Source organism: Streptomyces sp. NBC_00005, from assembly GCF_045160215.1.
In the GTDB taxonomy this organism is placed as follows: domain Bacteria; phylum Actinomycetota; class Actinomycetes; order Streptomycetales; family Streptomycetaceae; genus Streptomyces.
Window position 1 is genome coordinate 2,262,457 of sequence record NZ_CP108316.1, and the last position, 57,671, is coordinate 2,320,127.

Consider the following 57,671-nt stretch of genomic DNA (forward strand, 5'->3'; position numbering starts at 1 on the left):
GTCCCAAGGACACGACAGGAACGAGAAGTTGAAGGCGGTGTGCAGTTCGTCGGGGCGCAGGTAGCGGGCGAAGCGCTCGGCGTCCGGGAGCCAGACCTCGCCGACGAAGACGCCGTCGTGGTCGTCGGCCACCGCCCGCCAGGAGCGGTAGATGTCGTGGAGTTCGTCGCGGTCGACGAAGGGGTTCGGGTCGCGGCCCTCGACGAAGTCCGGCAGGTCCGGGTCCTTGGCGAGCAGTGCGGCCGAGTCGATGCGGACGCCCGCCACTCCACGCTCGAACCAGAAGCGCAGGATGTCCTCGTGCTCCTGACGGACGGCCGGATGGGCCCAGTTGAGGTCGGGCTGTTCGGGCGTGAACAGGTGCAGGTACCAGTCACCGTCGGGCAGCCGCGTCCACACCGGCTCGGTGGAGCCGGCGAACTGGGACGGCCAGTCGTTGGGCGGGAGTTCGCCGCCGGGGCCGCGTCCGGGCCGGAAGTGGAACAGCTCGCGTTCCGGGCTGCCGGGACCTGCCGCCAACGCGGCCTGAAACCAGGGGTGTTGGTCGGAGACGTGGTTGGGCACGATGTCGACGACGGTGCGGATGCCCAGTTCCCGCGCCTCCGCGATGAGCTTCTCGGCCTCGGCGAGGGTGCCGAAGGCCGGGTCGATCGCCCGGTAGTCGGCGACGTCGTAGCCGCCGTCCTTCATCGGCGACAGATACCAGGGGCTGAACCACAGGGCGTCGACGCCGAGTTCGGCGAGGTAGGGCAGTCGGGCACGGACGCCGGCGAGATCGCCGGTGCCGTCGCCGTCGCCGTCCGCGAAGCTGCGGACGTAGACCTGGTAGATGACGGCGGAGCGCCACCAGTCGTGGCCCTTCGGGGCATGGGTGGGCTGTCCCACTGAGCTTCCCTTTCTGTGGACGGGGCGGACTCTGCGGACGGGGCGGCGTCAGCCCTTCGTGCTGCCCGCGCTGATCCCGGCGATGATGTGCCGCTGGAAGAGCAGGAACATCGCGACCATGGGGATGCTGGTGATCACCATCGCGGCGATAAGCACGGTCAGTTGGATGTTCTGCGACAGCTGGACCAGTGCCACACTGATCGGCTGTTTGCCGGTGTCGGAGAAGACCATCAGCGGCCACAGGAAGTCCTGCCACACGGCGACCAGCGCGAAGATCGACACGACGCCGAGCACCGGTCGCGACATGGGCAGCACGATCGACCAGAGCGTACGCAGCCTCCCGGCGCCGTCGATCTCCGCGGCCTCCAGGACGTCGCGGGGAAGCTGGTCGAAGAACCGCTTGAGCAGATACAGATTGAAGGCGTTGGCGACGGCCGGCAGCCAGATGGCGAGGGGGTCGTTGAGCAGGCTGGTGTGGATCAGGGGGAGGTCGGCGACGGTCAGGTACTTCGGTACGACGAGGGCCTGGGCCGGGACCATCAGGGTGGCGAGGATGCCGCCGAGGATCAACTTGCCGAAGGCGGGCCTGAGTTTGGAGAGGGCGTAGGCGGCGGCCGTGCAGAAGACCAGCTGGAACAGCCAGGCTCCGGCCGCCTGGACCACCGTGTTCCACAGGTGCTGCGGCAGCTGCATGAGGTCCCAGGCGTCGGTGTAGCCGCTCAGGTGCCAGTGCTCGGGGACGATCGTGGGCGGGGTCCGCGCCACCTCGTCCGGCGACTTCATCGCGCCGCTCACCATCCAGTAGACGGGGAACAGGAAGGCGAGCGCGAACAGTACGAGGACGACGGTGAACACGGTCCAGTAGACGGTCCTGCCGCGCGGGCGAGCGAGTGTCGCCGGGGAGACGAGGGTCCGGGTGGCGCTCACGCGTCCTCCTCTCCGGAGCGGGTGAGCCGCAGGTAGACGGCGGAGAAGGCGCCGAGCAGCACGAGGAGCATGACGCTGAGCGCGCAGGCGCCGCCGAAGTCGTTGTAGAGGAACGCGTACTTGTAGATCAGGTAGAGGACGGTGACGGTGGCGTTCTCCGGGCCGCCGCCCGTGATCACGAACGGCTCGGTGAAGACCTGCATGGTCGCGATGATCTGAAGGAGCATCAGCATCAGGATGACGAACCGGGTCTGGGGGATCGTCACGTGCCGAATGCGCTGGAGGAGGTTCGCGCCGTCGAGTTCGGCGGCCTCGTACAGCTCGCCGGGGATGGACTGGAGGGCGGCCAGGTAGATCAAAACGGTGCCGCCCATGTTGGCCCAAGTGGCCACGATGACAAGGGAGATGAGGGCGGTGTCGGCGCCGTTGGACCAGTTCGAGGTGGGCAGGTGCAGGAAGCGCAGCGCCTCGTTGGCGAGGCCGGCTCCGGGGTCGTAGAACCACTTCCACAGCAGGGCGCTGACCACCGGAGGGATCATCACCGGCAGGTAGACCACAACCCTGAAGAGGGCCTTGGCGTGCCGGAGTTCGTTGAGGACGAGGGCCATCACGAAGGGGATCGCGAAGCCGAGCAGCAGGGCGAGCAGCGTGAAGGTGAGGGTGTTGCGCCAGGCGGCGGTGAACTCGGGGTCGTGCCAGACGCGGGTGAAGTTGGCGGTGCCGACCCACTCGGGGGGTGAGCCCGGCGTGTACTTCTGGAAGGCGATCACGACGGCGCGGATCGCCGGGTACCAGGAGAACAGGGCGAAGCAGACGAGGCCGCCGAGGAGGAAGGCGTAGGCGCGGGCCTGGTCGGCGAGGCGGCGCCGCCTCCGGTCCCCTGCCGGGGGCGGCGCCTGCACCGGGCGTACGGCGATCGCCTCGGGGGCGGGCCGACGCGCTGCGGTGGTCCTGGTCATTGCGGTCAGCCCCGCGCCAGGATGCCGTCGATCTTGTCGGAGGCGTCCTTCAGCAGCTGGCCGATGTCGGCGTCCTTCTTGGTGAGCACGGCGGAGACGGCACCGTCGAGGACGGAGTAGAGCTGCTGGGCGTCGGGCGGCTCGATCTTCATCTGGAGGGTGTGGTTGCCCTCCAGGAAGGACTGGTAGTTCTCCACGGGCACGTTGGCGTTGGCCTTCTTGACCTGCTGGTCCTTGGCGTCGGCGGCGCCGGTGAACAGGCGCGGCTCGGGCAGTCCGACCGGGGCGTCCGCCTTCTTGGCGCGGGCGTAGTCGCCGATGAAGCCCTTGCCGGGGGTGAGGAACATGTGGTCGAGCCACTTGAGGCCGGCCTTGATCTGGGCGGGCGTGTCGTGCTTGTTGAACATGTAGCCGTCGCCGCCGATGAGCGTGCCCTTGCCGCCGGGCATGGGGGCGAGGGCGATGTCCTTGTAGTCGCCGCCCTTCTCCTTGACCAGGATCGGGATGTTGTCGGGGGCGGCGAGGTACATGCCGAGCTTGCCCGAACCCATCAGCTGCTGGGCGTCGTTGATGACGAGGAGCTGCTTGCTGCCCATCGAGTTGTCCGTCCACCGCATGTCGTGCAGGTTCTGCAGGACGGCACGGCCCTCGAGGGTGTCGATGGTGGCCTTCTTGCCGTCGGCGCCGACGACGTCGCCGCCCTGCGAGTAGAGCTCGGCGGTGAAGTGCCAACCCCCTTGGTTCTGGGCGCTGTAGTCGGCGTATCCGACGGTGCCGCCGCCGAGCGCGGCGATCTTCTTGGCGTCGGCGCGGACCTCTGCCCAGGTGGCCGGGTGCCGGTCGGGGTCCAGGCCCGCCTTCTCGAAGAGTGCGCGGTTGTAGATCAGGCCCATCGAATAGCCGGTGCGCGGGATGCCGTAGATCTTCCCGTCGACGGTGTAGATGTCGCGCAGCTGCTTCTGGAGGGTGTCGTAGCTCTTCAACTCCTTGATGTACGGGGTGAGATCGGCCGCCTGCCTGATGTCGACGACGTGCCTGGCGTCGGTGAAGTACGTGTAGAAGACGTCCTCCATCTGCCCGCCGGCGAGCTTGGCGTCGAAGGTCTTCGGGTCCTGGCAGGGGAACGCGTCGTGCGCGACGACGTCGATGTCCGGGTTCTGCTTCTCGAAGGAGGCGATGTCCTGTTCGAAGAACCGCCGGTCGACCTTGGCGCTCTTGGGCGGCTCGCAGTTGACCGTGATGCGGGTCTTGCCGCTCGCCGAGTCGTCGTCGCTCGACCCGCAGGCCGAGGCGGTGAGGGCGAGGGAACAGGCGCTGAGCGCGACGAAGGTACGGCGGAACCCGGTGCTTCTCATCGGTGGACCCCTCTGGGCAGGAGCTGGGAAGCCCACGGCGGCGGGCGACGCACACCACCGTGCTGGCGCCGCACACTCAAGCACCGCCGACATCCACCCGCAAGATGTCGCGCAGAATCTGTAATTATTCGACAGCCGGGTGGTTGTCAGGGACGAGGTGCCTGTGCGGTAGACCCCCGGACCACCAACTCCGGCTCGAACAGCAGCTCTTCGGCCGCTACGGCACTGCCGCTGATCTGCGTGTTCAGCAGCTCGACGGCCGCCCGCCCCATGGCCTCGATGGGCTGGCGGACGGTCGTCAGCGGGGGCTCGGTGCAGTTCATGAACGCGGAGTCGTCGTAGCCGACGACCGACACCCGGGAGGGGACGTCCAGTCCCTTGCGGCGCGCGGCCCTGATCGCCCCGAGCGCCAGGGGGTCGCTGGCGCAGATGATGCCCGTGACACCCCGGTCGATGAGCCGGGAGGCCGCCGCGTGACCGCCCTCGATCGAGAACATGGCCCGGGCGACATGCTCGTCCGGGAGGTCCCCCATCGCCTGTGCGGCGGCCAGTTTGCGCGCCGACGGGACGTGGTCGGCCGGACCCAGCACCAGCCCGATCCGCTCGTGCCCCAGCGAGGCGAGGTGCCGCCAGGCCTGCTCCACCGCGACCATGTCGTCGCAGGAGACGCCCGGGAAGCCGAGGTCGTCGATGGACGCGTTGACCAGCACCACCGGGATGTTGCGCTCGGCGAGCTGCCGGTAGTGGTCGTGCGGGGCGTCGGCCTGGGCGTACAGGCCGCCGGCGAACACGACACCGGAGACCTGCTGCTGCAGCAGCAGCTCCACGTAGTCCGCCTCGGAGACGCCGCCCTTGGTCTGCGTGCACAACACCGGTGTCAGGCCGAGCTGGGCGAGGGCGCCGCCGATCACCTCGGCGAACGCCGGGAAGATCGGGTTCTGCAGCTCCGGCAGCACGAGGCCCACGAGCCGTGCGCGTTCGCCGCGCAGCTGCGTGGGCCGCTCGTAGCCGAGGACGTCCAGGGCGGACAGCACCGCCTTCCGGGTGGCCTCCGAGACTCCGGGCTTGCCGTTGAGCACCCGGCTGACCGTGGCCTCGCTGACCCCGACCTTCTTCGCCACCTCAGCAAGTCGTCGCGTCATGCGCGCAAGAATAGCGCAATAAACGCAAACGGCTTGCGTAGTCGCGTCAGTGCCCGGCCCACAGCCCCCGGACGTGGCCCAGGTGCCGGGTCATCACCTCACGCACGGCTTCGGGGTCCCGCGCGAGCAGCGCGTCGAGGAGTTCCACGTGCTCCATGGCGGAGGCCTCCAGCCGCCCCGCCTCGACCAGGGCGGTCAGTCCCCACAGCCGCGAACGACGCCTCAAGTCCCGTACGACTTCCACGAGATGCTCGTTGCCGGCGAGGGCCAGGAGGCCGAGGTGGAAGTGCAGGTCGGCCTCGACGTAGGAGATGAGGTCGCCCTTCTTGGCCGAGGTGACGATCTCCATGGCGAACGGGCGGAGCGCCTTCAGGTCGTCCGGGTCCGCGGTGGTCGCGAGGGCGACCGTCGTCGGGATCTCGATGAGGGACCGGATGTGGGTGTACTCGTCGAGCTGCTTCTCGGAAACGGCGGTGACCCGGAACCCCTTGTTCGGGACGATCTCGACCATGCCCTCCTTGACCAGCTCGAGCATCGCCTCACGCACCGGGGTCGCGGAGACGCCCAGGCGGGGGGCGAGGGCCGGCGCCGAGTACACCTGGCCGGGGCGCAGTTCGCCGGAGATCAGCGCGGCCCGCAGCACGTCCACGACCTTTTCCCTGAAGTTGGGCTTCCTGCCGCCGAGTGAGGGGATGGCGGGGCCTTGCAGCTGGGCCATGATGATCGTCCTCCTTGGGTCACCGGACATTATCGGGGGCGTCTACAGGACGAATCCCGCGGGGAACGGGTCCTCCGGGTCCAGCAGATACTGCGCGGTGCCGGTGATCCAGGCGCGGCCGGTGAAACTGGGCAGGACCGCGGGGCGGCCCGCGACCTCGGTCGCGCCGAGGAGGCGGCCGGTGAAACGGGTGCCGATGAACGACTCGTTGACGAACTCGGTGTGCAGGGGGAGTTCGCCGCGGGCGTGCAGTTGAGCCATGCGGGCGCTCGTGCCGGTGCCGCACGGTGAGCGGTCGAACCAGCCGGGGTGGATCGCCATCGCGTGCCGGGAGTGGCGGGCGGTGGAGCCGGGGGCGTAGAGGTGGACGTGGTGGCAGCCACGGATGGACGGGTCCTCCGGGTGGACGGGCTCCTCCTCGGCGTTGATGGCGTCCATCAGGGACAGGCCCGCCTTGAGGATGTCGTCCTTGCGGGAGCGGTCGAAGGGGAGGTCGAACTGGTCCAGCGACAGGATGGCGTAGAAGTTCCCGCCGTAGGCCATGTCATAGGTCACTGACGATCCGTCAGGCAGTGTCGCCTTGCGGTCCAGCGCGACCGAGAACGACGGTACGTTCCTCAGCGTCACCGCCTTCGCCGCGCCGCCCTCCACCGCCACCTCGGCGACGACGAGTCCGGCCGGGGTGTCGAGGCGGATCGTGGTGACCGGCTCGACGACCTCGACCATGCCGGTCTCGACGAGCACGGTCGCGACACCGATCGTGCCGTGCCCGCATATGGGCAGATAGCCGGACACCTCGATGTAGACGACGCCCCAGTCGCAGTCCGGCCGGGTTGGCGGCTGGAGGATCGCGCCGCTCATCGCGGAGTGGCCGCGCGGCTCGTTCATCAGCAACTGCTTGATGTCGTCTCGGTGTTCGCGGAAGTACAGCCGCCGCTCGTTCATCGTCGCACCGGGGATGGTCCCGATCCCGCCGGTGATCACGCGGGTGGGCATGCCCTCGGTGTGCGAGTCGACGGCGTGCAGGACGAGTTTGCTGCGCATGGTGGTCGGTCCTCCGTTATGCGAGTCCGGCGGCGACGGCCTTCTCGGTGGCGGCACGGACGGCCGCCTCCTGCTCGGGCAGCAACGGCATCCGGGGCGGCCGGACCGGACCACCATGCCGCCCGACCACATCCATCGACAGCTTGATCGCCTGTACGAACTCCACCTGGGAGTCCCAGCGCAACAGCGGGTGCAGCTGCCGGTAGAGGCGGCCCGCGGTGGCCAGGTCCCCGTCGACGGCCGCCCGGTACAACTCGACGCTCGCGGCGGGCAGAGCGTTCGGGTATCCGGCCACCCAGCCCTTCGCACCCGCGATCGCGAGCTCCAGCAGGACATCGTCGGCACCGATCAACAGGTCCAGTTCCGGGGCGAGTTCGGCGATCCGGTAGGCGCGGCGGACGTCTCCGGAGAACTCCTTGACGGCACGGATGTACCCCTCCCCGTGCAGCTTCGCTAGGAGTTCCGGTACGAGGTCGACCTTGGTGTCGATCGGGTTGTTGTACGCCACGATCGGCACCCCCGCCTTCGCGACCTCGGCATAGTGGGCGAGGACCGAACGCTCGTCGGCGCGGTAGGCGTTGGGCGGCAGCAGCATCACCGCGTGGCAGCCGGCGTCGCGCGCCTGCTCGGCCCAGCGCCGGGACTCCGCGGACCCGTACGCGGCGACGCCGGGCATGACGCGCTGCCCGCCGATCGCGTCGACGGCCGTCTCGACGACCTTGGCCCGCTCCTCGGGGGTGAGTACTTGGTACTCCCCCAGCGAGCCGTTGGGGACGACGCCGTCGCAGCCGTTCTCGACGAGCCAGGCGCAGTGCTCGGCGTACTTGTCGTGGTTCACGGAGAGGTCGTCGTTCAGCGGCAGCGCGGTGGCGACGAGGACGCCGCGCCAGGGGCGGTGGTCGGTCATGAGAGCTCTCCATCGGTGGGGTGAGTGTCCTCGCGGGCGAGGACACCGAGCGGTACGGGGCGCGCGAACGGCCGCCGGGACGGGGTGAGTTCGCACCCGGCGAGCCCGGCGACCGCGGGTGCGCACATCCGGCCCTGGCACCAGCCCATGCCGGCCCGGGTCAGCAGCTTGACCGTGCGTACGTCGCCGGCGCCGAGCTCCGCGACGGCCTCGCGGATCGCGCCGCCGGTGACCTCCTCGCAACGGCACACGACGGTGTCGTCGGTGATCTGCTCGGTCCAGTGGGCGGGCGGGGCGTACACGGAGTCGAGCGCGGCGGCGAACTCCCGTAGTCGGGTACGGGACTTCAGGGCCGCGGCCCACTCGCGCGGGTCCGGTGCGCCGCCCCCGAGGCGGGCCGCGGCGGAGCGTCCCGCGATGTGGCCCTCGGCCAGCGCGAGGGCCGAGCCGCCGATGCCGGTGGTCTCCCCCGCGGCCCAGACGCCGGGCACGTCGGTGCGCTGCTCGTCGTCGACGTGGACGTTCAGGCCGTCGAGGCGGCAGCCGAGGGTGTCGGCGAGGTCGGTGTGCGGGAGCATGCCGTGGCCGACGGCGAGGGTGTCGCAGGGGATGCGGCGCTCGGTGCCGGGCCGGACCCGTCCCTCACCGTCGAGGGCGGCGACGGTCACGGCCTCCAGCCGTTCGGTGCCGTGCGCCTCCACGACGGTGTGCCGGGCGAGGGTGCGCACGCGGTGCCGGAGCAACTGGGCGGCGTATCCCGCCCCTTCGGCGACCTTGCCCGGCTGTGCCGCCAGCGCCCGGGTCCGCCGTACGAACGCCTTGGGGGCGGCGGACTCGACGAGCGCGGCGACCTCCACACCCGCCGCCGCGAGGCCGGCCGCCACGGGCAGCAGCAGCGGTCCGGTCCCGGCGACCACGGCGGTGCGTCCGGACACCGCGAGGGTCCCCTTGAGCATGGCCTGGGCGCCGCCCGCGGTAAGGACACCGGGGAGGGTCCAGCCGGGGAAGGGCAGCACCTTCTCGTAGCCGCCGGTGGCCAGGAGCACGGCGTCGGCGTGTACGGCCACCGGGTCCTCCTGCTCGGGGCCGAGCAGCGCGTGCACGGTGAGCCGGTCGGGATGCCGCTCGACGAACCAGACATGATGGTCCGTCAAGTGCCTTGCCGTACCTGCCCTTACGTGCGTGTCGAGCGCGTCCCGCAGCCGTTCCCACGTCCGCCACGCGTGGTGCAGTGCCTGCGGTCGGGCCGCGCGGAGTTCGGCGGCCGGCTGCCGGTAGAACTGGCCGCCCGCCTGCTCCGCCGAGTCGAGCAGGGTGACCCGGACTCCGTGCGCCGCGGCGGCCACGGTCGCGGCGAGGCCCGCCGGGCCCGCGCCGATGACGGCGAGGTGGGGTCGGTCAGTCATCGTGGCCGGTCCCTTCCTGGGTGCGGATCGCGTCGCCCGGCTGCAGGGGAACCAGGCAAGCCCGTTGGCCCGGGCGGTCGTTGACGGTCACCAGGCAGTCGAAGCAGACGCCGATCCCGCAGAAGACGCCGCGCGGGCGGCCCGCGCCACGGGTGGTGCGCCAGGACGTGACGCCCGCCGCCCAGAGCGCGGCGGCGACCGTCTGGCCGGGCAGCGCCTCGATCTCACGGCCGTCCAGGGTGACCGTGAAGGGCGGGCGCGGGTGGGCCTCGGTCAGGTCCAGTGGGGAGCTCACGCGGCCTCCTCGGGGAGGGGGAAGCGGTCGGGGCGGAACGGTGCCGGGTCCAGTTCGGGCGTCTTCGCGGTCAGCGCCTGCGCGATCAGGTGCCCGGTGCCGGTGGCGAGCCCGATGCCCGCGCCCTCGTGCCCGCAGGCGTGGAAGAGGCCGGGAACCCGGGGGTCGGGGCCGATGGCGGGCAGGTGGTCGGGCATGTACGGGCGGAAGCCGGCGTAGGAGCGGATGACGCGGACGTCGGACAGGAAGGGGAACAGCCGGGTCGCGCCCGCCGCGAGGGCCCGCAGGGCCGGCAGCGACAACGACCGGTCGAAACCGACCCGTTCGCGGCTCGCGCCGATGAGGATGGGTCCCGCGGCGGTGCCCTCCACGACCGGCGAGGTCTGCAGCGCGGCCGAGTCGCTGGCCACGTCGGCCACGTAGTCGGCGGCGTACACCTTGTGGTGGACCCTGCGCGGGAGCGGTTCGGTGACGAGGACGAAGCCGCGCCGTGGGAGGACGGGCAGGTGGGTGCCCGCGAGCGCGGCGACCTCGGCACCCCAGGTGCCGGCCGCGTTGACCACCGCCGGGGCGTGGATGACGCCCTGATCGGTGCCAACTCCGAGCACTATCCCGTCCGTTGAGCGCCGGACGTCCGTGACGGTCCGGCCGGTGAGCAGGCGCGCGCCCGAGGCCCGGAGGAGGTGGGCGGCGGCGAGGGCGGGCATGACCTGGGCGTCCTGCGGGTAGTGCACGGCGCCGGGCAGACCGGGGGCGAGATGGGGTTCGAGGCCGTACAGCGCGTCACCCGCGACAGGTTCGGCGACGACTCCGGCCGCACGCTGCTCGGCGGCGAAGCGCTCCAGTGCGGTGAGGCCGCCGGGTGAAGTGGCCACTACGACGCCGCCCTTGGCCTCGTACTCGACGAACTCCCCGAACTCCTGGGCCAGTTCACTCCACAGGCGGTTCGACAGGAGTGCGAGGTCGAGCTCCGGGCCGGGCTCCTTGTCGGACACGAGGAGGTTGCCCTCTCCCGCGCCGGTCGTGCCGCCGGCCACCGGGCCACGGTCCACGACGACGACGTCCAGGCCTGCGCGGGAGGCGTACAGGGCTGAGGCGGCGCCTGTCATGCCGGCGCCGACCACCACGACATCGCAGGTCAGTGGCTGACTCACGCCAGTACTATGTCACATACCACCGAGGGTGGGAACAGTGCGTGAACACGCTTCACACCCGGCTCCCCGTCGCCGTATCCGCCGACAGCCGCTGAGCGACGTAGATCGGGACGACGGACAGCAGAACGAGTACGGCCGCCACCACGTTCACCACCGGTGCCTGCTGCGGGCGGGTCATGTTGTTGAAGATCCAGATGGGGAGCGTCTCGACGCCCGGTCCTGCGGTGAAGGTGGTCACCACGATCTCGTCGAAGGAGAGCGCGAACGCGAGCAGTCCGCCCGCGAACAGCGCCGAGCGCACCAGCGGGAAGGTGACGTCGGCGAAGGCGCGGAAGGTGTTGGCGCCCAGGTCCATCGCCGCCTCCTCGTACGAGCCGGCGGTGCGGCGCAACCGCGCCACGACGTTGTTGAAGACGACGACGATGCAGAAGGTGGCGTGCCCGACGACCACGGTGAACAGGCCGAGGCCCACGCCGAGGGGCGCAAGTACCGTGCCGAAGGCCGAGTTGAGGGCGATGCCCGTGACGATGCCGGGCAGGGCGATCGGCAGGACGACGACGAAGGAGATGGCGTCACGGCCGAAGAACCGGTGCCGGGCGACGGCGAAGGCGATCAGCGTGCCGAGGACCAGGGCGATGGCGGTGGCGCCGAGGCCCGCCTTGACCGAGACCCAAAGGGCTTCCCGCGCACCGGAGTTCTGCCAGGCGACGGACCACCAGTGGAGGGTGAAGCCGGGCGGCGGCCAGCTCGCGCTGCGGTCCGGGTTCAGGGAGTTGACGAGGACGAGCAGGAGCGGGACGTAGATCACGGCGAAGCCGAGGCCGGCGGCGACACGGAGGGCGATACGAGCGGATCGGGTCAGTGGCATGCGACACAGCACCCTCTCGACTCAGTGGTATGTGACACAGCACAGTCCTCTCACAAGCTGCTCAACGCACCCGTGCGCCGCACAGCCAGCAGATACACCACGATCACCACGACCGGCACGGTCGCGAGCGCCGCGGCCATCGGCAGGTTCAGTTCGATGTTGGAGTAGACGAGATTGCCGATCAGCTGGGTCTTGCCGCCGACGATCTGCACGGTGATGTAGTCGCCGAGGCTGAGCGAGAACGTGAAGATCGACCCGGCGGCGACGGACGGCAGCACCATCGGCAGCACCACCGACCGAAAGGTGCGCCAGCCCTTCGCGCCCAAGTCGGCGGACGCGTCGAGCAAGTTGGCGGGCAGCTGCTCCAGCGCCGTGTGGATCGGCAGGATCATGTACGGCAGCCAGAGGTACGTCAGCGTCAGGACGGTGGCCGGGAGTCCGAACCCCGGCCCGCTCAGTCCGAACGGCTTCAGCATCCAGTCGGCGAGCCCGCCCTCGGACAGGATCAGCCGCCAGGCGTACACCTTGACCAGGTAACTCGCCCACAGGGGCGTGAGGATGGCGACCACCAGCAGCGGCCGCCACTTCGGCTTCGCCACGCGGGCGGTGTAGAAGGCGAGCGGGAAGGCGATCACCGCGCACAGGGCGGTGACCGCGAGGGCCACGCCCACGCTGCGCAGGATGACCTGGCGGTAGACGGGCGTGGTGAACAGTTCGCGGAAGTTGTCGGTCGACCAGACCTTCACGACCTCGGAGGTGAAGGAGTTGGTCGTCCAGAAGGCGGAGACGAACAGCACGGCGAGCGAACCGAGGTAGAGCACCGCCAGCCACAGCAGCGGGGCGGTCAGCAGCAGGGTCAGCCGCAGCCGGGGGCGGCGGTGCAGTGCCCCGGCGAGCCGCCGGACGGTGCCCCGCCCGGCGGTCGCCTCGATGGCCGTCACCTGCTCAGCCCTTGATCTCGGTCCAGGCCTGGACCCACTTGGCGTACGGCACGCACTTGACGTCGGTCCGGCCGTCGAGGCACTGCTCGATGGGCGTGTTCCAGAAGGCGATGTTCTTCCAGTAGCTCTCGTCGGCGGCGTGGTACGTCGTGCAGAAGGTCTTGTCGCTGGTGAGGTCGCAGGCCTTGGAGTTGGCGGGCGCCTCGCCGAAGTACTCGGCGACCTGGGCGTTGACCTTCGGCGAGACGATCCAGTTCAACCATTTGTAGGCGCAGTTGGGGTGCTTGGCCTTGGCCGAGACCATCCAGGTGTCGGACCAGCCGGTCGAACCCTCTTTGGGTACGAAGGCCTTGACCTTGGCGCCCTCCTCGGCGGTGAGGTTCGCGATGACCTGCCAGGTGGTGCCGACGACGGAGTCGCCGCTCTTGAAGGCGGAGATCTCCTTGAGGTAGTCGCTCCAGTACTCGCCGATGTCCGCGTTCTGCTGCTTCAGCAGGGCGACGGCGGCGTCGAACTGTTTCTGGTCGAGCGCGTAGGGGTCCTTGATCTTCAACTCGGGCTTGGTGGCCTTGAGATACAGCGCCGCGTCGGCGATGTAGATCGGCGAGTCGTACGCGGTGACGTGGCCCTTGTACTTGGACGCGTCGTCGAAGACCGCGGCCCAGGAGGTCGGCGCGGGCGTGACCTTCTGGGTGTTGTACATCAGCAGGTTGGCGCCGCGGCCGTGCGGGATGCCGTACATCTGGCCGTCCACGGAGTTCCAGGCGCCGTCCTTCAAGCCGGCGAAGATGTCCTTGTAGTTGGGCACGAGCTTGGTGTTGACGGGGGCCGCGTCACCGGAGGCGATGAGGCGCAGGGACGCGTCGCCGGAGGCGGAGACGGCGTCGTACTCGCCGGTCTTCATCAGTTTGACCATCTCGTCGGAGCTGGCCGCGACCTTGGAGTTGACCTGACAGCCGGTCTGCTTCTCGAAGTCGGTGACCCAGTCGACCTTGGGGTCGTTGGAGCCGTCCTCGACATAGCCGGCCCAGGCGATGAGATTGACCGTGCCCTCGGTCTTGCCGAGCTTCGAAGGGGCCTTGAGATCAGGGGGGTTGAGGCCGGTGGCCGAGGAGCCGCCGCCGGAGCCGGAGGATCCGCAGGCGGTGGCGACGAGCAGCAGCGTGACGGCCGAAGCCGCGACCTGGAGGGTTCGGGTGAGACGCACGACGTTCTCCCTACGGGAAGAGGGCTTCAGCGGGTGTCCGGGACCTGGACCGTGTGGCGGCGGTGCCATCGCAGGCGCACCCGGGTGCCGCGGTAGGCGGCCACGTCCTCGGCGGAGGTCTCCAGGTTCTGCTGGAGGGCGGTGAGGCGGCCGCCGGCGTCGAGGTCGACGAGGAAGCGGGTCGCGTCTCCCAGGTAGACGACCTCGGCGACGGTGCCGGTGGCAGTGGCGTGTTCGGGCTCGTCTGCCTCCGCGGACTCCTTGAGCACGCGGATCTTCTCGGGACGGATGCTGTAGATGCCGGGGGTGCCGACGACGCGTTGGGCGGACTCGCCCTCGAGCAGGTTGGAGGTGCCGACGAAGGAGGCGACGAAGGGGGTCACGGGGCGTTCGTAGATCTCGGCGGGGGTGCCGACCTGCTGGATGCGGCCCTGGTCGAAGACGGCGATGCGGTCGCTCATCGTCAGGGCTTCCTGCTGGTCGTGGGTGACGAAGACGAAGGTGATGCCGACCTCGCGCTGGAGCTCCTTGAGCTCGACCTGCATCTGCTCGCGCAGTTTGAGGTCGAGGGCGCCGAGAGGTTCGTCGAGCAGCAGCACGCGGGGGCGGCCGACGAGGGCGCGGGCCAGGGCGACACGTTGGCGCTGGCCGCCGGAGAGCTGGGCGGGGCGCCGTTTGCCGAAGCCTTCGAGGCGGACCTCGATCAGGGCCTTGCGGGCGCGGACCAGGCGTTCGGCCTTGGGGACTCTGCGGATCTTGAGGGCGTAGGCGACGTTCTGCTCGACGGTCATGTGCGGGAACAGGGCGTAGTCCTGGAAGACGGTGTGCACGTCCCGTTCGAAGGGGGCGAGGCCGGTGACCTCCTGGCCGGCGAGTTCGATGCGGCCCGCGGTGGGGATCTCGAACCCGGCGATCAGGCGCAGGACCGTGGTCTTGCCGGAGCCGGAGGGGCCGAGCATCGAGAAGAACTCCCCGTCCCGGATCTCCAGGTCGACCCCGGCCACGGCGGTCGTCTCCCCGAACGACTTCCGCAGATCCTGCAGCCGGATCGCAATTCCCTCCATGGACGGGAACCTTTCTGGCGCACTCGTACGTTGAACGGAAAGATATGAAGTCATAGTTCAAATCTCAAGTCCCCCTTAAGGTAAAGCTTGAGTCAACGCACAAGGTGGTGGCCGTGAAGCAGCAGCAGATGAACGGCGGCGCCCGCAGAGCCGTCTTCACCCCGGTGGACAACCGGGCGCGCGTCGACGCGGTCGTCCGGCGGATCGGCGACGCCATCGAGCTCGGACTGCTCGCCGACGGGGAGCAGCTGCCCGGCGAGAGCGAGCTGGCCGGGCAGCTCGGCGTGTCCACCGTGACCCTGCGGGAGGCGCTGATGGCGCTGCGCCAGCAGGGTCTGGTCACCACTCGCCGGGGCCGCGGCGGAGGCTCCTTCGTCTCGCTGCCCGAGGTGCCCGGCGAGGAGCGGCTCAAGGTGCGGCTGCGCGGCTGGAGCACCGAGGAGCTGCGCGACCTCGGCGACCACTGGGCCGCCCTGTCGGGTACGGCGGCCCGGCTCGCCGCCGAGCGCACGGAGCCGGACGACCTCGCACAACTCAGGCGTACGGCCGAGGAGTTGACGCAGGCGGCGGACGCGGCGGCGCGCAGTCGGGTCTACGGCCGCTTTCATGTGGAGCTGGCCGCCGCCGCGCAGTCGGCCCGCCTGACCCGGGAACAGGTCGCGCTGCAGACCGAGATCGGGGCGGTGCTGTGTCTTGTGCTCGGGGACGACGCATATCGTGAAGAGGTGGCGGACCGTCACCGCTCCGTAATCTCGGCGGTGCAGGATGGGGCCCACGAAACGGCCAGGGAGCTGGCCGAGCGGTGCGTCCAGGAGTCCATGGCGCGGCTCATCACCCTGCGCCTGACCCTGTAGGGGTCGCGCCGCGCCCGGTTCCCGTCCGCTGGAGGGCGCGCATGAGCCTCGCGACGGCAGCAGTCGGCACGGCACCGGAGAGGTCGGTCGCGGCAGGCGTCCGCTCCGCTCTGGAGAGCGTGTTCGACGCCGTGGCCGCCACCGGCGCCGACACGGCTCAGCTGCTGGACCGGGTGGCCGCCGAGGGCCGCCGCCCCGCGACCGTGGACCTCGCCGCACTGCGTCCGGGGCTCCATCTGCGCCTGGCCCGCCACGAGTTGGTGTCCGGCGTCGGCTTCGTCGCCGCACCGGGGCTGCTCAGCGACGTACCGGCCTGGCTGGAGTGGTGGCAGAGCGGTTCGGACGGCGACGTACGGCCGCTGCTCCTCGACCTCGATCCCCAGCAGTCGGCGTACGCGGACTACACGCACTGGGACTGGTTCGCCCTCCCCCGTGACACCGGGGAGCGCGCGGTGGCCGGCCCCTACGTCGACTATCTCTGCTCCGACGAGTACAGCCTCACGCTGTCCGCGCCGGTGCGGATGGAGGGACGGTTCGCGGGAGTGGCCGCGGCGGACGTGTATCTACGGCACTTCGAGGCGGCCGTGATGCCGATGCTGCGCCAACTGCCCGGCCCGGCCCACCTGGTGAACGCGCGCGGCCGGGTGACGGCCTCCGCCGACCCCGCCCATCTCGCCGGATCCCTCACCAAGGGACCGGACTTCGCCGCCGTACTGGAGCGGGCGCGGCCCGGACGATTCCGAGGTCTGCGACTGGTCCCCTGCCGGGACATCCCGCTCGTCCTGGTGATCTCACCGCACTGATGGCGGTGACGATCAGAGTGGGAGGTGGGGGCGGTCAGGCCTCGGGAGCCGGCACGACCCTCAAGTGCGCCGCCGTGTGCCGTGCCTTGCGGACCCTGGGGCGCTCGCGGCGCGCCTCCCGCAGGACCAGCGTCATCCGCGTGTACCCCATGTCCTGCAGCGTCCTCGGCGTCTCGCCCACCACCCGGCAGTCGGTCACGCCCCAGCGCGGATCGGGGTGCATCAGGGGGCGCACGGCGCCGTCGTGCTCCACGGCCTGTTCGCCGACCGCGCGGATCCAGTGCGGCAGACCCTGCCGGTAGGCGGCCTCCATGATCGGGTCCAGGGCGATGTCGCGGCGGATGGACTGCAGTCCGTGGTCGTGGCCGTACTGCTCGACGGCGGCCGCGAAATGCGCCAGCATCGGCAGGCACCAGCTCGACTCGTGCTCGCCGAGGACCGTGCCCGCGTCCGGGTGGAACAGAACGAATCTGAGGAAGTTGTCGCCCGGCATGGCCGTCGGATGCGGGCTCACCTCACGGAAAAGTGACGCGAAAGCATTGTTGGAGAGAACAACGTCCCAGCGGTGGTCGAGAACGACGGACGGAAAGGGGACTGCCTCCAGGAGGGCGGCGTAATCCTGCAGATACGCCTGGGCGTCGAGACTCTCGGGGACGGGCCGCGGTACCGACCGCTGCCCTCCTGCCTGATACGCCATCGGGAGGTCACCCCTCTTGCCTATGCGGCCTTCACGCGGCGCCTTGATCCTGCGGCCCCGACGCAAGTCGTGTCAACTATCGTGGCATTTCGTGCTGGTTGACGGCCGAAATTGGCCACAGTTGTGGCGACACCTGGATACGAGTTCGAACTACCCGGTAATCTCCGTCGAGTTCACGGCAACGGCTTGTGAGAAGCCTGTGAGAAACGTAGGAGATCTGTCGGTGACGGATGGCTTCGAGGGTCCGGGCACCACGGCGACGACCGCTGCGCTACAGGCCGTCGTCGCTCGCGTCACCGCGCTCGCCGACCGGCTCGGCGTACCGCACGCGGAGGTCTTCGACACCGGCCGTCTGTCCGCCGCCTCGGGCGTCCCCGAGCCCGTGGTCAGGGCCCTGCTGAGCGGCCGTCCGGCGGGCGAGCCCGACGTGCAGGCGCGGTTCCTGCAACGGCTGAACCTCCTGCGCCGCACCCGGCTCAAGCCCAACGGGCGCAAGTACACACAGCAGGAGATCGCCGACGGCGCGGGCATGTCGCGACAGCAGGCGGGCGCGCTCATCAACGGCGACCGGCGCCCCACCATGGAGCACTGCGACGCCATCCAGCGCTTCTTCCGGGTGCACGCCGGATTCCTCACGGCGGAGGACCCCGAGGCTCTCACCGGCGTCCTGCAGAGCACCGAGCAGGAACTCCTGCAGAAGCTCGCCGAACGGGAGGCGGCCGCGGCCGTCGACGACCCGCTGGAGCGGCTGTTGCAGGACCACGGCGTCCGCGGGATCGCCTGGCGGGCCGCACAACTGCCCACCGACCAGCACCGCGACAAGGTGGCGGAGTGGCTGGACATGCTCCTGGAGAGCGTCAAGCGGCCCGAGTCGTGAGCTTGGGGAGAGCTGTGGGCATGGGAAGGGAAATGCGCCGCCTGTGCGGGGAGTTGGTCGCGGAACTCACGCTTGCCGCCCCGGCGCGCCCCGACGACCTGTACGGCGCGCTGTGCGACGCGATGAGCCGGCGCCGCGGCCGCCCGGTCCACTTCCGTACGGCCGCCTTCCCGACCGGGACCGCGAGCGGGCTGTGGCTGGACATGGCCGACCAGGACCTCGTCGTGATCGAGGAACGGACCGCGCCGGACCACCAGTTGGTGATCCTCGGCCACGAGCTGTGGCACATGAAGGCCGGGCACTGCGGCCATCACGTCGAGGGCGCCAGGGTGGCGGCCCGCCTGCTCAGCGACGACGCCGACCTGAGCGCCACCGTCCGCACCGTGGCCGCCCGCAGCCGTTTCGACCTCGCCGAGGAGAAGGAGGCCGAGACCTTCGGTCTGCTCCTCGCCTGCAAGTGCCGTACCTGGCTGGCGGGTTCGGGGGTGCGGGGGCCGGTGCAGCGGGATCATCTGGCGGGGCGGATCGAGGCTTCGTTGGGGTACTTGGGGCCGTAGGGGTGAGCGGTTTTCGGTCGAGTGGGCAGTGGCATGTCACACAGCACTACGCCCTCGCCAGCCCCCTCACGTAGCACTACGCTCACTGGCCTCCTTCAGATCCAGCTCCACCGCCCGATTCCGAGCCGTGTCGGGCCGCCCCGCGCTGCTGCCCGGGCGACCTTCGCACAGGAGTTCGCGCCAGTGCTCGCGGCTCCAGTCGGCCGGGGTCGTGGTCGCCGTGAACTCCTCGATCAGCGACACGAACCGCGCCGGGTCGCTGTGGAACGGGAAGTGGCCCGCGCCCTCGAATATCTCGAGTCGGCTGCCCGGCATCGCCTCGTGCGCCCCGTAGGCGTGCCGCACGGGCACCACGCTGTCGCGGTCGCCCCACAGCAGCATGGTCGGCATGCCCTCGGTCAAGTAGCACCGGTCGAGCATGGTGACGACCTGGCCGCGCCAGTCGACGACCGCGCGCAGGGTGCGGATGAAGGCGTTGCGGGAGGTCTCGTCCGGCAGGGCGTCGACGAGGGTGAGCAGTTCGGGGGCGTCCTGGCCGAGGTCGGTGTCCAGGAGCCTCATCAGGCGGACCGCGAGGCCCACTTGGAGCCGCATGCCGGGCAGCCGGAGACTGGACAGCATCAGGTGCGCGCCGGGCAGGGAGACCAGGCGCAGCACGGGGTTGACCTCGCGGCCGACGCCGCCCGCGCTGACCAGGATGAGCCGTTCCGTGCGTTCGGGGAACTGGTAGGCGAACTGCATGGCCACGCCCCCGCCCAGCGAGTGCCCGACCAGCGTCGCCGATTCGATGCCGAGGGTGGTGAGCAGGTCCCGCACGCCGTTCGCGTACGCGGCCACCGAGTAGTCGGCGCGCGGCTTGTCCGAGGCGCCGTGCCCGAGCAGATCGGGGGCGATCACGGTGTGCGTGCGGGCGAGGTCGGGGATCAGTTCCGCCCACGTCGCCGACGAGTCCCCGATGCCGTGGATGAGCACCAGTGGCGGGCCCTCGCCCGCCATGCGAAAGGCGCGCCGGTAGCCGTGCACGGAGCGGTACTGCAATTCGAGTTCTCCGTCGCCCACCGGGCGCAGCCGTACGGCGCGCACGGGGCGCCGGGGCGGGACGTCGACCACGTACTTGCCTCCCGTTCCGTGGCCGCCCGAGAAGCGGCCGAAAGCCCTCGCCATCCAGCGTAGGACGGCTTTCCCACAAGGGATTTCGGGGACGTTTCGCCTCCGCTAAGCGGGCGAACCGACGCGGGCGGAAACCCGATTGTCAGTGGCGGGCGGCAAGCTGGAGTTGCGCCCCTCTGTGCGGGGCGTGCGCGCCTACGGGTGCGTGACCTACGACGCCGACACGGGGAGAGCCGACCGATGCCCACAGCCGTACTGACCGACCGCGAGCGAACCGCCGTTCAGGCCTACCTGCGTCTGTTGCACACCGTACGAGCCGCCTTCGACGGTCCGCCCGGCGATCTGCGACCACCCGTCGTGCCGCCCTCCGTGCTCGCCGAGGCGGAGCAGGCACTGGCGGCAGCGGGGCTGGCGGGCAACGAGGAGGAGTTCTTCCGGCTGCTGCAGAGCTGGTGCCCGGAGCCGTGACGGCCGTCGGGCGGGGGCTCAGGGGGTGTGTGTCACGGTGATCGCCGTCGCCACCAGCCCCCGCTGGACGGTCCACCGGCCCTCGAAGTGGCCGAGCCGCCGGCCGCCGACCAGCGGGCCGGGGACGAGGAGTTCGGCGCGGAAGCGGCCGTGCGGATGTCCGCCGGGGTCGACGGACACCTCGATGTCGGCTTCCGTGAACTCCAGCCATTGACCGGTGAGGGGGAACCACGCCTTGTAGACGGACTCCTTGGCGCTGAACAGGAGCCGGTCCCAGTGGATCTCGGGGTGCCGGCCCGCCAGGCGGTGCAGTCCGGCCCGTTCGCCGGGCAGGGACACGGCGTCGAGGACGCCTTCCGGGAGCGGCTCGTGGGGTTCGGCGTCGATGCCGAGGGAGGCCAGGTCGGTGGCGCGGACCAGGGCGGCGGCGCAGTAGCCGTCGCAGTGGGTCATGCTGCCGACCAGGCCGGGCGGCCAGCCGGGTGCCCCGCGTTCGCCGGGCACGAGGGGTTGGGGCGGCACGCCGAGCTTCTCCATGGCCCGGCGCGCGCAGGCCCGCACGAGGGCGAACTCGCGGCGGCGCTTCTCGACGGCCCGGGCCACGACCTCGGCCTCCTCGGGGTACAGCGGAGCGGGCTCGCTTCCGTCGTCGCCGTGCACCTCCACGGCCACCACCTCGTCCGGCAGCAGCTCCTCGATCACCCGACCCCGACCTCCTTCGGCAGTACGCGGCGCAGTCGCCCCGGCGGCTCGGTCCGCTTGCGCCACTCGCGGGGGTAGCCGACGGACACCTCCTCGAAGCGGACACCCTCGTGCCAGGTGGTCCGCGGGATGTGCAGGTGCCCGTAGACCATGGTCTCGACATGGAAGCGGCGGTGCCAGTCCGCGGTCAGCCCGGTGCCGCACCACATGGCGAACTCGGGGTGCCACAGGACGTCGCAGGGGTGCCGGTCCAGGGGGTAGTGGTTGACGAGGACGGTGGGCAGGTCGGCGGGCAGCTCGGCGAGCCTGCGTTCGGTCTCGGCGACCCGGGCGCGGCACCAGGCCTCGCGGCTCGGGTAGGGGTCGGGGTGCAGCAGGTACTCGTCGGTGCACACGATGCCGGTCCCGTGCGCGTACTCCAGCCCCTGTTCCTTGGTCACGCAGCCGTCCGGCAGGAACGAGTAGTCGTAGAGGAGGAAGAGCGGTGCGACGGCCACGGGGCCGTCGGGGCCCTCCCACACCGGGTAGGGGTCCTCGGGTGTGATCACGCCGAGCTCGCGGCACAGGGTGACCAGGTGCTCGTGGCGGGCGACGCCACGCAGCGTGACGGGGTCCTTCGGATGGGTCCACAGCTCGTGGTTGCCCGGCGCCCAGACGACCTTGCGGAAGCGGCTCGCGAGGGTTTTCAGGGCCCAGTGGATGTCGGACACGGTCTCCGAGACGTCGCCGGCCACGAGCAGCCAGTCCTCGTCCGACTCGGGGCGCATCTCCTCGACCAGGGCGCGGTTCTCGGCGTATCCGATGTGCAGGTCGCTGATCGCGAGCAGCTGTCCTGCGCCACCGGCCGTCGACGTCACCTCTCGCCCCCTCCGTACACCCTGCGCACTCACGAACGGCACCACGAGAACACATCTCCCGGTTCCCCGACAAGGCGGCAAGATCGGAGAATCCGTAACACGCACGTTGCACGTTCGGCCTCTGCGAAGCCGTATGATCGGCCCAACACCACCGTCCGTGAACGCCCTTCACACAGGGGCGGTTTGGTGATCCTCCAACCCCCCTGCCCGGGCACGGGCCGCTCCGCCCTGCCCGCGAACCGTGAAAGGCGGCCTGCATGGTCCACCGCGTACGCGTCTGGCTCAACCGCACGTACGCGGAGAACGTCTTCTTCATGGATCAGCTGCGGCGAAATCCCAGCGATCGCGCCGTGGAGATCCATGCGACGCACGGTGACGCGGACTCCCCCGTGCTGGCCGCCGCCGACACCGCCGACCTGGAGCCGGAGGGCCTGTCCCCGGCCGCGTACGTGGAGTTCGCGCTGGACCAGTGCGCGCGGCGCGGCATCGACGTGTTCGTGCCCCGGCTGCACCAGGCGGCGGTCGTGGCGCACCGCGCCGACTTCGAGGCGATCGGTACGGCGCTGCTCGCGCCGCCGCCGGAAGCGGTGGCCGTCTTCCACGACAAGGTGATCGCGTACGAGGCGGTCCAGGCGGTCGGCGTGCCCGTGCCGCCGTGGTGGCGGGTGCGGACGGCGGACGAACTCGTCGCGGCTGTCGAGGAGTTGGAGGCGGGCGGCCACAAGGCGTGCTTCAAGCCGGCGTCCGGTGCGGGCGGGGTGGGTTTCCGCATCGTCACGCGCGCCCCCTTCTCGCTCACGCATCTCAACGGCTTCCCTAGCCCGTACGTGCCGCTGGACACGGTGGTCGAGGCGCTGGAGCAGGCCGACGAGCCCGTCGACTGGCTGGTGATGCCGCGCCTGGAGCAGCCGGAGGTGTCGGTGGACTGCCTCACCGGGCCCGACAACAAGATCCGCCTGGCCATCGGCCGTACCAAGAACGGCCGTCGGCGTGGGTTCACGCTGCACGAGCAGTGGTTGGAGCCGGCGCGGCAGATCGCTGAGGGCTTCGGGCTGCACTACCTGTCCAACATCCAGTTCCGGATGTTCGGCGACCGGCCCGTGCTCATGGATGTCAACACCCGTCCGGCGGGCGGCCTGCATCAGCTTTCGCTGTGCGGTGTCAACGCCCCTTGGGCGGCTGTGCAGTTGGCGCTCGGCGAGGACCCGGGTGAGATGACGCCGCCGTTCCTGGGGCAGGACTACTCGGTGGTGTCGGGGCCGCGGCCGCTGCGGCCGGTGACGCTGCCGCAGCAGCGTGCGCAGGATTCGGAGCCCCTGCTGCCGGCCGTACCCGCGCAGACGGCCGAACCGACCGAGGCCTCCACCTCGGAGGCCGGCACCCACGCCGCCACACCGGCCTAGGTGTTCTGTCTCGGGAGGTTGTGGACGGGTGAGGCAGGTCTCGGCTGAGGGATCTTGAACAGGTGAGGGCCTTCCGGTTCGGTGTGGATTGCGACGTCTACACCAACAGAAAGGCCCTCGTGGTCCACCGTAATGCACCCCTGAGCGAGACCGGCCGTCTGCGTCTGGCCCGCTGCGTGGTCGAGGACAACTGGACCCTGCGCCGGGCCGCCGAACGCTTCCAGGTCTCGCCGACCACGGCCCAGCGATGGGCGGACCGCTACCGGAAACTCGGCGCGGCGGGCATGAGCGACCGCTCGTCCAGAGCGCATCACAGCCCGAACCGGACCCCGACCCGCACCGAGCGGCGGATCATCAAGGTCCGTGTCCTGCGCCGCTGGGGACCGGCCCGCATCGCCTACCTGCTGCGATTGAACCCGTCCACGGTGCACCGGGTCCTGGCCCGCTACAAGCTGGCCCGTCTGGCTCATCTCGACCGTGCCACCGGGCGGGTGATCCGCCGCTACGAACGCTCCACGCCGGGCGAGTTGGTGCACGTGGACATCAAGAAGCTCGGCAACATCCCCGACGGCGGAGGCCACAAGACCCTGGGGCGCCAGGCCGGCCGCAAGACCCGCTCCGGCGTGGGCTACAGCTACCTGCACAACGCCGTCGACGATCACTCCCGCCTCGCCTACAGCGAGATCCACGCAGACGAGAAGAAGGAAACCGCAACCGCCTTCTGGGGCCGGGCCCAGACGTTCTTCACCCAGGCCGGGATCACCGTCCAGCGGGTGCTGACCGACAACGGCTCCTGCTACCGCTCACGCGACTGGCGTGATGCCCTCGCCGCAGCCGGGATCACCCACAAGCGAACACGCCCCTACCGGCCGCAAACGAACGGCAAGGTCGAGCGCTTCAACCGCACCCTGCTGGACGAGTGGGCCTACGCCCGCCCCTACCGCACGGAGACCGAACGACGCGACGCGTTCCCCGACTGGCTCCACTCCTACAATCACCACCGCGGACACACCGCGCTGAAAGGCCAACCACCCGCCAGCCGCGTCCCCAACCTCACGGGTCAATACACCTAGGGCCCCAAACCCCCTACCGGTCTGGACCAATCATGGCGCAGCACCTTGACACCATGATTGGTCCATACCAACTTGGTTGCGCACCTCTCGGCAGTGCTCTCCGCACTGCTCTCTGCACTCCCGAACACCCCCATTCCTTCAGGGAGATCGCGTGCGCAACCCACTCGGACGTCCCAGACGTCACAGACGTCGACTGATCGCACTGCTCGGCTCCGCCGCACTCGCGCTCGCCGGAGCCATCGCCCTTCCCGGCACGGCCCAAGCGGCCAACATCCTGACCAACTCCGGCTTCGAGTCGGGCAGTCTCTCCCCGTGGACCTGCACCGGCAACCTCGGCTCGGTCGTCTCCTCCCCCGTGCACGGCGGCTCCAAGGCCCTTGCGGGGGCGGCGAGTTCGAGCGACAACGCACAGTGCAGCCAGACGGTCTCGGTCCAGCCGAACACGACGTACTCGCTTCAAGGCTGGGTGCGCGGCTCCTACGTCTACCTCGGTGTGGACGGCGGCGCCTCCACCTGGACGACGTCCCCGTCGGCGTACAGCCAGCTGACAGTGTCGTTCACGACCGGCGCCTCGCAGACCAGCGCGAAGATCTACGTCCACGGCTGGTATGCCCAGGGCACCTACTACGCCGACGACATCAGCCTCGACGGACCCGGCGGTGGCGGCGGCTCGGACACCCAGGCGCCGAGCACACCGGGCGCACTGACCTCCACGGGCAAGACGTCGTCGAGCGTGTCGCTGAAGTGGAACGCCTCGACGGACAACGTGGGTGTCACCGCCTACGACATCTACAGCGGCTCCAGTCAGGTGCTGAGCGTGTCCGGTACGACCGCCACGGTCAGCGGGCTGTCGCCGAGCACCGGTTACACCTTCACCGTCAAGGCTCGGGACGCGGCCGGCAACAGCTCCGGGTCCTCCAACTCCGTGAGCGTGACGACGGACGCGGGCAGCGGTGGCGGCACCGGCTTCAAGCAGGCGGCGCCGTATCTGTACGAGGGCTGGGGCGATCCGCCGAGCCCGAGCACGGTGATGAGCGCGACCGGCATCAAGTGGTTCACGATGGCGTTCATGCTGGACTCCGGCGGCTGCAACCCCGCCTGGGACGGCAGCCGGCCACTGACCGGCGGAGTCGACCAGTCCACGATCAACTCCATCCGCTCCGCCGGCGGTGACATCGTGCCGTCGTTCGGCGGCTGGCAGGGCAGCAAGCTCGGCGCCAACTGCTCCTCCGCGAGCGCGCTCGCGGGCGCCCTGCAGAAGGTGATCGACGCCTACTCGCTCAAGGCGATCGACATGGACATCGAGAACTCCGACGAATTCGAGAACGAGGCCGTCCAGGCGAGGATCCTCACCGCCCTGAAGACGGTCAAGGCCAACAACCCCGGCCTGAAGACCATCGTCACCTTCGGTACGTCGACCACCGGCCCGACCTACTACGGCAACCGGCTCATCGAGCAGGCTCAGTCGCTCGGCGCGAACATCGACGTCTTCACGATCATGCCGTTCGACTTCGGCGGCGGCTCCGACATGTACGGCAACACCGTGAACGCGGCGGAGGGCCTGAAGGCCAAGCTGAAGTCGACGTTCGGCTGGGACGACGCGACCGCGTACTCCCACATCGGTATCTCCGGCATGAACGGCCTGTCCGACCAGCAGGAGACCACCACTCCGGCGATCTGGACCCAGATCAAGGACTGGTCGAACTCGCACCACATCGCCCGTCTCGCGTTCTGGTCGGTCAACCGCGACCGGCCCTGCCCGGGCGGGGGCGTGGTGAGCAACTGCTCCGGCATCAGCCAGAACAACTGGCAGTTCACCTCGATCACGGCCGGCTTCACCGGCTGAGCCGACCCCTCATGGGCGTGGGGGTGCCCCGACCGGGTACCCCCACGCCCGCGCCATCTCCGCCGGCCGCGGAGCGGGCGGCGCGGAGTAGGTGTCGATGGGAATCACCGAACCTGTGCGGGGCCTCAGAACCGGCCCGCTCCCCGGTACAGCTCCAGTTCGCCGTCCAGTTCTACGGCGAGCACGGTGGCGTGCGGGTCGAGGTCGGTCTCGGCCGGCGGGTCGATCCACAGCACGCCGACCGCTTCGTGCAGGCCGCCGACGACCCGGTGGGCGAGTTCGGTGCCCGTGCCGAGCACGGTGACCCTGCGGACCGCCGTGGCGAGGCCGCGGACACCGATCTCGGCGCGGGGGATGTCGAACAGGGTGAGGTAAAGGGTGCGGCGGTCGGCGGACAGGGTGCTGGGCCCGTAGTGGTGTCCGGCCGGCAGGCCTCGCACCGTCCCGTACACGGCATCCGCGTGCTTGCGGATCCACTCCCCCAGACCCTCCAGCCGCTCGACCTGCGGCTGCGGGATGGTGCCGTCCTCCATCGGGCCGACGTCGAGCAGCAGGTTCCCGCCGCCGCCGATCGTCTCCGTGAAGTAACGGACCAGCTGCGACAGCGACTTGTGGTTGTCGTCGCGGTGCTGGTAACCCCACGAGTCGTTGATCGTCAGGCACAGCTCCCAGGGGCCGTCCGGCGGCACGATGGGGGCGCCCTGCTCGGGGGTGGCGTAGTCGCCCTCGCTGAGCATGCGGGCGTTGAAGACGACGTGGGGCACGTACGAGCGGATGAGCGCGGCGAGTTCGGGGATGCGCCACTGCTCCTCGCTGCGGTCCCACTCGCCGTCGAACCACATCAGGTCGGGCCGGTAGCGGGAGGCCAACTCCCGGATCTGGCCGTCCCGGTAGGCGATGAACCGCTCCCAGGCGTCCAGGTCCTCGTCCTCGGCCGCGACCTCCGAGTAGCGGTTGTCCTCCAGCTCGGGCGGGCGGCCCGGCTTGCGGGTGGACGCGTAGTCGGGGTGGTTCCAGTCGGAGTGGGAGTAGTAGAAGCCGACCTTGAGGTTCTTCTCGCGCAGGGCCTCCGCGTAGCCGGACAGATAGTCCTTGCCGAGGTTGAGGTCGCCGTACTGCGTGTCCCACAGGGCCACGCCGTCGTGGTGACGGCTCGTCAGGACCGCGTACCTGGCGCCGGCGCGGGCGAACAGGTCCGCCCAGGCCTTCGGGTCGTACTTGGCACCGGTGAAGCGCTCCAGCTGGGACATGTACTGGTCGTGCGGCACGATGTCGTCGTAGAACGACCAGGACTCCTGGACGCCGTCGACGGCGTAGATGCCCCAGTGGACGAAGATCCCCAACTTGGCGTCGGTGAACCAGGGTTGCATGGGCATGGGTCAGCCCCTCTGCAGACGGAGCGTCAGAATCTGGAAGGGACGGAGGGCGACGGCCACCGCGCCGTCGGCGACGTCCGCGTCCTCCAGCGGCCGCTCCAGCAGGTCGGTGACCTGGGCGCCCGCCAGCGGGAAGCCGGTGCGCAGCACGCCCTGGGCGCGGCCGCCGCGGGACTCGTAGAGCCGTACGACGACATCGCCCGACGCGTCGTCGGCGAGCTTGACCGCCTCGACGGTCACGCCGTCGCCGTCCACGGAGACGACCGGCTCCGGTGCGCCCGCCGAATCGGCCACGCGCAGGGGGAGGTTGAGGGCGTAGCCCTCGGCGACGGCGTCCTCGATGCTCGCGCCGGGGAGGAGCGAGTAGACGAAGCGGTGGCGGCCCTGGTCGGCCTCCGGGTCCGGGACGCGCGGGGCGCGGACCAGGCTGAGGCTGACGCGGGTCGTCGTGCCGCCGTCCTCGCGGACCGTGCGGGAGACGTCGTGGCCGTACGTGGAGTCGTTGATGACCGCGACGCCGTAGCCGGGCTCGGCGATATGCACCCAGCGGTGGCCGGAGACCTCGAAACGGGCCGCCTCCCAGCTGGTGTTGGTGTGCGTGGGCCGCTGGACGTGGCCGAACTGGATCTCCGCGGAGGAGTGCGGCGCCCGGATGTCCACCGGGAAGCCCGCCTTGAGGATCTTCTCGGCCTCGCGCCAGTCGATGTCGGTCTCGAAGTCGATCCGGGAGCTGCCGGCGCGGACGGTGATCGTCTGGGTGATCTTCGAACCCTTGCCGAAGGAGCGCTCGACGCGGATCGCGCCGACCAGCGGGTCCGCCTCGACCACGGTGACCGACTCGGTCTCCAGCAGGTCCGTGTAGCGGTTCTTGTAGTGCTTGTCGATGTCCCAGGCGTCCCAGTAGTTGGGGAGGTCGGTGTGCAGGCGGAGCAGGTTGCCCTGTTCGGCGAGGACTTCGCGGTTCGCCCGCAGATCGAGGACGGACGACAGTGTTCCGTCCTCCGCCACCTCGACGCGGACCAGGCCGTTGTCGAGGACACGGCCGTCGACCGTCACCGGCTGCGCGGGCTCGGCGGCGGCGAGAGGCGCGCTGCCGCTCGCGGGCACCTGCACGAACACCGGCGCGCCCTCGGTCGTACGGACCACTTCGGCGCGGTCGAACGGGCTGGTGTTGAAGACCCGGGTGTCGCCACCGCCAAGCGCGGCGACGGCCTCGGCCGTCAGCACCTCCAACTCCTTTGCCACACGGGCGTATTCGGCCTCGGCCTCGCGGTGCACCCAGGCGATCGACGAGCCCGGCAGGATGTCGTGGAACTGGTGCAGCAGCACCGTCTTCCACAGCCGGTCCAGCTTCTCGTACGGGTAGGCGTAGCCCGGCGCGTGCAGTGCGGCCGTGGTCGCCCACAACTCGGCCTCGCGCAACTTGTGTTCGCTGCGGCGGTTGCCCTGCTTGGTGCGGGCCTGGGAGGTGTAGGTGGCGCGGTGCAGCTCCAGGTAGAGCTCGCCGTTCCAGACCGGGGCGTCCGGGTACTCCGCGCGGGCCTTGGCGAAGAACTCGTCCGGGTGCTCGACGACGACCTTGGGCGAGCCCTCCAGGTCGGCCAGCCGACGGGCCCGTTCCATGATCTCGCGGGTGGGGCCGCCACCGCCGTCGCCCCAGCCGAAGGGGGCGAGGGAGCGCGTACCGGCGCCCTTCTCCTGGTAGTTGCGGACCGCGCGGTCCATCTCCTCGCCGCTGAAGCGCGCGTTGTAGGTGTCGACCGGCGGGAAGTGGGTGAAGATGCGGGTGCCGTCGATGCCCTCCCACCAGAAGGTGTGGTGGGGGAACTTGTTGGTCTGGTTCCAGGAGATCTTCTGGGTGAGGAACCACTCGTTGCCGGCGAGCTTGGCCAGCTGCGGATAGGCGGCGTTGTAGCCGAAGGAGTCCGGCAGCCAGACGCCCTTGGTCTCGATGCCGAAGTGCTCGATGAAGAACCGCTTGCCGTGGACGAACTGGCGGGCGACCGCCTCGCCGCCGGGCAGGTTGCCGTCGGACTCGACCCACATGCCGCCGACCGGCGCCCACTGGCCCTTCTTCACGGACTCCTGGATGCGCGCCCACACCTGGGGGTAGTTGTCGCGCACCCACTCGTACTGCTGGGCCTGGGAGCAGGCGAAGATGAACTCGTCGTACTCGTCGGCGAGCGAGGTCACGTTGGAGAAGGTGCGGGACGTCTTGCGCTTGGTCTCGCGGATGGGCCACAGCCAGGCGGAGTCGATGTGCGCGTGGCCGACGCCGGAGACGGTGTGGGCGCTGGCGTGGGCGGGCCTGGCCAGGACGGGCGCCAGCACCTCGCGGACGGCGGCGGCGCTGCCGGAGATGTCGTCCAGGTCGAGGGCGTCCAGGGCGCGGTCGAGGGCGTGCATGATCTCGTGGCGGCGCGGTTCGTGCTCGCCGAGGTGGACCATGAGTTCGCGCAGCACCTGAAGGTCCAGGTCGAGGTGCCAGACCTCCTCGTCCAGGACGGCGAGGTCGGCGCTGCGGAACGTGTACAGCGGCTTGTCGCCCGCCGTCAGCACGTCACCGAGCGGGGTCGGGGCCTCGAAGTTGTTGGCCAGGATGTCCGGGTTCGAGGCCGCCTCGACCAGGTAGTCGATCTCCTCGCCGCCGGTCGCCGGGTTGGCGATCGCCACGTACTGGTTGAGCGGGTTGACCGCCTTCAGCGGCGTGCCGTCGACGAGGTGGACCAGCGCCTCGGCCTGGTTGCCCGGCCAGTCGCCCACGAAGCCGAGGTCGATGACCGCCTCGACGCGCTTGCCGGCCCACTCGGCGGGCACCTGCCCGCGCATCCGGAACCAGGTCGTGCCCCAGGGCGGGCCCCACGGGGTGTTCATCGCGAAGGGCTCGTACGAGGCGGCCGCGGCCTCCTCGAACGGGACCGGCTCGCCCGGCGCCTGCCAGGCCTCGACCGCCAGGGGGACGGTGGCCGCGTAGATCGCGGGCTTGATGCGCTGGTTGTGGAGGCGCTCGGCGCGCTCCTCGATCCGGCGGCGTTCGTCGTGCATGAAAGGTCTCCAGGAAGGGAGCTGGCGGAGGAAGCGAAGGGGATCCGGGGGAAAGCGCTTTCCGGGCAGGCTTCTACTTAAGGTACGACAGCCCGGGATGCGCGTCCGTGTAGCCCTCGACCAGCCGTCGGGCCACGTTCACGGAATCGACCAGCGGGTGCAGCGCGAACGCCTTCACCGCCGTCGTACGGGAGCCGGACTCGGCGGCGGCCAGCACCTCGCGCTCGACCGCCTTCACCGCGCAGACCAGGCCGGTGGCGTGTTCGGGCAGCGGGGCGACGGCGACCGGGTGCGCGCCGTTGGCGTCGACCAGGCACGGGACCTCGATGACGGCCTCGGAGTCGAGCACCGAGAGGGTGCCGCGGTTGCGGACGTTGAGGATCAGGGTGGTGCGCTCGTCGCGGGCGATGGCCCGCATCAGGGCCAGGGCGACCTTCTCGTAGCCGCCGGAGAGGTCGTCGGCGTCGCGTTCGCCGGCGCCGGCCGTCTCCCGGTTCTCGGCCATGTACGTCGCCTCGCGCTCGGCGCGGGTGCGGTCCCAGGCGGTGAGCGCGTGGGCGCCGGGGTCGCGCATCTCCTCGTAGAAGTGCGCCTGCTGGTCGCGCAGGAAGGCGCCGCGGGTCTTCTCGGCCTGCTGGTAGGAGCGGACGGCCTCGCGGTTGAAGTAGTAGTAGTGCAGGTACTCGTTCGGGATCGCGCCCAGGGACTGCAGCCAGTCGACGCCGAAGAGCTTGCCCTCCTCGAAGGAGCCGAGCAGGTCGGGGTCGGCCAGCAGGCGCGGGAGCTCGTCGCGGCCTGCGATGTGCAGGCCGCGGACCCAGCCGAGGTGGTTGAGGCCGACGTAGTCGATCCAGGCCTCCTTCGGGTTCCCGCCGAGCACGCGGGCGATACGGCGGCCGAGGCCGACCGGTGAGTCGCAGATGCCGATGACGCGGTCGCCGAGCTCACGGGACATGGCCTCGGTGACCAGGCCGGCCGGGTTGGTGAAGTTGATGACCCAGGCGTCGGGGGCGAGGCGGGCCACCCGGCGGGCGATGTCGACCGCGACGGGGACCGTCCGCAGCCCGTAGGCGATGCCGCCCGCGCCGACCGTCTCCTGGCCGAGGACGCCCTCCGCCAGGGCCACCCGTTCGTCGTTCGCCCTGCCTTCCAGGCCGCCGACGCGGATCGCGGAGAAGACGAAGTCGGCGCCGCGCAGGGCCTCGTCGAGGTCGGTGGTGGCGGTGACCTCGGGCGCGTCCGGCACGCCGGCCGCCTGTTCCGCCAGCACACGGGCGACCGCGGACAGACGGCTGTCGTCCAGGTCGTGCAGGACGACCTCCGTGACCCGCCCCTCGGCGCGGTCCGTCAGGAGCGCCCCGTACACGAGCGGCACCCGGAACCCGCCGCCGCCCAGAATCGTCAGCTTCACGCTTGCACCTTTCCTGCCACGACCACCTCGACGCCCGCCTCCTGAAGGGAGGTCCGGGTCGCCTGATCGACCGGCGTGTTCGTCACCACCACGTCCAGGTCCCCGGGACCGCAGACCTTCGCCATCCCCGTACCCGGGAACTTCGCCGAGTCGGCCAGCAGGACGACCTTCTCGCTCGCCTTGATCATGGCGCGCTTGACCGGCACCTCGACGACGGTCGTGTCCATCACCTGCCCGCCCGGACGCACTCCACTGGTGCCGAGGAAGAGCCAGTCGGCATGCAGCTGGCGCAGGTTGTCCTCGGTGAGGAAACCGACCAGGGAGCGGTACTCGCGGCGGACCATGCCGCCGAGCAGCACCAGCTCTATGCCCTCGTCGTCGGCGAGCTCCTCGTAGACCACCAGGTTGCTGGTGATCACCGTGAGGCGTCGGCCGTGCAGCTGGCGGGCGAGCCGGAAGGCGGTGGTGCCGATGTCGAGCAGCACCGACTGCCCGTCCCGGACCATCGCCGCGGCGCGTGCCGCTATGGCGTCCTTCTCGGCCACGCGCACCTCGGCGACCTCGGCGAAGGGCTGGTCGCCGTCGTCCGCGACCGCGCCGCCGTGCACGCGGGTGAGCAGGCCGTCCTCTTCCAGCTTGAGCAGATCGCGCCGGATCGTGGCGGGGCTCACACCCAGCTGCTCGGAGAGATCGGTCACTGCCGCGGGACCGCCGGAGCGCAGGGCCCGCAGGATGAGTTGGTGTCGTCGTTCTGCCAGCACGCGCTGCACACTACTCGTCATCTTCAATCATTTCCATGCTCACTTCTGCTCGGGTATTGACCAATCTCGTGGATCAGCGCACGATTCCCGTCATCGAAAATGACGAGTTTTGACGAGAGGCTGTTCGCGTGGACGACGACAGGCCCGACGTGCTCCTGACCGGGCTGCTGTTCTACGACCTCGTCCTCACGGGGCTCGGAAAGCCGCCGACGCCGGGTGAGGAGATCTGGACGGACGGCATGGGCTGCGGCCCCGGCGGCATCGCGAACCTCGCGGTGGCCGCCTCCCGGTTCGGCCTGCGCACCTCGCTGGCCACGGTCGTCGGCGACGACTTCTACGGCGAGTACTGCCGTGACGTCCTCGACGACCAGGAAGGCGTCGACCTCTCGCTCTCGCGCACCGCGGACGGCTGGCCCACCCCTGTCACCGTCTCGATCGCCCACGGTCACGACCGCGCCCTCGTCACCCATGGCCAGGAACCGCCGTACTCGCAGGACGCGCTGATGGGCGACCCGCCCGAGGCGCGCACGGCCCTCGTGCACCTCGAGGCCGAACCGCGCGGGTGGCTCGCCAAGGCCGCCGCGAACGGCACCCACATCTACGCCGACGTCGGCTGGGATCCCACCCAGGAGTGGTCGACGGATCTCCTGGACCAGCTCAAGCTGTGCCACGCCTTCCTGCCCAACGAGACGGAGGCGATGGCCTACACCCGCACCGACAGCGCGGTCGCGGCCCTCGGCACGCTCTCCGAGCTGGTGCCGGTGGCCGTGGTCACCCGGGGCGGGGACGGCGCGGTCGCCGTCGACCAGACGACCGGCGAGTACGCGGAGGTCCCGGCCCTCGACGTCGACGTCCTGGACGCGACGGGCGCCGGCGACGTGTTCGGCGCGAGCTTCGTCGCGGCCTCACTCGGCGGCTGGCCCCTGCAGGAACGGCTGCGGTTCGCCGTACTGGCCGCGAGCCTGTCCGTCCAGCACCACGGCGGGGCGCTCGCCGCGCCCGGCTGGTACGGCGTCGCCCGCTGGTGGCGCTCCCTGACCGACCCCGACCTGAAGCGCGCGTACGGCTTCCTGGCGGACCGCCTCCCGGCGAACGTCGGCCCGCCGGTGCGGTACGCGCCGGTGACCCCGCCCGCCCCGCACACGCCCGACGGCCCACGCGCGTGCGAACGGCTGCACTGACCCCTCAAGCCCCTCAGCACCTCGAACAGGAACAACAGGAGTGACCCGTGGACCTTTCTCGTAGAGGCTTCCTCCAGGCCGCCGCGCTCACCGCGGCCGCCTCCGGCCTGACCGTCGCATGCGGCGGCAGCTCGGGATCGGGCGGCACAAAGAACGGCAAGAACCTCACCCTGTGGTACTGGGGTGGCGCCCTCAGCGACAAGGTGGTCGCGGAGGCCAAGACCCACTTCAGCAGCCAGATCAAGCTGACCACCGCCTCCATCGGCGGTGACTTCAAGCAGAAGCTCACCACGACCCTCGCGGCGGGCACCTCCGTACCCGACATCACCGGCATCAAGGGCGAGGACATGGCGTCCTTCCTGCCCAACGCCGGCCGCTTCCTCGATCTGAACGACCTGGGCTTCAAGAAGATCTCGTCCCAGTACCTGGACTGGAAGACCAAGCTCGCCCAGACCGAGGACGGCAAGCAGATCGGCTTCCCCATCGACATCGGTCCCACCGCGCTCTTCTACCGCGAGGACCTGTTCGACAAGGCCGGGCTGCCCACCGACCCCGACAAGGTCGCCGCAGAGGCCAAGACCTGGGACGACTACTTCGCGCTCGGCACCGAGCTGAAGAAGGCGCTGCCCGGCATCTTCCTGGTCAACAACATCAGCTCGGTGTTCAACATCGCGGTCGGCCAGGGCACCAAGCGGTTCATCGACAAGAACAACCACTTCATCGGCGACCAGGACCACATCCGCGCCGCGTGGACCACGGCGGTCCGTCCCTACACGCTCGGCATCGACGCCAAGATCAACGACAACACCTGGAACGCCGCCATCGGCAAGAGCCTGGCCACCGAACTCGGCGCGGCCTGGCACGCGTTGGACATCGAGCAGGCCGCCCCGCAGACCAAGGGCAAGTGGCGGGTCTGTGCGAATCCCGTCGGGCCGGCCAACCAGGGCGGCTCCTACCTGGCCCTGCCCAAGCAGTGCCGCAACCCCGAAGAGGCATTCAAGATCATCAGCTGGATCCTCAGCCCGGACAACGACGCCCGCGGCTTCACCGACGCCGCAATCTTCCCCGCCGCCCCGGCCGCGTACGCCATGCCGGCCATGACGGGCGGTGACGCCTTCTTCGGCGGGCAGAAGATCATCGAGGTCTTCGGCCCGGCCGCCAAGGCCATCCCGGACAGCTACGAAGCGCCCGCCGACGCCGCCGTCATGGCCCCCTACATGACGGAACTGACCAGCATCGAGGCCAAGGGCAAGAAGCCCGACGACGCCTGGAAGGACGCGGTCAGCCAGGCCAAGCAGATCGCCCAGCGGCAGGGGGTGAGCTGAGGTGTCATCACCTCCGGTCACCGGCTCCGCCACGGTGCCCGAGCACCGTGGCGGGCCGGTCCCGGCCCGCTTCCGCCCGCGGCGCACACCGCCCGCGGGAGCCGCTCGGCCCAGGCGGCGCGGGCTGCTGTCGTACTGGCGGCAGTACCTCGCGATCTCGCCCTTCTACCTGATCTTCATAGCCTTCTCGTTCTTCCCGGTCTTCTACTCGCTGTATCTGGCCTTCCAGCGCTGGGACGGCCTGGGCACCATGCAGTTCGTGGGCCTGCAGCAGTTCCGGTTCCTGTGGAAGGACCCGGTCTTCTGGCTGTCGATCCGCAACACCCTGGTGATCTGGGTTCTGTCCACCGTTCCCACGCTCTTCGGCGCCCTGGTGCTGGCGACGCTGCTGCATTCGGTGCGCCGCTTCAAGGGCTTCTACCGGATCGCCCTCTACGTGCCGAACGTCACCTCGATCGTCGCCGTGTCGATCTTCTTCGGCGCGGTGTTCAGCAACAACTTCGGCCTGGTCAACGCGGTCCTGGGCACGGTCGGCATCTCGCCCGTGCCGTGGCTGAGCAATCCGTGGCTGATCAAACTGGTCATCGCGCTGCTGATGACCTGGATGTGGACCGGCTACAACATGATCATCTATCTCGCCGGTCTCCAGGCCATTCCCACGCAGATCTACGAGGCGGCCAAGCTGGACGGCGCCGGGCCCGTGCGGACCTTCTTCCAGATCACCCTGCCGATCATGCGGCCGATCATCCTGTTCACCGTCGTCATCTCGACCATCAACGGCCTGCAGAGCTTCAGCGAACCCCAGGTCCTGTTCGCCAGCAACGCCGCCAACGCGAACCTCGGCGGCCCAGGACAGTCCGGTCTGACCACACTGCTGTACTTCTACCAGTCGGCCTTCCTCAACAACGACTACGGCTACGGCGCGGCCATCGTGTGGGCCTTCTTCGTACTGATCATGGTGCTGGTCCTCATCAACTGGCGCATCGTGCAGCGCGGGAGGAAGTCATGACGGCAACGGGCACCACGCGGCCGGCGACGGGCGCGAGGCGGCTGCGGCGCCCCAGGGGCCTGACCGCGCACATCATCCTCATCCTGGCCGTCCTGATCTCGGTCTTCCCGTTCGTGTGGACGATCATCATGGCGACCAACACCACCCGCGACATCTACAAGAGCCCGCCGAAGCTGACCTTCGGCTCCCATCTGCTGGAGAACATCCGGCATGTGCTGAACACCATCGACTTCTTCGGGTCGATGCTCAACACGGTGATCGTCGCGTCCGTCACCACGGTCCTGGTGCTGTTCATCGACTCCCTGGCGGCCTTCGCCTTCGCCAAGTTCGACTTCCCCGGACGCAAGCTGCTCTTCGGCTTGCTGCTGGGGTTCATGATGCTGCCGCTCCAACTGGCCGTCCTGCCGCAGTTCATCCTCATGTCCAAGATCGGCTGGGTCGGCATGCTCAAGGCACTGACCCTGCCCTCCCTCGCCAACGCCTTCGGCATCTTCTGGCTGCGCCAGTACATAGAGAACGGCGTGCCCGACGAACTGCTCGACGCCGCGCGCATGGACGGCGCCGGGTTCTTCCGCCAGTACTGGAACATCGCGCTGCCGATGATCAGGCCCGCGATGTCCTTCCTCGCCATCTACGCCTTCGTCAACGCCTGGAACGACTACGTCTGGCCGCTCATCGTGCTCACCAACCCCGACCACGTGACCCTCCAGGTGGAGCTCGCGCAGCTCAACGTCGCCCACAACACCGACTACAGCATGGTCATGGCCGGTGTGCTGATGGCGTCCATCCCGCTGGTCGTGGTGTTCAGCATCTTCGCCCGCGGGTTCATAGCGGGCGCCACCGAAGGAGCGGTACAGGGCAGCTGAACCGATGTCACGAGAGGGAGGTGCACAGTGACGCAAGCCGCCGGCGGAGGACTGCCCGGGCGCGGCAAGGTGCTCGTGGTGGGGATGGACGGGTTGCGTTTCGACCGGCTGCCCCTCCCCCGGCCTCCGGCCGGGGAGACCCCCATCTCGCTTCGCTCGCCGTCCACGGCACCCGTGCTGCACGGTCTGATGGCCGCGGGCGCCTTCGGCACCAGCCTGCTGCCCTACGGCGAGGTCGACGGCCAGGCCGAGAACGGGCCGTCGACCAGCATGGCCTACACCGACTCCGGACCCGGCTGGTCAAGCATGCTGACCGGGGTGTGGCCCGACCGTCACGGGGTGACCGGCAACGACTTCACCGGCGCCGACTACGGCCGCTACCCCGACTTCCTGAGCCGCGCGGTCACCGCCCGGCCCGGTCTGCGCACCGCGGCCGCGGTGTCCTGGCCGGAACTGGTCCGCCGCGGCACCCTCGGCGCCGCCATCGGCCAACGGGTGCACTACGACGGTGAATCCGACGGCTACGAACCCGCGGACCGCCTCGTCGCCCGCACCGCCGCACGCTGGCTCACCGAGGACGACCCGGACGTAGTGTTCGTGTACTTCGGCGCCACCGACGAGGCCGGCCACGCCACGGGCCCCCTCAGTCCCGCCTACGACGACGCCCTCGTTGCCCAGGACGCCCATCTCGGGCGGCTGCTGGAGGCGATCGACGCCCGGCGCTCGGACCCCGCACGCGCCGACGAGCACTGGACCGTGCTGGTCACCACGGACCACGGTCACCTCGACGCCGGCGGCCACGGCGGCAACACACATGCCGAGCAGGAGGTCTTCATCATCCTCGCCGAGCCCGGCGGACCCGGCGGCACCCGGCTCGACACACCCCGCCTCATCGACATCGCCCCCACCGTCCTGGACCGTCTCGGCCTCACCGCCGACCCGGCCTGGGGCCTGCAGGGCCGCGTTCTCCCCGGCTCCAACTCCCCCACACCACCACCGACTTCGGAAGGGTCATGACCGACGCACTCCTCGCCCTGCGCCCCTGGGCGGCCCCCGAACTGACCTCCTTGGGGCGCCTGCCCATGAACGCCGTCGACCGGCGCTCCGGAGCACTCCCCCTGGACGGCGACTGGCGCTTCCAGCTGCTGCCCGCTCCGGACGCGCCGGTCGGCACCGCCTGGTCGTCGGCGTACGTCCCCGGCGTCTGGACCATGCAGACCATCCAGGACGCCGACGACCTTCCGCAGTACACGAACGTCCGTATGCCGTTCCCCGAGTACCCGCCCGACTCGCCCGCCGCCAATCCGACGGGCGTGTACGAGCGTGAGGTGGACGTCCCCGCCGACTGGGCCGGGCGCCGGATCGTGCTCCAGGTCGGCGCCGCCGAGAGCGTGCTCCTTGTGCACGTGGACGGGCGGCCCGTGGGGGTCTCCAAGGACTCCCATCTGGCGGCAGAGTTCGACCTCTCGGACGTCGTGCGTCCCGGCGAGCGGTCCGTCGTACGGCTGACGGTCGTGAAGTGGTCGGACGCCTCGCACATCGAGGACCAGGACCAGTGGTGGCACGGCGGCGTCACGCGCTCGGTGCTGCTGTACGCGACCGATCCCCTGCATCTCGCCGACGTGAGCGTGCGGGCGCGGCGGGACGGCGAGCTGCGCATCGACTGCCGGGTGCGGGACACACGCGGTGCGCTGCCCGAGGGCTGGTACGTCAGCGGTGATCTTGACGGTCAACTCCTCCCCCAGGACCGGGAGTTCGACCAGGCCAACGCGGAGGACGACCGTGTCTCCGACTTCCTCGGTGAGGCCCGCATCCACGCCACCGTCCCCGAGGTACGCACCTGGAACGCCGAGACTCCCGAGCTGTACGACCTGACCGTCCGCCTGCACCGCCCCGACGGCACGGTCGCCGACACCTCGCGGCACCGCATCGGCTTCCGCGACGTCGAGATCGTCGGCCGCGACCTGCTCGTCAACGGCGAGCGGGTGTTCATCCGGGGCGTCAACCGGCACGACTTCCACCCGCTCACCGGCCGCACGGTCTCCTACGACGACATGCGCGCGGACCTGGTCCTGCTGAAGCGGTTCGGCTTCAACGCGATCCGCACCTCCCACTACCCGAACGACCCGGCCCTGTACGACCTCGCCGACGAGCTGGGCTTCTACGTCGTCGACGAGGCGGACATCGAGTCCCACGACCACGCCCACGAGATCGCGGACGACCCGCGCTATCTCAACGCGTTCGTGGACCGGGTCTCGCGGATGGTGCTGCGGGACAAGAACCACCCGTCGATCATCATCTGGTCGCTGGGCAACGAGTCCGACTACGGCGCGAATCACGACGCGGCGGCGGGCTGGGTGCGCCGGCACGATCCGACCCGGCCGATCCAGTACGAGGGGGCCGCCAAGCTCGACTGGGCGGCGACGGACGACGCCTCCGACATCGCCTGTCCCATGTACGCGCCGCTGGAGGACTGCGTCGCCCACGCCCTGTCGGGCCGGCAGACCAGGCCCCTCATCCAGTGCGAGTACTCCCACGCGATGGGCAACAGCAACGGCACGCTCGCCGACCATTGGGCGGCCATCGAGTCCACGCCAGGTCTTCAGGGCGGGTTCATCTGGGAGTTCTGGGACCACGGCATTCTGCAGCGTGTGAACGACGGCAGACCGGTCGGGCGTGGGGGCGCCGGACTCTATGACAACGGTGTCGCCGCGCCCGGCCACCGCTGGGCGTACGGCGGCGACTTCGGCGAGACGATCCACGACGGCGCGTTCATCGCCGACGGGGTCGTCTTCCCCGACCGCACCCCCAAGCCCGCGCTGTACGAGCACCGGGAGATCGCGGCGCCGGTGCGCATCGAGTGCTTCAAACACGAGGGCATCGTGCTCGGCAACCACCAGCACTTCCGGGGCCTGGACTGGCTGTCCGGCACCTGGGAGCTGTCCCTGGCCGACGGCCAAACGCTCACCGCGCCCGCCGGACTGCCCGATCTGCGACCGGGCGAGACGGCCGCCGTACCGCTGCCCTTCGAGCTGCCGCGCGACGGCGGCGAGGCCTGGCTGACACTGCGGGTGACCACGGCCGAGGACCAGTCGTGGGCGCCGCGCGGCACGGAGGTGTGCGCGCCGCAAGTGCGGCTGCGCGAGCCCGCCGTGCGCGAGGACGTTCCCGTGGACCGGCCCGTCGAGGTGGACGGCGAGGGCCTCCTGGTCCATCCGCTGCTCACGGCCGCCCCCACGCTCTCCCTGTGGCGGGCGCCCACCGACAACGACGAGCTCGGCGGCATCGCGCCGCGCTGGCGGGCCTGGGGGCTCGACACGCTCGTCCGCAAGGTCGTGTCGGTACGGCAGGACGGCGGCCGGGCGACCGTGCTCGCCGAGTACGCCGGCACGGTCGGCGTCGTACGGCACCGGCAGGTGTTCACCCAGGTCGACGGCGGCATCCGGATCGACGAGGAGGCCGAGCTGCCGGACGAGTTCCACGATGTGGCGCGGGTCGGCTCGGTCTTCGAGACGGTGGCGGGCCTGGACCTGCTGGAGTGGTTCGGGCAGGGGCCGTGGGAGTCGTATCCCGACCGGAGCACCGGAGCGCCCGTCGGCCATCACTCCGTCCCCGTCGACGAGTTGTTCACCCCGTACCTGCGTCCGCAGGAGAGCGGCGGCCGGCACGGCGTACGGCGCTTCACGCTGTCCGCGCCGGACGCGACCGGTCTCGCGGTGGAGCTGGACGAACCCCGCCAGGTCTCGGTCACCCGGTATCGCGCCGAGGACCTCACCGCCGCGACGCACCACGACGAGCTGGTGCCGCGCTCCGGTTGCGTGGTGCACCTGGACGCGGCGCACCGCGGTCTGGGTACGGCATCGTGCGGCCCCGACACCTTCCCCTCCTACCTCGTCCCCCCGGGCGTCCACCGCTGGAGCTGGACCCTGCGCATTCTCTGAGTCCCTTTCTTGAAGTCCCTTACGGAGCACACGTGTGTACTTCGCATGACCACCATCAGGGCGAGGCCATGCAGGCCGGTGCCGCACGACGCAGTTTCCTGCGGGCCACCGCGCTGCTGAGTGCCGCCGCCACGGCCGGGGTCGCGCTGCCGGCCGTCGCCGAGGCGGCTCCCGCGACCGCGAGCAACTGGCGGCCCGACTCCGACAGCCGCCGCTTCACGCTCGCCGTCATGCCCGACACCCAGTACCTCTTCGACGGGCCGAGCATCGACAAGGCGCCCGTCGAGGCGTCGCTGCGCTATCTGCTGGAGCAGGGCAAGGAAGACAACCTCGTCTTCCTGTCCCACCTCGGCGACCTCACCCAGAACGGGGCCAAGGACGAATTCGCCGCGATCGGCGAGGCGTTCGGGCTGCTCGACCGGCGGGGTGTCGGCTACAGCGTCCTGGCCGGCAACCACGACGTGAAGTCCTCCACGGACGACCAGCGCGGCTCGACGCCCTACCTGGACGCGTTCGGCCCGCAGCGGTTCAAGAGCAGGCCGACGTTCGGGGGCGCCTCTTCGGACGGCTACAACACGTACCACCTGTTCAAGGCCGCCGGGCGCGAGTGGATGGTGCTCGCGCTGGACTGGCGGCTGTCGGCGAAGGGGTACGCCTGGGCTAAGGACGTGCTCGCCCAGCACCCGAAGACGCCGGTCATCCTCACCACGCACGAACTGGTCGTCGAGGACGACACGTTGTCGGACTACGGGCAGCAGCTGTGGGACCAGCTGGTCGCCGACCACGACCAGATCTTCCTGACCCTGAACGGCCACTACTGGCCCGCGGGCCGCGCGACCCGCAAGAACGCGGCCGGCCACGACGTGCACCTGCACCTCACCAACTACCAGAACCGCTACTTCGGCGGCGCGGCGATGATCCGCCTCTACCGCTTCGACCTGGACCGGGGCGTCATCGACGTGGAGACGGTCTCCCCGTGGATCCTCGGCCGGGCCAAGAAGGGCCTCAACGAGCTGGAGCGGCAGGAGATCGAGCTGAGCGGCGACGCCGACCGCTTCTCGGTCGACATCGACTTCGCCGACCGCTTCTCCGGCTTCGACCCGGTTCCCGCCCGCCCGGCACGCCCGGCCTCGAAGATGCTGGTGCGCGACACGGTCGCCTACTGGCGCTTCGACGGACACGACGACGGTACGGCGGTGAGCGGCACCGTCCGCGACCTGTCGGGGCGCGGCAACGACCTCTCCCTCGTCACGGTGGGCGGCGGCGCCCTGAACTGGTCGTCCGACCACCACCCCGACCAACCCGGCCACGGCAGCCTGGAGTTCCGGGGCTTCAAGTCCCCGCTGAAGGGCGCGTACCTGAAGACGGTCGACGGCGCCCCGCTCAACTCGGCGACGTTCAAGGACGGTTACACCATCGAGGCGTTCTACCGTCTGCCCGCCGACTGGGACCCCGACCACCACGCCTGGTCCGGCATCGTCAGCCGTACCGGCACGGGCGGTGCCGCCGGCAGGACGGGCGACGACCCGGACGAGCCCATCGCCACTCTGTCGCTGTCCAACGACCGCGAACCGCAGTGGGCGATGCGCCCGCTCAACCAGGAGGGCATCGCCACCAACTGGGGCCAGGAGACCCCGCTGGAGACCTGGTGGCACCTCGCGGTCGTCAACGACGGCAAGCACACCACTCTGTACGTCGAGGGCTGCCCGGTCGTCCGCAATCCCCAGGCCGCCGCGATCGGCATCACCTCCGTCGGACTGCCCTGGCTGCTCGGCGGCTACGCGTACGCGGACAAGATCGACCAGATCCTGCACGGCCGCCTCGGCGACGTGCGGATCGTCTCGCGGGCGCTGCCCGTCACCTCCTTCATGAACCACTGACGCCCTCGAAGAGGACAAGTAGACCGTCATGACCGAGCAGCAGCTGCCCGCCTGGGCCGACCCGTCCGTCTCCCCCACGCGTCTCGACGCCCAGGGCGTCTCCCGACGTCAACTCCTGCGCCGCGCAGGCCTGTTCGGCGCCGCGTTCACCCTCGGGTCGGCGGCCACCCCCGCGCTCGCCGCCCCGCAGCGTGGCTTCGGCGGTGACGACCCTCGTCTCGCCTACCTCGTCGGCGACCACCACGTGCACTCCGTGTACAGCCACGACGCCAAGTACACGTTCTCCCAGCAGGCCACCGCGGCCGCCGAGTACGGCCTCGACTGGATGGTGTTCAACGAGCACTCCAACTTCGGGCACGCCCACTACGGCGCCGCGCTGGAGCACAAGGAGATCCTCGAGGCCCGGGCCGCGAACCCGCGTCAGCTGATCTTCCAGGGCCTGGAGTGGTACATCCCGGCCGCCGAGCACTGCACCGTGTTCGCCGCGCCCGGCCCGCACGAGGTCGACCTGCTCACCCAGTTCGAGCTCGCCTACGACGGCAAGCTGCTCGGCTACGACAAGGGCGGCGCCGCCGACGCCGACACCGCGCGCAACGAGGCCCACGCCCTCAAAGGCATCAAGTGGCTGGCGGAACAACGCCGTTCGGGATACGTCGACGACGTCCTCGTCCTCGCCAACCACCCGCTGCGCCTCGGCATCGACTCCCCGCACGAGATGCGGGGCTGGCGGGACGCGGCCCCCGAGATCATGATCGGCATGGAGGGCGCGCCCGGTGCCCAGGGCGCGGCCATCCCCGGCTGGCGCGGCACCACGTCGATCCGCGGCGAGTACGAGAACAAGCCGTCGGCCCAGTCCTGGCCGGGCTACGCGGCGGACGCGTACCTCACGTACGGCGGCTTCGACTGGGCGACCGCGACCGTCGGAGGGCTGTGGGACTCGATGCTGGCCGAGGGCAGGCTGTTCTCGATCACCACCAACTCCGACAACCACCGGACCGTCTTCGACACCTGGAAGAACAGCGACTGGCCGGCCGGGCAGAACTTCGACAACACCGGCAAGCTGCCCGACCCGGTGAACACGGACACCCCGCAGGCCGGCAGCGACTTCTGGCCCGGCGAGTTCAGCCGCACCCACGTCGGCGTGACCCGCTACGGCTACCGCGCGGTGATGGCGGGCCTGCGCGCGGGCCGTGTCTGGCTCGACCACGGGCACCTGCTCGACGGGCTCGACGTCCGGGTGAAGCGGGACTGCGACGCCGGCCGGGGCGTCACCCTCGGCGGGCGGCTGCGCGTCCGCAAGGGCGAGAAGATCACGCTGTATGTGACGGTGACGACGGCTTCCCGGGCCAACCCCCAGGGAATCCTGCCCGAGTTGGCGCACGTGGACGTGATCCGGGGCGCGGTGCGCGGTCCGGTGACCGACCGGGACGCCTGGAAGGCGCCGGACACCAAGGTCGTCCACACGAAGGACGTGTCCGGCCGCAAGGGGACGTACACCCTGCGCATCCCGCTGACCGCCGGGGACGAGTCCTTCTACGTCCGGCTGCGCGGCAGCGACGGCAACCGCCACGGCACGGGCTACCTCGGCGCCTCGATCGACCCGCACGGGCCGATTCCGCACGAGCCCGGAAACGGTGACCCGTGGGCGGATACGTGGTTCTATTCCAACCCCATCTTCGTTGACGTGGCAGGTGCCTGATGAAGCGTCATCTCGTTCTTCTCGCCTCCTTATGCGGTGCTCTGACGCTCAGCGCCCCGAGCGCCTTCGCGTCCGAGGATCCGCACTGGGTGGAGACCGGCACGGCGTACACGGACACGCTGGGCGGCGGACAGGGACTGGCGAGCCGTGCGAACGGCTCGCTCCTGTACCGCGGTCTCGCCGACATCCCACTGGACCTCAGACTCAAGGGCTGGAACCACGTCGGTGACCCGGACATCGCCCGCGGCTACACCTTCGACGCCTACCAGGGCGCCGACACGGCCACGTCGAAGATGTTCGCGGTCACCACGCCGGCCGGGAAGCGCTACGAGTACGTGCACCAGCTGAACCCGGGCGAGAAGGTCAACAACTCCTTCGCGACCGTCTCGCCCGACGGGCAGTGGCTGGTGTCGGGCGAGTGGGGCGATCAGAACCGGCTGCAGGTCTTCCCCGCCCCGCTCCTCAACCCGTCGACTCCGCCCAAGGGCGGCGCCCTGAAGGAGGCCTGGCAGATCACCCTGGACAAGCCGGTGCGCAACATCCAGAGCTGCGACTTCGTGACGGACACCCGCCTGGTGTGCGCCTCGGACGACCCGAGCGGCGAGCTCTTCCCCGAGAGCCGACCGCTCCTCCAGGTCGACCTGCCGCACAAGCTGGACGGGCAACCGGTCACCGGCTCGGTGAAGAGCCTGTTCGGTCTGCCGCAGCGCAGCCTGTGCACGGACGGCACGTTCGAGGCGGAGGGCCTCGACTACGACGTGAACAGCGGCATCCTGCGGGCGGAGGTCATTCCGCCGGGGGTGTGCGCGCTGGCGACGACCGTCTACTCGTACCGCCAGGTCACGGACTGATCGGACACGTCGTACGGTGGGCCGCATGACCGGTGAAGAGTCGTTGCGGCCCCAGTCCCTCCTGCTCACGTTCCTGGGCGACCAGGTGCTCGGGCGGGACGTCTGCGTGTACTCGGGCAGCGTGATCGACGTCTTCGCGCGCGCCGGAGTCGGCGAGCAGGCGACCCGCTCGACCCTGACCCGCATGGTCAACCGGGGTCTGCTGCGCCGCCAGCGCGAGGGCCGCAGGATGTACTTCGGCCTGACCGAGCACTCGACGGCGGTACTGCGGGACGGCGAGCACCGCATCTGGCAGACCGGCGCGGTCAACCGGCAGTGGGACGGCACCTGGACCCTGCTCGGCTTCTCCCTCCCCGAGTCCTGGCAGCGTCAGCGCCACGATCTGCGCGCCAAGCTCACCTGGAGCGGCTTCGGCCCGCTGTTCAGCGGCCTGTGGATCGCGCCGGGCGAGGTCGACGTGTCGGAGCTGGTGTCCGAGCTCGGGCTCGCCGCCCATGTGAAGGTCTTCCGCGCACACGCCGACGCCGGCATGGACATCGGCGCGATGATCGAGGAGACCTGGGAACTGTCCGAACTGGCCGCGCGCTACGAGGAGTTCGTGCGCCGCTGGGAGGCCTGGGAGAGCAGGCTGCCGGACGCCGACGACGCCCTCGCGCTGCGGCTGCGCCTGCACAGCGAGTGGCTGCAGGTCATCCGCCGCGACCCGCGCCTCCCGGTCAAGCACCTGCCGGACGACTGGCCGGCGGAACGGGCCGAGAAGACGTTCCGGGCGGTGCACGACCGGTTCACTCCGCTCGCGCGGGAGGCCGCGGAGCGCCTTCTCGACCTGGTGCCGGCGCGGCCCGATCAGGCGTAGAAGCGGGACAGGCTCTGCAGTACGGCGGCGGGCTTGGCGGCGCCCTCGATCTCGATCGTGCCGTCCACGGTGATCTGTACACCGCCCGGCACCTCCTCGACCTCCGCGAGCTTGCCGACCAGGCGGATGCGGGAGCCGACCTTCACCGGCGAGGGGAAACGGACCTTGTTCAGGCCGTAGTTGACCTTCGTCGTGACGCCCTGGACGTCCAGCAGCTCGGTGAACAGCGGGATGAAGAGGGAGAGGGTGAGGTAGCCGTGGGCGATCGGCGCGCCGAAGGGTCCGGCGGCGGCCTTCTCCGGGTCCACGTGGATCCACTGGTGGTCGCCCGTGGCGTCGGCGAAGGTGTTGATGCGCTCCTGGGTGACCTCGATCCATTCACTGGTGCCCAGGTCGCTGCCCGCGAGCTTCTTCAGTTCGTCGATGCCGTTGACGGTGACGCTCATGTAACTGTCCTTAGTTAGTCAGGAGTTGGTGCCGAAGCGCTTGCGCACGCGGGACTTGAGGAGCTTCCCGGAGGCGGTGCGCGGGAGTTCGTCCGCGAGCACCACAGACTTCGGGATCTTGTACTTGGCGAGGCGGCCGGCCAGCGAGGCCAGTACCTCGTCCGGGTCCACCGAGGCGCCCTCGCGCGGGACGACGACCGCCCGCGGCACCTCGCCCCACTTGTCGTCCGGCACACCGATGACCGCGCACTCGACGATGTCCGGGTGGGAGAGCAGCAGGTCCTCGATCTCGGCGGGGTAGATGTTCTCGCCCCCGGAGATGATCATGTCCTTGATCCGGTCGACGATGTGGACGTAGCCGTCCTCGTCGACCCGGGCCGCGTCCCCGCTGCGGAACCAGCCGTTCGCGAAGGAGTCGGCCGTCTCCTCGGGCAGCCCCCAGTAGCCGGGCATGACGTGCGGCCCGCGGACCACGACCTCGCCGGTCTCGCCGACGTCAACGGGAGCGAAGTCCGGCCGTACGACGCGCACATCGCTGAAGAAGTGCGGCACGCCGGCCGAGCCCGCCTTGCTGACCGCGTGCTCCGCGTCCAGGAACAGCGTGCCGGGGGACGCCTCCGTCATGCCGTAGCCCTGGAGGAAGGTGAGCCCGCGTTCCTGGTACGCGGCGATCAGCGGTGTCGAGACCGGGGAGCCGCCGCAGGTCAGGATCCGGAGCGAGGAGAGATCCGCGGCCGGCCAGCGCGGGTGCCGGGCCACCTGCTCGAACATCGTCGGCACACCGAACATGAAGGTGATCCGGTGCCGTTCGATCAGGTCGAAGGTCGCGTCCGGGTCGAAGGCCTCGACCAGGACACAGGTGCCGCCCTTGAGCAGGACCGGGAGCGTCAGCATGTTCAGGCCGGCCGTGTGGAACAACGGCGCGGAGACCAGAGCGCGTTCGTCGGCGATCAGGTCGGTGTCGACGAGGACGTTGATCGCGTTCCAGGTCAGGTTGCCGTGGGTGAGCATCGCGCCCTTGGGGCGGCCGGTCGTCCCCGAGGTGTACATGATGATGCAGGTGTCGTCGGGGCCGACGGGCTCGTCGATCGGCTCGTCCGCGGCGGCGGCCACCGCCTCCTCGTACTCGGCGCCGACCTCGACGTACGTACGGACGTCGGTGTTGCCCGGCAGTCCGGCGACCAGCCCCGCGTGCGCGGGGCCGTAGACGAGGGCCTTGGCTCCGGAGTCGGCGAGCTGGTAGGCGATCTCGGGGCCCGCGAGGCGGGTGTTGAGGGGGACGAAGACCGCGCCGAGGGTGCCCGCCGCGAAGAGCGTCTCCAGGTAGGAGGGGTGGTTGGGGCCGAGGTAGGCGATGCGGTCGCCGCGCCGGACGCCCCTGGCGCGCAGGGCGTGGGCCAGGCGCGTGGTGCGGGTGTACAGGGTGCGGTAGTCGGTCGACTGCTCACCCTGGACCAGGGCCGTGCGGTGTGGGGTCTTGCGGGCCCGGCGTGCGGGCCACGACCCCAGTCCCTCGTTGCGCATGTCCGGCCCCTTACGGTTTCGTCAGCCCGAGCAGGCGGGCGGCGTTCTCCTTGAGGATCTTCGGCTTGACCTCGTCCTTGATCGGCAGCTTCTCGAAGTCGGCGAGCCAGCGGTCCGGGGTGAGGACGGGGAAGTCGGAGCCGAAGAGGACCTTGTCCTTGAGCAGCGTGTTGGCGTACTGCACGAGCTGCGGCGGGAAGTACTTCGGCGACCAGCCGGACAGGTCGATGTGCACGCCCGGCTTGTGTGTGGCGACCGCGAGAGCCTCGTCCTGCCAGGGGAAGGACGGGTGCGCCAGGATGATCTTGAGGTGCGGGAAGTCGGCGGCGACGTCGTCCACGTGGAGCGGGTTCGAGTACTTCAGGCGGATGCCGCCCCCGCCGGGGACTCCGGCGCCGATGCCCGTCTGGCCCGTGTGGAACAGGGCGATGGTGCCCGTCTCCTCGATCACCTCGTAGAGGTCGTAGGCCACCGAGCGGTCGTTGGGGAAGAAGCCCTGGATGCTGGGGTGGAACTTGAAGCCCTTCACCCCGTACTCCTCGACCAGGCGGCGGGCCTGCTTGACGCCCGCCTTGCCGCGGAAGGGGTCGATGGAGGCGAAGGGGATGAGGACGTCGGAGTTGGCGGCCGCGGCCTCCGCGACCTCCTCGTTCGGGACGGGCGCGGTGCCGGTCGCGGACTCGGCGTCGACCGTGAAGATCACGGCGGCCATCTTCCGCTCGCGGTAGTACGCGGCCGTCTCCTCCAGAGTCGGCTTCCGTTTGCCCTCCACCTTGAAGTAGGCGGAGGACGCGTCGTGCAGGTCGTCGTCCAGGGAGGAGTGGCCCTTGGAGGAGACCTCCGCGTGGGTGTGGACGTCGATCGCGACGAGTTCGTCGACGTTCATGGAGGGGCTCATCACGCCTCCGGGAAGTTCGGGGCCGGGATGCCGACCGTCTCGAGCTCGGCGCCGACCGAGGTGGGGAAGACGTCGGCCAGGCTCTCGGGGGTCCAGCCGCCGTCGGCGTAGGCCGCGCGGATCTCCTGCGGATGCGACCAGAGTGCCACCTTGTCGCCGCCGATGCCGATGGCCTGGCCGGTGATGCCACGGGCGGCCTCGGAGGCCAGGAACGGGACGAGGGCGGCGCAGTCCTCGGGGGTGCCGAAGCCCTCGCCCTTGCGCAGGAAGTCCGGGAACGGCACGCCATTGCGAAGGGCCTCGACATACGGGGCGAAGGCCGGGATCGTCTCGGTCATCGCGGTCGCCGCGACCGGCACGATCGCGTTGACGGTGATGTTCGCGCGGCCCAGCTCCATCGACCAGGTACGGGCGAACGCGGCGATGCCCGCCTTGGCGGCGGCGTAGTTGGTCTGCCCGAAGTTGCCTCGCTGGCCGGCCGGCGAGCCGACCAGGATCAGCGTGCCGCCCTCGCCCTGCTCGCGCATGCGGACGGCTGCGGCGCGGGCACAGGTGAAGGTGCCCTTGAGGTGGGTGGTGATCACCGCGTCGAAGTCGTCGTCGGTCATCTTCCACAGCACCTTGTCGCGCAGGATGCCGGCGTTGGTGACCAGGATGTCGAGCCGCCCGAACTCCTCGACCGCGCGGCCGACCAGCCGGTCGGCGGCCTCGCTCGTCCCGACCGGGACCACCTCGGCGACGGCGGTGCCGCCGGCCTCGGTGATGGACTTCGCGGCCGCCTCGGCCACGGCCTCGTCGACGTCGTTGACCACCACGGACGCGCCGTGGGCGGCCAGGGCGTGCGCGTAGGCGAGGCCGAGGCCCCGGCCGCTGCCGGTGACGACGGCGACCTTGCCGGTGAGATCGATGCTGGGCACGGGTGGGTCCCTTCACGAGGTGATGCGGGTGGTGCGGCCTCGAAAGGCACGGCTGCACCTTCGAGACGCCTGCTGCGGCTACGAGATCGAAGCTAAGAGCAATAATTGTTGACGTCAATAGTTGTTGTTGACCAACGGGTGCGACATGCTGGAATGACGCACCGGCCCGGGGATCGAGAACAGGGAGCCCGCCATCACACGCCAGCACGTCACGAACCCGAATCCGATCGACGCGGACGAGCCCTGGATGCGCGGGCTGCACGCGGACACCGGCTATCTGCTCTACCGCCTGGGCCTGCGCTCCGGACAGCTGTTCAACACCTTCCTGCAGGAGTCGGGGCTGCGGCTGCGCCACTACGCGGTGCTGCGCTTCCTGGCCACCTCCGAGGGCACCCTCCAGCGCGAACTGAGCGCCCGCCTCGGCTACGACCCGAGCGCGATCGTCGGCCTGGTCGACGACCTGGAGAAGCTGGGCTTCGCCGAGCGGCGCCCCTCCCCCGACGACCGCCGCAGCCGCATCGTCGTCCTCACCGAGGACGGCCGCGCCTTCCTGCGCGACACCGACGAGGCGGGCCTTCGCGTGACGAACGAGCTCCTGGAGCCGCTCGACCCGGCCGAGCGGGAGACGTTGCACGCGCTGCTGCTGCGGGTCGCGGGGGACGGACTCGGCTGACGCGAGGCGACCCCCGCCAATGTTGTGCAAGTTATTGACGACAGATAAATGACTGCCTAACTTCACGGAGGCCTCGTCCCGCACCCCCCACCGGAAGGGACCCCCCGTTGAAAACCCGCACCTGCCTCGCCGTGCTGACCCTCACCCTGAGCGCGGCCACCGCCCTGCCCGCGCAGGCGGCCACCGACACCCACCTCGAGGGCCAACTCCCCTCGGGCGCCGCGTACTTGATGGACGTTCCCGCCGGCTGGAACGGCACCGTGCTCCTCTACAGCCACGGCTACCGGCCCACCGGCGCGGCCAACCCGGCCCAGGACTCCCCCGACTCCACCACCCGCGACAAGCTGCTGGCCGAGGGGTACGCCCTCATCGGCTCCTCGTACGCGACGAACGGCTGGGCGGTGACGAATGCGGTGCCCGACCAGCTCGCCACCCTGAACCTGTTCACAGAGAAGTTCGGCACGGCCCGGCGCACGCTCGCCTGGGGCACGTCGTACGGCGGCCTCGTCACGACCACCCTCGCCGAACGGCACGCCGACCGCTTCGACGGCTCGCTGTCGATGTGCGGCCTCGTCCAGGGCGGGGTCGCCAACTGGAACAGCACGCTGGACCCGGTCTTCGCGCTCAGGACGCTGCTCGCGCCCGGCGCGGACATCCCGCTCACCGGCTTCGCCGACCAGACGGCCGCCACCACCGCGGCGAAGGCACTCGCCTCGAAGGTCTCCGCGGCCCAGCAGACCACCGAGGGCCGGGCCCGGATCGCGCTCGCCGCCGCCCTGCACAACATCCCCGGCTACAACGACCCCACGCAGACGAAGCCGGGCGCCACCGACTGGGACGGTCAGGAGGCCAACCAGTACACGGCCGTCACCGGGCTGGTGCAGCTGCCCGCGTTCAGCTGGCGGCAGGAGGCCGAGAGCCGGGCGGGCGGCAACATGTCGTGGAACACGGGCATCGACTACACCGCGATGCTGAGCCGGTCCCCGCTGTACAAAGAGGTGACCGAGCTCTACAGGGAGGCGGGACTGTCCTTGCGCACCGACCTCACGGCCCTGAACCGCGCACCGCGGATCTCGGCCGACCCCGCGGCCGTACGGTGGATGCGGCACACCAGCGTGTTCACCGGCCGGCTCACCGACCCCCAGCTCGACATCCACACCACGGGCGACGGTCTGATCCCCGTCCAGGCCGAGAGCGCCTACCGCCGGGCCGCCGACGCGGCCGGCTCGGGCGCACTGCTCAGCCAGGCGTACGTCGACGGGCCCGGGCACTGCGCCTTCACCTCGGGCGAGATGCTCGGCGCGCTGCACACCCTGGAGCACCGGCTGGACACGGGGCGCTGGGACACCTCGGCCGCCGTGCTCAACGGGCGCGCCGCGCAGGAGGACCCGACGACCGAACAGCGCTATGTGACATATCACCCGGCCACCTACCCCCGCCCCTACGACCTCGCCCACCCGGGAGACGCCCGGCCATGAACGTCCGCTCCGCGCCCGACCGGCTGCTGGCCGTGCTCGCCGCGTTCGACCACGAGCACGCGGCGCTGTCCCTGACGGACATCAGCCGTCGGGCCGGGCTGACCCTCACCACCGCGCACCGGCTCGTGGGCGCCCTCACCGACTGGGGCGCCCTGGAGCGGGACGAGTCCGGCGACTACCACGTCGGGCTCAGGCTGTGGGAGGTCGCGGCGCTCGCCCCGCGCGGACTGGCGCTGCGGCAGATCGCACTGCCGTACCTGGAGGACCTCTACGAGGCGACCCACGAGAACGTGCAGCTGGCGGTGCGGGACGACGGGGAGGTCGTCTACATCGAGTGGCTCTCCGGTCGCAGCGCCGTCGGGGTCCACATCCGCGTCGGGGCTCGCTGGCCGCTGCACGCCACCGGGGTCGGGCTCGCGCTGCTGGCGCACTGCGGTGCGGCGTTCCAGGAGCAGTACTGCGCGGGCCCGCTCGCGTCCTTCACCCCGTACACCGTCACCGAGCCGGAGCGGCTGCGCCGGGTGCTGGCCGACGTACGGCGCACGGGAGTCGCGGTGAGCAGCCGTCAGGTCACCGACGACGCCCTGTCGGTGGCCGCTCCGGTGCGCGGGCCGGGCGGGGCGGTGGTCGCCGCGGTGTCGGTGGTGGTGCCTCAAGTCGAGGCGCAGGTACCGGTGTTGGTGCCCGCGGTGCGGCTTGCGGCACTCGGCATTTCGCGGGCGCTCGGGTGGCGGCCGGCGAAGGCGCCGTAAGAGCCTCCGGGACACGATCACGATGCCGGCGACGCCGGCCTTCCTGCCGTGACCGTCGGTGGACGCGCCCCGAAGCGGCGAGGGGGACTGCGCGACCAGCCACGACGGGCCCGCAGGTTCCCAGCGGCATCGTGCGGACAGCCGGCGGAGCGCCGCGCCGGATATCCCTCTCACCGGCGAGGCACGCTTCACACCACCCTCGTGATACTGGAACGGCCCTCTCCCGTCAGGAGCCGCCATGTCCCCGCCGCCCTGGTTCACGCAGGTCGCCGCGCGCCTGCGGACGGTGAATCCGTACGTCGTCGACGCCGCCCTCGCCGCGCTCGTCCTGTTCGCGGTCTCGCTGCAGTGGATCTTCCCCGACGAAGGGGACGACCGGCTCACCTGGCAGGGCTGGCTGCTGGGAGCCGCCACGGCGGTGCCACTGGTGTGGCGACGGCGGGCGCCGTTCGCGACCGCGTGGGCGGTGTCGGCGGCCACTCCCGCGATGGCGGTCTACCACGCACCCCCGCCGGACGTGATGTACGGCGGGCTGGTCGTCCTCTACACGATGGCCGCCCGGGGCCTGCCCTGGCAGCGGCGCGTGATGCTGGTGGGCTGGGCGATCGGGGTCACCGTCACCATGCAGCACAAGGAGGACACCCGGCCCTTCGAGTACGCCTTCCACCTGCTGTGCATCGCCTGCGCCTACGCGCTCGGGTGGCTCGCCCGCATCCAGCGCGCCTACACCGCGGAGTTGGAGGACCGGGCGCGGCACCTGGAGCGGGAGCGCGCCGCCGACACCGCGCGGGCCATCGCTCAGGAACGGGCCCGGATCGCCCGGGACATGCACGACATCCTCGCCCACGCGGTGAGCCTCATGGTCGTCCAGGCGGAGGCCGGTCCCGTCGTGGTGCGCAGTGATCCGGAGCGCGCGGAGGCCTCCTTCGACGCGATCGCGACGGCCGGACGGGACGCGATGGCACAGCTGCGGCGGATCCTCGGGGTCCTCAAGGAGGAGCAGCGGGGCGGCACTTCACCGCAGCCGGGCGTGGCGGCGCTCCCTCAGCTCCTGCACCAGGTCGGCCAATCCACCGGCCTGCACGTCGAGTTGCGCAGCACGGGCGAGCCGCGCCACCTGCTCCCGGACGCCGAGGTCGCCGCCTACCGCGTGGTGCAGGAGGCCCTGACCAACACCGTGAAGCATGCGTACGCTTCCTCCGCGACCGTCGAACTCCACTGGGCGGAGGACCAATTGACCCTGGCGGTGACGGACGACGGACGGGGCCCTACGGCACCGGGCGGCGGACACGGGCTGATCGGCATCCGGGAGCGGGCCGCCGCGTGCGGGGGAAGTGCCGAGGCCGGGCGCGGGCCGGACGGCGGCTTCCGGGTCGTCGTACGACTGCCCGCGGCCACCGACCGGCAGGCGGCACTGGGGTGAGCATCCGGGTGGTCGTCGCCGACGACCAGGAACTGGTCCGCAGCGGCTTCAGCATGATCCTCGAGGCGCAGCAGGACATCGAGGTGGTCGCCGAGGCCGGCGACGGCGCCGAGGCGGTCGCGGCGGTGCAGCGGCACACGCCCGACGTCCTGCTCCTCGACATCCGCATGCCGGTCATGGACGGGCTCGAAGCGGCCCGGCGGGTGTGCGCGCAGTCCTGCTGCAAGGTCGTCATGCTGACCACGTTCGACCTGGACGAGTACGTGTACGAGGCGCTGTACGCGGGCGCCAGCGGCTTCCTGCTCAAGGACGTGCGCCGCGACGACCTCGTGCACGCCGTACGGGTGGTCGCGGCCGGCGACTCCCTGCTCGCGCCCACGGTGACCCGGCGGCTGGTCGCGGACATCGTGCGGCGCCGCCGGGAGGAGTCCACCGCCGAGGTGACCCCGCAGCGGCTGGACGCGCTGACCGCCCGCGAGGTGGAGACCCTGCGGCTGCTGGCCCGCGGCCTGTCCAACGCCGAGATCGCCACGACCCTCTTCGTGAGCGAGCACACCGTCAAGACCCATGTCAGCAATGTGCTGAGCAAGTTGGGGTTGAGGGACCGGGTCCAGGCGGTGATCTGCGCGTACGAGACGGGGCTGGTGACACCGGGCGCCCCCTGACCGTCTAGGGCCCTTCTGATGGATCTCCGTGGAAGAAGGAGCGGCGTTCGGTGCGTGCGATCGGCGTGCGGCGTGGAGGGTCATGTGGCGGAGCCACCTGGCCCTCCACGCCGCACGGTGAGCGTGCGTGCCGGGCGTCGCGACGCCGCGGAGATCCATCAGAAGGGCCCTAGCCGTCCAGTTCCTCGAAGAGGGTGAGCTGGAGTGCTCCGGGCGCCTCCAGGCGTGAGTTCAGGGAGTTCCACGGGGTGCGGGTCGGCTCGGCGAGCACCTCGGCTCCGGCGGCGGCCAGCCGTGCCGTGGCGGCTGCGGAGTCGTCGACCTGGAAGGCGACCCGGATGTGCCCGGCCACGCGGTGCCCCACCTCGACCTCGTCGATGAAGGCGGCGTGGTTCGGCTCGGTCAGCTCCAGGGTGGCCCGGCCCGCCTCGAGGATGGTGACCCGGCCGTCGGGAGAGGAGAACGCGGCACGCTCGGGCAGGCCGAGGGCGTCGCGGTAGAAGCGCAGCGCCTCGTCGTAGTCATCTGCCGTGACAACCAGGCGGAGTTCACGGACTGCGGGTTCATCGGACACTCGGCGCTCCTCGAAGATCGCGGGTAATTGGTCGGTCAACCTCCGCGGCAACCGGAACGATTCCCGCCTCCCTCACGGGAGTGAGCGGCATCGCCGTCTCCCCCATACGACGGAGCCCCCGAAACCGCTCCTCCCGGCGATCCGCCCGCACCCCCGTCGGCACCAGCCTGAGTGCATCGACCGACCGTCCTCGATTCGCCGGGAGGGACCGTGCTCTCCAGCCTCGCGCGGGCAGCGACCCGCCGCCCGCTGACCGTCATCCTTGTGTGGGTGCTCTTCCTGCTGCTCGGCTTCGGGCTGGGGACGGGCGTCTTCGGGCGGCTGTCCGACAACGTGCCCGAGGTGCCGGGCACCGAGTCGGAGCACGCCGCCCAGTACCTGGACCGCGTCGACCCGACCGGCGAGTCCGTCACCGCGGTCGTCGAGGGCGTCGCCGTCTCCGACCCCGGGCTGCGCGCCGAGGTCGAGCGAGCCGTCGCCGACGTACGGGGGATCGCCGGTGTCGCCGCCGTGCCGGACCCGTACACGACCCGCGGCCTGACCGCCGAGGACGGGCGGGCGCTGATCGTCCCCGTCACCCTCAAGGGCGGTCTCGACGACGATGCCGAGGAACGGGCCGTGGATGCGGCCGCCGACCGCATCAAGCAGATCGACGCGCCGGAAGTCCACGTCAGCGGCGGCCCGTTGCTGGGCAAGCAGCTCGGCGAGCGGGCCCAGGAGGACGTGAAGAACGCCGAGTTGATCTCGCTCCCCGTCGTACTGGCCCTGCTGCTCGTCGTGTTCGGCGGGCTGCGTGCGGCCGGGCTGCCGCTGGTGATCGCGGTGAGCGGGATCGCGGGCGCGTTCCTGGCGCTGTTCGGGTTCAGCCAGGTCACCGACATCTCGGTGTACGCGATCCAGGTCACGACCATGCTCGGGCTCGGACTCGCCGTGGACTACGCCCTGTTGATGCTGGTCCGCTTCCGTGAGGAGCGCCGACACACCGAGGACGTCGTCGAGGCGGTGCACCGGACGGTCGCCGCGGCCGGGCGGACGGTGGCGTTCTCCGGGCTCACCGTGGCCGTCAGCCTGACCGGTCTGCTCGTCTTCCCCAGCGTGTTCCTGCGCAGCATGGGCCTGGCCGTGGCCGCCGTGGTCGTCATCGACATGCTGGCCGCGCTGACCCTGCTGCCGGCGCTGCTCGCCAGGTTCGGCGCGAAGATCCCCCCGGCGAAGGCCGGGCCGGACGGCGAGGAGGGCCGCTTCTTCGCCCGCGTCGCCCGCTTCGCCGCCCGCCGTCGCTTCGCCGTCCTGGCCACGGTCGTCCCCGCCCTGCTCGTCCTGGCACTGCCCGTCACCGGCATGAAGATCGAGATCGGTGACGCGACGCAACTGCCCGCGGGCACCGAGGCACGGCAGTTGTACGACACCGTCGACGCGCACTTCCCGCCGGGCACCGGCGTCTCTCCGGTCACCGTCGTCCTGAAGCCGGGCACCGACCCGGCGACGGGCGACCGGATCCGCGCCCTGTCCCCCACCGCCCGGTCCCGTCAACTGCCGGGCGGCACCACGGTCGTACAGCTGCAACCGTCGGGCCGGGTCGACGGCAAGGAGGCCACCGACCTGGTCGAGCGGGTGCGGGACGTCCGCGGCGACGAACCCGTCCAGGTCACCGGCCCCGCCGCCCGCCTGGTCGACTTCCGCGCGATGCTCTCCGACCGGGCACCCTGGGCCGCCGTGACCGTGCTGGCCGGGATCTTCGTCCTGCTGTTCGCCTTCACGGGCTCGGTGCTGATCCCGCTGCGCACGATCCTGACCACGCTGCTCAGCCTGGGCGCCGCCCTGGGCGTGGTGGTCCGGGTCTTCCAGGACGGTCACCTCGCGGGAGCACTGGGCGCCGAGGGCCTGGGCGCCCTGAGCCTGACCGCGCCGCCGCTGATCGTCGCGATCGCCTTCGGACTGGCCATGGACTACGAGCTGTTCATCCTGGCGCGGATGCGGGAGGCCCGGCGCGTGACGGGC

At 70.4% G+C, this 57,671-nt stretch carries 52 protein-coding genes (2 of these 52 only partly in view); 24 read left to right on the top strand and 28 right to left on the bottom strand.

The window, feature by feature from the left end; translation table 11 throughout:
• The 15 genes from OG303_RS10855 to OG303_RS10925 all read right to left on the bottom strand — a co-directional run.
• Positions 1-885, bottom strand: partial view of a glycoside hydrolase family 13 protein gene (locus OG303_RS10855; protein ID WP_405867277.1) — the 5' portion only. The gene continues 723 nt to the left of window position 1, outside the view; 885 of the gene's 1,608 nt are visible here — the first part of the coding sequence; its start codon is at positions 883-885; the stop codon falls past the left edge of the window.
• Between the two features lie 48 nt (positions 886-933).
• Positions 934-1,812, bottom strand: coding sequence for a carbohydrate ABC transporter permease (locus tag OG303_RS10860; RefSeq protein WP_405867279.1), 879 nt, complete (start codon positions 1,810-1,812; stop codon positions 934-936).
• On the bottom strand, positions 1,809-2,771 hold the full coding sequence (locus OG303_RS10865) for a carbohydrate ABC transporter permease (RefSeq protein WP_405867281.1): 963 nt from the start codon (positions 2,769-2,771) through the stop codon (positions 1,809-1,811). The genes OG303_RS10860 and OG303_RS10865 overlap by 4 nt, the downstream gene beginning before the upstream one ends.
• Positions 2,772-2,776: 5 nt before the next feature.
• A complete protein-coding gene (locus OG303_RS10870) occupies positions 2,777-4,126 on the bottom strand; it encodes an ABC transporter substrate-binding protein (RefSeq protein ID WP_405867283.1) in 1,350 nt (449 codons plus the stop codon).
• Positions 4,127-4,272: 146 nt separating this feature from the next.
• Positions 4,273-5,268, bottom strand: coding sequence for a LacI family DNA-binding transcriptional regulator (locus tag OG303_RS10875; protein WP_405867285.1), 996 nt, complete (start codon positions 5,266-5,268; stop codon positions 4,273-4,275).
• A 46-nt stretch (positions 5,269-5,314) separates the two neighbouring features.
• Positions 5,315-5,986 (bottom strand): GntR family transcriptional regulator, encoded by a 672-nt coding sequence (locus tag OG303_RS10880; protein ID WP_405867287.1) that lies wholly within the window; start codon positions 5,984-5,986, stop codon positions 5,315-5,317.
• A gap of 42 nt (positions 5,987-6,028) precedes the next feature.
• Positions 6,029-7,030, bottom strand: coding sequence for a proline racemase family protein (locus OG303_RS10885; RefSeq protein WP_405867289.1), 1,002 nt, complete (start codon positions 7,028-7,030; stop codon positions 6,029-6,031).
• A 16-nt stretch (positions 7,031-7,046) separates the two neighbouring features.
• Entirely contained in the window at positions 7,047-7,937 is an 891-nt protein-coding gene (locus OG303_RS10890; protein ID WP_405867291.1) for a dihydrodipicolinate synthase family protein, read from the bottom strand.
• The gene (locus tag OG303_RS10895) at positions 7,934-9,343 is read right to left on the bottom strand and encodes an FAD-dependent oxidoreductase (RefSeq protein WP_405867293.1); all 1,410 of its coding nucleotides are present in this window, start codon (positions 9,341-9,343) and stop codon (positions 7,934-7,936) included. Before OG303_RS10895 ends, OG303_RS10890 begins: the two co-directional genes overlap by 4 nt.
• Positions 9,336-9,638, bottom strand: a complete 303-nt coding sequence (locus OG303_RS10900; RefSeq protein ID WP_405867295.1) for a (2Fe-2S)-binding protein — start codon at positions 9,636-9,638, stop codon at positions 9,336-9,338. Before OG303_RS10900 ends, OG303_RS10895 begins: the two co-directional genes overlap by 8 nt.
• Positions 9,635-10,792: an NAD(P)/FAD-dependent oxidoreductase gene (locus OG303_RS10905; protein WP_405867297.1), complete on the bottom strand. Its 1,158-nt coding sequence runs from the start codon at positions 10,790-10,792 to the stop codon at positions 9,635-9,637. The genes OG303_RS10900 and OG303_RS10905 overlap by 4 nt, the downstream gene beginning before the upstream one ends.
• A 52-nt stretch (positions 10,793-10,844) precedes the next feature.
• Positions 10,845-11,660, bottom strand: coding sequence for an ABC transporter permease (locus OG303_RS10910; protein WP_405867299.1), 816 nt, complete (start codon positions 11,658-11,660; stop codon positions 10,845-10,847).
• 50 nt (positions 11,661-11,710) lie between these two features.
• On the bottom strand, positions 11,711-12,601 hold the full coding sequence (locus OG303_RS10915) for an ABC transporter permease (RefSeq protein ID WP_405867301.1): 891 nt from the start codon (positions 12,599-12,601) through the stop codon (positions 11,711-11,713).
• Positions 12,602-12,605: 4 nt separating this feature from the next.
• A complete protein-coding gene (locus tag OG303_RS10920) occupies positions 12,606-13,808 on the bottom strand; it encodes an ABC transporter substrate-binding protein (RefSeq protein WP_405867303.1) in 1,203 nt (400 codons plus the stop codon).
• 26 nt (positions 13,809-13,834) lie between these two features.
• The gene (locus OG303_RS10925) at positions 13,835-14,872 is read right to left on the bottom strand and encodes an ABC transporter ATP-binding protein (protein ID WP_405867305.1); all 1,038 of its coding nucleotides are present in this window, start codon (positions 14,870-14,872) and stop codon (positions 13,835-13,837) included.
• 128 nt (positions 14,873-15,000) lie between these two features.
• Here OG303_RS10925 and OG303_RS10930 point away from each other — a divergent pair, with 128 nt between their 5' ends.
• Positions 15,001-15,726, top strand: a complete 726-nt coding sequence (locus OG303_RS10930) for a FadR/GntR family transcriptional regulator (RefSeq protein WP_405877179.1) — start codon at positions 15,001-15,003, stop codon at positions 15,724-15,726.
• A 41-nt stretch (positions 15,727-15,767) separates the two neighbouring features.
• Positions 15,768-16,529, top strand: a complete 762-nt coding sequence (locus OG303_RS10935; RefSeq protein ID WP_405867307.1) for a cache domain-containing protein — start codon at positions 15,768-15,770, stop codon at positions 16,527-16,529.
• Between the two features lie 34 nt (positions 16,530-16,563).
• On the opposite strand, the gene OG303_RS10940 is transcribed toward OG303_RS10935, so the two are convergent.
• Positions 16,564-17,226, bottom strand: coding sequence for a hypothetical protein (locus OG303_RS10940; RefSeq protein WP_405867309.1), 663 nt, complete (start codon positions 17,224-17,226; stop codon positions 16,564-16,566).
• A 223-nt stretch (positions 17,227-17,449) separates the two neighbouring features.
• Here OG303_RS10940 and OG303_RS10945 point away from each other — a divergent pair, with 223 nt between their 5' ends.
• Complete coding sequence (locus tag OG303_RS10945) at positions 17,450-18,103, top strand: helix-turn-helix domain-containing protein (protein WP_405867311.1); 654 nt, start codon at positions 17,450-17,452, stop codon at positions 18,101-18,103.
• Positions 18,104-18,135: 32 nt separating this feature from the next.
• Complete coding sequence (locus OG303_RS10950) at positions 18,136-18,660, top strand: toxin-antitoxin system, toxin component (RefSeq protein WP_405877181.1); 525 nt, start codon at positions 18,136-18,138, stop codon at positions 18,658-18,660.
• A gap of 66 nt (positions 18,661-18,726) precedes the next feature.
• Here OG303_RS10950 and OG303_RS10955 read toward each other — a convergent pair whose 3' ends face one another.
• Positions 18,727-19,770 carry an alpha/beta fold hydrolase gene (locus tag OG303_RS10955; RefSeq protein ID WP_405877183.1) on the bottom strand — a complete coding sequence of 348 codons (1,044 nt, stop codon included), beginning with the start codon at positions 19,768-19,770 and terminating at the stop codon, positions 18,727-18,729.
• 240 nt (positions 19,771-20,010) lie between these two features.
• Between OG303_RS10955 and OG303_RS10960 the strand changes: the two genes are divergently transcribed.
• Complete coding sequence (locus OG303_RS10960) at positions 20,011-20,238, top strand: hypothetical protein (protein WP_405867313.1); 228 nt, start codon at positions 20,011-20,013, stop codon at positions 20,236-20,238.
• A gap of 18 nt (positions 20,239-20,256) precedes the next feature.
• On the opposite strand, the gene OG303_RS10965 is transcribed toward OG303_RS10960, so the two are convergent.
• On the bottom strand, positions 20,257-20,940 hold the full coding sequence (locus tag OG303_RS10965; protein WP_405867315.1) for a 4'-phosphopantetheinyl transferase: 684 nt from the start codon (positions 20,938-20,940) through the stop codon (positions 20,257-20,259).
• Complete coding sequence (locus tag OG303_RS10970) at positions 20,937-21,797, bottom strand: metallophosphoesterase family protein (RefSeq protein ID WP_405867317.1); 861 nt, start codon at positions 21,795-21,797, stop codon at positions 20,937-20,939. The genes OG303_RS10965 and OG303_RS10970 overlap by 4 nt, the downstream gene beginning before the upstream one ends.
• 257 nt (positions 21,798-22,054) lie before the next feature.
• Between OG303_RS10970 and OG303_RS10975 the strand changes: the two genes are divergently transcribed.
• The 3 genes from OG303_RS10975 (at position 22,055) to OG303_RS10985 (ending at position 26,119) form a co-directional block, all read left to right on the top strand.
• Positions 22,055-23,200, top strand: coding sequence for an ATP-grasp domain-containing protein (locus OG303_RS10975; protein ID WP_405867319.1), 1,146 nt, complete (start codon positions 22,055-22,057; stop codon positions 23,198-23,200).
• Between the two features lie 119 nt (positions 23,201-23,319).
• Complete coding sequence (locus OG303_RS10980) at positions 23,320-24,273, top strand: IS481 family transposase (RefSeq protein WP_405867321.1); 954 nt, start codon at positions 23,320-23,322, stop codon at positions 24,271-24,273.
• 151 nt (positions 24,274-24,424) lie between these two features.
• Positions 24,425-26,119 carry a carbohydrate binding domain-containing protein gene (locus tag OG303_RS10985; RefSeq protein WP_405867323.1) on the top strand — a complete coding sequence of 565 codons (1,695 nt, stop codon included), beginning with the start codon at positions 24,425-24,427 and terminating at the stop codon, positions 26,117-26,119.
• Between the two features lie 125 nt (positions 26,120-26,244).
• Here OG303_RS10985 and OG303_RS10990 read toward each other — a convergent pair whose 3' ends face one another.
• From OG303_RS10990 to OG303_RS11005, 4 genes are all read right to left on the bottom strand, one after another.
• Positions 26,245-27,495: an alpha-L-fucosidase gene (locus tag OG303_RS10990; protein ID WP_405867325.1), complete on the bottom strand. Its 1,251-nt coding sequence runs from the start codon at positions 27,493-27,495 to the stop codon at positions 26,245-26,247.
• A 3-nt stretch (positions 27,496-27,498) separates the two neighbouring features.
• Positions 27,499-30,540 (bottom strand): alpha-mannosidase, encoded by a 3,042-nt coding sequence (locus OG303_RS10995; protein WP_405867327.1) that lies wholly within the window; start codon positions 30,538-30,540, stop codon positions 27,499-27,501.
• 73 nt (positions 30,541-30,613) lie between these two features.
• Positions 30,614-31,951 carry a 6-phospho-beta-glucosidase gene (locus OG303_RS11000; RefSeq protein ID WP_405867329.1) on the bottom strand — a complete coding sequence of 446 codons (1,338 nt, stop codon included), beginning with the start codon at positions 31,949-31,951 and terminating at the stop codon, positions 30,614-30,616.
• Entirely contained in the window at positions 31,948-32,712 is a 765-nt protein-coding gene (locus OG303_RS11005; RefSeq protein ID WP_405877185.1) for a DeoR/GlpR family DNA-binding transcription regulator, read from the bottom strand. The genes OG303_RS11000 and OG303_RS11005 overlap by 4 nt, the downstream gene beginning before the upstream one ends.
• A 128-nt stretch (positions 32,713-32,840) precedes the next feature.
• On the opposite strand from OG303_RS11005, the gene OG303_RS11010 reads away from it, so the two are divergent.
• The 10 genes from OG303_RS11010 (at position 32,841) to OG303_RS11055 (ending at position 46,320) form a co-directional block, all read left to right on the top strand.
• Entirely contained in the window at positions 32,841-33,893 is a 1,053-nt protein-coding gene (locus OG303_RS11010) for a carbohydrate kinase family protein (protein ID WP_405867331.1), read from the top strand.
• Between the two features lie 47 nt (positions 33,894-33,940).
• Positions 33,941-35,218 (top strand): ABC transporter substrate-binding protein, encoded by a 1,278-nt coding sequence (locus OG303_RS11015; protein ID WP_405867333.1) that lies wholly within the window; start codon positions 33,941-33,943, stop codon positions 35,216-35,218.
• Between the two features lie 124 nt (positions 35,219-35,342).
• Positions 35,343-36,227, top strand: coding sequence for a carbohydrate ABC transporter permease (locus OG303_RS11020; protein ID WP_405877187.1), 885 nt, complete (start codon positions 35,343-35,345; stop codon positions 36,225-36,227).
• Entirely contained in the window at positions 36,224-37,093 is an 870-nt protein-coding gene (locus OG303_RS11025) for a carbohydrate ABC transporter permease (RefSeq protein ID WP_405867335.1), read from the top strand. The genes OG303_RS11020 and OG303_RS11025 overlap by 4 nt, the downstream gene beginning before the upstream one ends.
• 84 nt (positions 37,094-37,177) lie before the next feature.
• The gene (locus OG303_RS11030; RefSeq protein WP_405877189.1) at positions 37,178-38,110 is read left to right on the top strand and encodes an alkaline phosphatase family protein; all 933 of its coding nucleotides are present in this window, start codon (positions 37,178-37,180) and stop codon (positions 38,108-38,110) included.
• Positions 38,107-41,034, top strand: a complete 2,928-nt coding sequence (locus OG303_RS11035; RefSeq protein ID WP_405867337.1) for a glycoside hydrolase family 2 TIM barrel-domain containing protein — start codon at positions 38,107-38,109, stop codon at positions 41,032-41,034. Before OG303_RS11030 ends, OG303_RS11035 begins: the two co-directional genes overlap by 4 nt.
• 32 nt (positions 41,035-41,066) lie before the next feature.
• The gene (locus OG303_RS11040; RefSeq protein ID WP_405867339.1) at positions 41,067-42,914 is read left to right on the top strand and encodes a LamG-like jellyroll fold domain-containing protein; all 1,848 of its coding nucleotides are present in this window, start codon (positions 41,067-41,069) and stop codon (positions 42,912-42,914) included.
• 28 nt (positions 42,915-42,942) lie between these two features.
• Positions 42,943-44,613 (top strand): histidinol-phosphatase, encoded by a 1,671-nt coding sequence (locus OG303_RS11045; protein WP_405867341.1) that lies wholly within the window; start codon positions 42,943-42,945, stop codon positions 44,611-44,613.
• Entirely contained in the window at positions 44,613-45,464 is an 852-nt protein-coding gene (locus tag OG303_RS11050) for a hypothetical protein (protein WP_405867343.1), read from the top strand. The genes OG303_RS11045 and OG303_RS11050 overlap by 1 nt, the downstream gene beginning before the upstream one ends.
• Before the next feature lie 25 nt (positions 45,465-45,489).
• Complete coding sequence (locus OG303_RS11055) at positions 45,490-46,320, top strand: PaaX family transcriptional regulator C-terminal domain-containing protein (protein ID WP_405867345.1); 831 nt, start codon at positions 45,490-45,492, stop codon at positions 46,318-46,320.
• On the opposite strand, the gene OG303_RS11060 is transcribed toward OG303_RS11055, so the two are convergent.
• The 4 genes from OG303_RS11060 to OG303_RS11075 are packed head-to-tail and all read right to left on the bottom strand — an operon-like array spanning position 46,311 to position 50,105.
• Complete coding sequence (locus OG303_RS11060) at positions 46,311-46,766, bottom strand: MaoC family dehydratase (RefSeq protein WP_405867347.1); 456 nt, start codon at positions 46,764-46,766, stop codon at positions 46,311-46,313. The two genes, OG303_RS11055 and OG303_RS11060, sit on opposite strands and share 10 nt — an antisense overlap.
• An 18-nt stretch (positions 46,767-46,784) precedes the next feature.
• Positions 46,785-48,290, bottom strand: coding sequence for an acyl-CoA synthetase (locus OG303_RS11065; RefSeq protein ID WP_405867348.1), 1,506 nt, complete (start codon positions 48,288-48,290; stop codon positions 46,785-46,787).
• A 10-nt stretch (positions 48,291-48,300) separates the two neighbouring features.
• Entirely contained in the window at positions 48,301-49,176 is an 876-nt protein-coding gene (locus OG303_RS11070) for an amidohydrolase family protein (RefSeq protein WP_405877191.1), read from the bottom strand.
• Positions 49,177-49,187: 11 nt separating this feature from the next.
• The gene (locus OG303_RS11075; RefSeq protein ID WP_405867350.1) at positions 49,188-50,105 is read right to left on the bottom strand and encodes an SDR family oxidoreductase; all 918 of its coding nucleotides are present in this window, start codon (positions 50,103-50,105) and stop codon (positions 49,188-49,190) included.
• Between the two features lie 247 nt (positions 50,106-50,352).
• Here OG303_RS11075 and OG303_RS11080 point away from each other — a divergent pair, with 247 nt between their 5' ends.
• From OG303_RS11080 to OG303_RS11100, 5 genes are all read left to right on the top strand, one after another.
• A complete protein-coding gene (locus OG303_RS11080; protein WP_405867352.1) occupies positions 50,353-50,778 on the top strand; it encodes a MarR family winged helix-turn-helix transcriptional regulator in 426 nt (141 codons plus the stop codon).
• A 107-nt stretch (positions 50,779-50,885) separates the two neighbouring features.
• The gene (locus tag OG303_RS11085; protein WP_405867354.1) at positions 50,886-52,256 is read left to right on the top strand and encodes an alpha/beta hydrolase family protein; all 1,371 of its coding nucleotides are present in this window, start codon (positions 50,886-50,888) and stop codon (positions 52,254-52,256) included.
• The gene (locus OG303_RS11090) at positions 52,253-53,008 is read left to right on the top strand and encodes an IclR family transcriptional regulator (protein ID WP_405867356.1); all 756 of its coding nucleotides are present in this window, start codon (positions 52,253-52,255) and stop codon (positions 53,006-53,008) included. The genes OG303_RS11085 and OG303_RS11090 overlap by 4 nt, the downstream gene beginning before the upstream one ends.
• 238 nt (positions 53,009-53,246) lie before the next feature.
• On the top strand, positions 53,247-54,431 hold the full coding sequence (locus OG303_RS11095; RefSeq protein ID WP_405867358.1) for a sensor histidine kinase: 1,185 nt from the start codon (positions 53,247-53,249) through the stop codon (positions 54,429-54,431).
• Positions 54,428-55,096 (top strand): response regulator, encoded by a 669-nt coding sequence (locus tag OG303_RS11100; protein WP_405867360.1) that lies wholly within the window; start codon positions 54,428-54,430, stop codon positions 55,094-55,096. The genes OG303_RS11095 and OG303_RS11100 overlap by 4 nt, the downstream gene beginning before the upstream one ends.
• A 169-nt stretch (positions 55,097-55,265) precedes the next feature.
• Here the strand turns inward: OG303_RS11100 and OG303_RS11105 are convergent, their stop codons facing one another.
• Positions 55,266-55,670: a VOC family protein gene (locus OG303_RS11105; RefSeq protein WP_405867362.1), complete on the bottom strand. Its 405-nt coding sequence runs from the start codon at positions 55,668-55,670 to the stop codon at positions 55,266-55,268.
• Between the two features lie 210 nt (positions 55,671-55,880).
• Between OG303_RS11105 and OG303_RS11110 the strand changes: the two genes are divergently transcribed.
• On the top strand, positions 55,881-57,671 hold the 5' portion of the coding sequence (locus OG303_RS11110) for an MMPL family transporter (RefSeq protein WP_405867364.1). Its footprint extends 309 nt past the window's final position; the window shows 1,791 of its 2,100 coding nt (coding positions 1-1,791); its start codon is at positions 55,881-55,883; its stop codon lies off the right edge, out of view.

Bases quoted from the DNA above. Each gene is read 5' to 3' on its own strand.
- OG303_RS10865 (WP_405867281.1), bottom strand. From the start codon at position 2,771: ATGACCAGGACCACCGCAGCGCGTCGGCCCGCCCCCGAGGCGATCGCC.
- OG303_RS10910 (WP_405867299.1), bottom strand. From the start codon at position 11,660: ATGCCACTGACCCGATCCGCTCGTATCGCCCTCCGTGTCGCCGCCGGC.
- OG303_RS11065 (WP_405867348.1), bottom strand. From the start codon at position 48,290: ATGCGCAACGAGGGACTGGGGTCGTGGCCCGCACGCCGGGCCCGCAAG.
- OG303_RS10925 (WP_405867305.1), bottom strand. From the start codon at position 14,872: ATGGAGGGAATTGCGATCCGGCTGCAGGATCTGCGGAAGTCGTTCGGG.
- OG303_RS10895 (WP_405867293.1), bottom strand. From the start codon at position 9,343: ATGACTGACCGACCCCACCTCGCCGTCATCGGCGCGGGCCCGGCGGGC.
- OG303_RS11035 (WP_405867337.1), top strand. From the start codon at position 38,107: ATGACCGACGCACTCCTCGCCCTGCGCCCCTGGGCGGCCCCCGAACTG.
- OG303_RS11080 (WP_405867352.1), top strand. From the start codon at position 50,353: ATGCGCGGGCTGCACGCGGACACCGGCTATCTGCTCTACCGCCTGGGC.
- OG303_RS10995 (WP_405867327.1), bottom strand. From the start codon at position 30,540: ATGCACGACGAACGCCGCCGGATCGAGGAGCGCGCCGAGCGCCTCCAC.
- OG303_RS10940 (WP_405867309.1), bottom strand. From the start codon at position 17,226: ATGGCGTATCAGGCAGGAGGGCAGCGGTCGGTACCGCGGCCCGTCCCC.
- OG303_RS11090 (WP_405867356.1), top strand. From the start codon at position 52,253: ATGAACGTCCGCTCCGCGCCCGACCGGCTGCTGGCCGTGCTCGCCGCG.
- OG303_RS11060 (WP_405867347.1), bottom strand. From the start codon at position 46,766: ATGAGCGTCACCGTCAACGGCATCGACGAACTGAAGAAGCTCGCGGGC.
- OG303_RS10950 (WP_405877181.1), top strand. From the start codon at position 18,136: ATGCGCCGCCTGTGCGGGGAGTTGGTCGCGGAACTCACGCTTGCCGCC.
- OG303_RS10880 (WP_405867287.1), bottom strand. From the start codon at position 5,986: ATGGCCCAGCTGCAAGGCCCCGCCATCCCCTCACTCGGCGGCAGGAAG.
- OG303_RS11030 (WP_405877189.1), top strand. From the start codon at position 37,178: ATGGACGGGTTGCGTTTCGACCGGCTGCCCCTCCCCCGGCCTCCGGCC.
- OG303_RS10870 (WP_405867283.1), bottom strand. From the start codon at position 4,126: ATGAGAAGCACCGGGTTCCGCCGTACCTTCGTCGCGCTCAGCGCCTGT.
- OG303_RS11050 (WP_405867343.1), top strand. From the start codon at position 44,613: ATGAAGCGTCATCTCGTTCTTCTCGCCTCCTTATGCGGTGCTCTGACG.
- OG303_RS11095 (WP_405867358.1), top strand. From the start codon at position 53,247: ATGTCCCCGCCGCCCTGGTTCACGCAGGTCGCCGCGCGCCTGCGGACG.
- OG303_RS10975 (WP_405867319.1), top strand. From the start codon at position 22,055: ATGGTCCACCGCGTACGCGTCTGGCTCAACCGCACGTACGCGGAGAAC.
- OG303_RS10935 (WP_405867307.1), top strand. From the start codon at position 15,768: ATGAGCCTCGCGACGGCAGCAGTCGGCACGGCACCGGAGAGGTCGGTC.
- OG303_RS10930 (WP_405877179.1), top strand. From the start codon at position 15,001: ATGAACGGCGGCGCCCGCAGAGCCGTCTTCACCCCGGTGGACAACCGG.
- OG303_RS10960 (WP_405867313.1), top strand. From the start codon at position 20,011: ATGCCCACAGCCGTACTGACCGACCGCGAGCGAACCGCCGTTCAGGCC.
- OG303_RS10885 (WP_405867289.1), bottom strand. From the start codon at position 7,030: ATGCGCAGCAAACTCGTCCTGCACGCCGTCGACTCGCACACCGAGGGC.
- OG303_RS10990 (WP_405867325.1), bottom strand. From the start codon at position 27,495: ATGCCCATGCAACCCTGGTTCACCGACGCCAAGTTGGGGATCTTCGTC.
- OG303_RS11055 (WP_405867345.1), top strand. From the start codon at position 45,490: ATGACCGGTGAAGAGTCGTTGCGGCCCCAGTCCCTCCTGCTCACGTTC.
- OG303_RS11045 (WP_405867341.1), top strand. From the start codon at position 42,943: ATGACCGAGCAGCAGCTGCCCGCCTGGGCCGACCCGTCCGTCTCCCCC.
- OG303_RS10890 (WP_405867291.1), bottom strand. From the start codon at position 7,937: ATGACCGACCACCGCCCCTGGCGCGGCGTCCTCGTCGCCACCGCGCTG.
- OG303_RS10875 (WP_405867285.1), bottom strand. From the start codon at position 5,268: ATGACGCGACGACTTGCTGAGGTGGCGAAGAAGGTCGGGGTCAGCGAG.
- OG303_RS11025 (WP_405867335.1), top strand. From the start codon at position 36,224: ATGACGGCAACGGGCACCACGCGGCCGGCGACGGGCGCGAGGCGGCTG.
- OG303_RS11070 (WP_405877191.1), bottom strand. From the start codon at position 49,176: ATGAACGTCGACGAACTCGTCGCGATCGACGTCCACACCCACGCGGAG.